At 49.2% G+C, this 57671-nt stretch carries 52 protein-coding genes and 1 rRNA gene; 43 read left to right on the forward strand and 10 right to left on the reverse strand.

Features of this window, described 5'->3' with window-relative positions:
• Positions 1–127: 127 nt before the first annotated feature.
• The 7 genes from rrf (at position 128) to BLR06_RS10590 (ending at position 6687) form a co-directional block, all read left to right on the forward strand.
• A 5S ribosomal RNA gene (gene rrf, locus BLR06_RS10560) occupies positions 128–244 on the forward strand.
• Positions 245–582: 338 nt separating this feature from the next.
• Positions 583–1614 carry a mechanosensitive ion channel family protein gene (locus BLR06_RS10565; protein ID WP_092072662.1) on the forward strand — a complete coding sequence of 344 codons (1032 nt, stop codon included), beginning with the start codon at positions 583–585 and terminating at the stop codon, positions 1612–1614.
• A gap of 294 nt (positions 1615–1908) precedes the next feature.
• Positions 1909–2331: an ATP-binding protein gene (locus BLR06_RS10570; RefSeq protein ID WP_092072665.1), complete on the forward strand. Its 423-nt coding sequence runs from the start codon at positions 1909–1911 to the stop codon at positions 2329–2331.
• Positions 2332–2387: 56 nt separating this feature from the next.
• Entirely contained in the window at positions 2388–4100 is a 1713-nt protein-coding gene (locus BLR06_RS10575; protein WP_092072668.1) for a methyl-accepting chemotaxis protein, read from the forward strand.
• A gap of 23 nt (positions 4101–4123) precedes the next feature.
• The gene (locus tag BLR06_RS10580) at positions 4124–4426 is read left to right on the forward strand and encodes an STAS domain-containing protein (RefSeq protein WP_092072671.1); all 303 of its coding nucleotides are present in this window, start codon (positions 4124–4126) and stop codon (positions 4424–4426) included.
• 180 nt (positions 4427–4606) lie between these two features.
• Positions 4607–6019 (forward strand): PAS domain S-box protein, encoded by a 1413-nt coding sequence (locus BLR06_RS10585; protein ID WP_092072674.1) that lies wholly within the window; start codon positions 4607–4609, stop codon positions 6017–6019.
• A 35-nt stretch (positions 6020–6054) separates the two neighbouring features.
• Entirely contained in the window at positions 6055–6687 is a 633-nt protein-coding gene (locus BLR06_RS10590; RefSeq protein WP_092072677.1) for an NUDIX hydrolase, read from the forward strand.
• A 124-nt stretch (positions 6688–6811) separates the two neighbouring features.
• Here BLR06_RS10590 and BLR06_RS10595 read toward each other — a convergent pair whose 3' ends face one another.
• Positions 6812–7087, reverse strand: a complete 276-nt coding sequence (locus BLR06_RS10595) for a hypothetical protein (RefSeq protein ID WP_173812903.1) — start codon at positions 7085–7087, stop codon at positions 6812–6814.
• Positions 7088–7500: 413 nt separating this feature from the next.
• Between BLR06_RS10595 and BLR06_RS10600 the strand changes: the two genes are divergently transcribed.
• The 3 genes from BLR06_RS10600 to BLR06_RS10610 all read left to right on the forward strand — a co-directional run bounded on the left by BLR06_RS10600 (position 7501) and on the right by BLR06_RS10610 (position 11148).
• Positions 7501–8790, forward strand: a complete 1290-nt coding sequence (locus tag BLR06_RS10600; protein ID WP_092072680.1) for a sensor histidine kinase — start codon at positions 7501–7503, stop codon at positions 8788–8790.
• Between the two features lie 28 nt (positions 8791–8818).
• Complete coding sequence (locus BLR06_RS10605; protein ID WP_092072683.1) at positions 8819–9694, forward strand: response regulator; 876 nt, start codon at positions 8819–8821, stop codon at positions 9692–9694.
• Positions 9695–9900: 206 nt separating this feature from the next.
• Positions 9901–11148 carry a dicarboxylate/amino acid:cation symporter gene (locus tag BLR06_RS10610; protein ID WP_092072686.1) on the forward strand — a complete coding sequence of 416 codons (1248 nt, stop codon included), beginning with the start codon at positions 9901–9903 and terminating at the stop codon, positions 11146–11148.
• Positions 11149–11289: 141 nt separating this feature from the next.
• On the opposite strand, the gene BLR06_RS10615 is transcribed toward BLR06_RS10610, so the two are convergent.
• Positions 11290–12381 carry an HD-GYP domain-containing protein gene (locus BLR06_RS10615; protein WP_092072689.1) on the reverse strand — a complete coding sequence of 364 codons (1092 nt, stop codon included), beginning with the start codon at positions 12379–12381 and terminating at the stop codon, positions 11290–11292.
• Positions 12382–12721: 340 nt separating this feature from the next.
• Here BLR06_RS10615 and copZ point away from each other — a divergent pair, with 340 nt between their 5' ends.
• The 9 genes from copZ to hemL all read left to right on the forward strand — a co-directional run bounded on the left by copZ (position 12722) and on the right by hemL (position 23322).
• Complete coding sequence (copZ, locus tag BLR06_RS10620) at positions 12722–12928, forward strand: copper chaperone CopZ (protein ID WP_092072692.1); 207 nt, start codon at positions 12722–12724, stop codon at positions 12926–12928.
• Between the two features lie 236 nt (positions 12929–13164).
• On the forward strand, positions 13165–14595 hold the full coding sequence (locus BLR06_RS10625; protein WP_092072695.1) for an LCP family protein: 1431 nt from the start codon (positions 13165–13167) through the stop codon (positions 14593–14595).
• A 91-nt stretch (positions 14596–14686) separates the two neighbouring features.
• On the forward strand, positions 14687–16480 hold the full coding sequence (mrdA, locus tag BLR06_RS10630; RefSeq protein WP_092073335.1) for a penicillin-binding protein 2: 1794 nt from the start codon (positions 14687–14689) through the stop codon (positions 16478–16480).
• Positions 16481–16573: 93 nt separating this feature from the next.
• Positions 16574–17212, forward strand: a complete 639-nt coding sequence (locus BLR06_RS10635; RefSeq protein ID WP_092072698.1) for a precorrin-2 dehydrogenase/sirohydrochlorin ferrochelatase family protein — start codon at positions 16574–16576, stop codon at positions 17210–17212.
• Positions 17187–18503 carry a glutamyl-tRNA reductase gene (gene hemA, locus BLR06_RS10640; RefSeq protein WP_092072701.1) on the forward strand — a complete coding sequence of 439 codons (1317 nt, stop codon included), beginning with the start codon at positions 17187–17189 and terminating at the stop codon, positions 18501–18503. The genes BLR06_RS10635 and hemA overlap by 26 nt, the downstream gene beginning before the upstream one ends.
• Entirely contained in the window at positions 18466–19395 is a 930-nt protein-coding gene (gene hemC, locus BLR06_RS10645) for a hydroxymethylbilane synthase (protein ID WP_092072704.1), read from the forward strand. Before hemA ends, hemC begins: the two co-directional genes overlap by 38 nt.
• 81 nt (positions 19396–19476) lie before the next feature.
• The gene (gene cobA / locus BLR06_RS10650; RefSeq protein ID WP_092072708.1) at positions 19477–20997 is read left to right on the forward strand and encodes a uroporphyrinogen-III C-methyltransferase; all 1521 of its coding nucleotides are present in this window, start codon (positions 19477–19479) and stop codon (positions 20995–20997) included.
• Positions 20994–21965, forward strand: coding sequence for a porphobilinogen synthase (hemB, locus tag BLR06_RS10655; protein ID WP_092072710.1), 972 nt, complete (start codon positions 20994–20996; stop codon positions 21963–21965). The genes cobA and hemB overlap by 4 nt, the downstream gene beginning before the upstream one ends.
• A gap of 25 nt (positions 21966–21990) precedes the next feature.
• Positions 21991–23322, forward strand: a complete 1332-nt coding sequence (gene hemL, locus BLR06_RS10660) for a glutamate-1-semialdehyde 2,1-aminomutase (protein ID WP_092072713.1) — start codon at positions 21991–21993, stop codon at positions 23320–23322.
• Between the two features lie 171 nt (positions 23323–23493).
• Here the strand turns inward: hemL and BLR06_RS10665 are convergent, their stop codons facing one another.
• Positions 23494–24024 (reverse strand): DUF4337 domain-containing protein, encoded by a 531-nt coding sequence (locus BLR06_RS10665; protein ID WP_092072716.1) that lies wholly within the window; start codon positions 24022–24024, stop codon positions 23494–23496.
• Positions 24025–24148: 124 nt separating this feature from the next.
• Between BLR06_RS10665 and BLR06_RS10670 the strand changes: the two genes are divergently transcribed.
• The gene (locus tag BLR06_RS10670) at positions 24149–24844 is read left to right on the forward strand and encodes a Crp/Fnr family transcriptional regulator (RefSeq protein WP_092072719.1); all 696 of its coding nucleotides are present in this window, start codon (positions 24149–24151) and stop codon (positions 24842–24844) included.
• A gap of 101 nt (positions 24845–24945) precedes the next feature.
• On the opposite strand, the gene hcp is transcribed toward BLR06_RS10670, so the two are convergent.
• The 3 genes from hcp to BLR06_RS10680 all read right to left on the reverse strand — a co-directional run bounded on the left by hcp (position 24946) and on the right by BLR06_RS10680 (position 28802).
• A complete protein-coding gene (gene hcp, locus BLR06_RS10675) occupies positions 24946–26244 on the reverse strand; it encodes a hydroxylamine reductase (protein WP_092072722.1) in 1299 nt (432 codons plus the stop codon).
• A 129-nt stretch (positions 26245–26373) separates the two neighbouring features.
• Positions 26374–26538: a hypothetical protein gene (locus tag BLR06_RS19555; RefSeq protein WP_173812901.1), complete on the reverse strand. Its 165-nt coding sequence runs from the start codon at positions 26536–26538 to the stop codon at positions 26374–26376.
• A gap of 116 nt (positions 26539–26654) precedes the next feature.
• Positions 26655–28802 (reverse strand): cell division FtsA domain-containing protein, encoded by a 2148-nt coding sequence (locus BLR06_RS10680; protein ID WP_092072725.1) that lies wholly within the window; start codon positions 28800–28802, stop codon positions 26655–26657.
• 493 nt (positions 28803–29295) lie between these two features.
• On the opposite strand from BLR06_RS10680, the gene BLR06_RS10685 reads away from it, so the two are divergent.
• The 3 genes from BLR06_RS10685 to BLR06_RS10695 are packed head-to-tail and all read left to right on the forward strand — an operon-like array spanning position 29296 to position 32292.
• A complete protein-coding gene (locus BLR06_RS10685; RefSeq protein ID WP_092072728.1) occupies positions 29296–30027 on the forward strand; it encodes a DegV family protein in 732 nt (243 codons plus the stop codon).
• 15 nt (positions 30028–30042) lie between these two features.
• On the forward strand, positions 30043–31650 hold the full coding sequence (locus BLR06_RS10690) for a DAK2 domain-containing protein (protein ID WP_092072731.1): 1608 nt from the start codon (positions 30043–30045) through the stop codon (positions 31648–31650).
• A gap of 24 nt (positions 31651–31674) precedes the next feature.
• Positions 31675–32292, forward strand: a complete 618-nt coding sequence (locus tag BLR06_RS10695; RefSeq protein WP_092072734.1) for a cyclodeaminase/cyclohydrolase family protein — start codon at positions 31675–31677, stop codon at positions 32290–32292.
• A 149-nt stretch (positions 32293–32441) separates the two neighbouring features.
• Here the strand turns inward: BLR06_RS10695 and BLR06_RS10700 are convergent, their stop codons facing one another.
• On the reverse strand, positions 32442–34613 hold the full coding sequence (locus BLR06_RS10700) for a Tex family protein (protein ID WP_092073338.1): 2172 nt from the start codon (positions 34611–34613) through the stop codon (positions 32442–32444).
• A gap of 105 nt (positions 34614–34718) precedes the next feature.
• A complete protein-coding gene (locus BLR06_RS10705; RefSeq protein WP_092072737.1) occupies positions 34719–35720 on the reverse strand; it encodes an HD-GYP domain-containing protein in 1002 nt (333 codons plus the stop codon).
• Between the two features lie 174 nt (positions 35721–35894).
• On the opposite strand from BLR06_RS10705, the gene BLR06_RS10710 reads away from it, so the two are divergent.
• The 7 genes from BLR06_RS10710 (at position 35895) to BLR06_RS10740 (ending at position 41922) form a co-directional block, all read left to right on the forward strand.
• Complete coding sequence (locus tag BLR06_RS10710; RefSeq protein ID WP_092072740.1) at positions 35895–37598, forward strand: sensor histidine kinase; 1704 nt, start codon at positions 35895–35897, stop codon at positions 37596–37598.
• Positions 37591–38349: a LytR/AlgR family response regulator transcription factor gene (locus BLR06_RS10715; protein ID WP_092072743.1), complete on the forward strand. Its 759-nt coding sequence runs from the start codon at positions 37591–37593 to the stop codon at positions 38347–38349. The genes BLR06_RS10710 and BLR06_RS10715 overlap by 8 nt, the downstream gene beginning before the upstream one ends.
• 308 nt (positions 38350–38657) lie before the next feature.
• Positions 38658–38855, forward strand: coding sequence for a ferritin family protein (locus BLR06_RS10720; RefSeq protein ID WP_092072747.1), 198 nt, complete (start codon positions 38658–38660; stop codon positions 38853–38855).
• 13 nt (positions 38856–38868) lie between these two features.
• Entirely contained in the window at positions 38869–39240 is a 372-nt protein-coding gene (locus BLR06_RS10725; RefSeq protein WP_092072750.1) for a spore coat protein, read from the forward strand.
• 262 nt (positions 39241–39502) lie between these two features.
• The gene (gene perR, locus BLR06_RS10730) at positions 39503–39934 is read left to right on the forward strand and encodes a transcriptional regulator PerR (protein ID WP_092072752.1); all 432 of its coding nucleotides are present in this window, start codon (positions 39503–39505) and stop codon (positions 39932–39934) included.
• A 192-nt stretch (positions 39935–40126) separates the two neighbouring features.
• Positions 40127–40771, forward strand: coding sequence for a deoxyribose-phosphate aldolase (deoC, locus tag BLR06_RS10735; protein WP_092072755.1), 645 nt, complete (start codon positions 40127–40129; stop codon positions 40769–40771).
• A 275-nt stretch (positions 40772–41046) separates the two neighbouring features.
• Complete coding sequence (locus BLR06_RS10740) at positions 41047–41922, forward strand: peptidase MA family metallohydrolase (protein ID WP_092073341.1); 876 nt, start codon at positions 41047–41049, stop codon at positions 41920–41922.
• Positions 41923–41980: 58 nt separating this feature from the next.
• On the opposite strand, the gene BLR06_RS19560 is transcribed toward BLR06_RS10740, so the two are convergent.
• Complete coding sequence (locus BLR06_RS19560) at positions 41981–42142, reverse strand: hypothetical protein (RefSeq protein ID WP_173812899.1); 162 nt, start codon at positions 42140–42142, stop codon at positions 41981–41983.
• A 269-nt stretch (positions 42143–42411) separates the two neighbouring features.
• On the opposite strand from BLR06_RS19560, the gene BLR06_RS10745 reads away from it, so the two are divergent.
• From BLR06_RS10745 to rlmH, 4 genes are all read left to right on the forward strand, one after another.
• Complete coding sequence (locus BLR06_RS10745) at positions 42412–43755, forward strand: phosphomannomutase/phosphoglucomutase (protein ID WP_092072758.1); 1344 nt, start codon at positions 42412–42414, stop codon at positions 43753–43755.
• A 156-nt stretch (positions 43756–43911) separates the two neighbouring features.
• Positions 43912–44709: an MBL fold metallo-hydrolase gene (locus BLR06_RS10750; RefSeq protein WP_092072761.1), complete on the forward strand. Its 798-nt coding sequence runs from the start codon at positions 43912–43914 to the stop codon at positions 44707–44709.
• A gap of 112 nt (positions 44710–44821) precedes the next feature.
• A complete protein-coding gene (locus BLR06_RS10755) occupies positions 44822–45934 on the forward strand; it encodes a S1C family serine protease (RefSeq protein ID WP_092073344.1) in 1113 nt (370 codons plus the stop codon).
• Positions 45934–46413 carry a 23S rRNA (pseudouridine(1915)-N(3))-methyltransferase RlmH gene (gene rlmH / locus BLR06_RS10760; RefSeq protein ID WP_092072764.1) on the forward strand — a complete coding sequence of 160 codons (480 nt, stop codon included), beginning with the start codon at positions 45934–45936 and terminating at the stop codon, positions 46411–46413. The genes BLR06_RS10755 and rlmH overlap by 1 nt, the downstream gene beginning before the upstream one ends.
• Positions 46414–46609: 196 nt before the next feature.
• Here the strand turns inward: rlmH and BLR06_RS10765 are convergent, their stop codons facing one another.
• A complete protein-coding gene (locus BLR06_RS10765; protein ID WP_092072767.1) occupies positions 46610–47497 on the reverse strand; it encodes a LysR family transcriptional regulator in 888 nt (295 codons plus the stop codon).
• Positions 47498–47977: 480 nt separating this feature from the next.
• On the opposite strand from BLR06_RS10765, the gene BLR06_RS10770 reads away from it, so the two are divergent.
• From BLR06_RS10770 to BLR06_RS10820, 9 genes are all read left to right on the forward strand, one after another.
• Positions 47978–50053 (forward strand): TonB-dependent receptor domain-containing protein, encoded by a 2076-nt coding sequence (locus tag BLR06_RS10770; protein ID WP_217636884.1) that lies wholly within the window; start codon positions 47978–47980, stop codon positions 50051–50053.
• Between the two features lie 129 nt (positions 50054–50182).
• Positions 50183–51193 (forward strand): alpha/beta hydrolase, encoded by a 1011-nt coding sequence (locus BLR06_RS10775; RefSeq protein WP_173812897.1) that lies wholly within the window; start codon positions 50183–50185, stop codon positions 51191–51193.
• Between the two features lie 1035 nt (positions 51194–52228).
• Positions 52229–52414 carry a hypothetical protein gene (locus tag BLR06_RS10785; protein WP_092072773.1) on the forward strand — a complete coding sequence of 62 codons (186 nt, stop codon included), beginning with the start codon at positions 52229–52231 and terminating at the stop codon, positions 52412–52414.
• A gap of 247 nt (positions 52415–52661) precedes the next feature.
• The gene (locus BLR06_RS10790) at positions 52662–53993 is read left to right on the forward strand and encodes an NAD(P)H-dependent oxidoreductase (protein WP_092072776.1); all 1332 of its coding nucleotides are present in this window, start codon (positions 52662–52664) and stop codon (positions 53991–53993) included.
• 75 nt (positions 53994–54068) lie between these two features.
• Entirely contained in the window at positions 54069–54491 is a 423-nt protein-coding gene (locus tag BLR06_RS10795) for a TetR/AcrR family transcriptional regulator (protein WP_092072778.1), read from the forward strand.
• Between the two features lie 278 nt (positions 54492–54769).
• Positions 54770–54976, forward strand: a complete 207-nt coding sequence (locus BLR06_RS19250; RefSeq protein ID WP_139164485.1) for a hypothetical protein — start codon at positions 54770–54772, stop codon at positions 54974–54976.
• Complete coding sequence (locus BLR06_RS20365; protein WP_423069635.1) at positions 54910–55083, forward strand: DNA alkylation repair protein; 174 nt, start codon at positions 54910–54912, stop codon at positions 55081–55083. Before BLR06_RS19250 ends, BLR06_RS20365 begins: the two co-directional genes overlap by 67 nt.
• Before the next feature lie 244 nt (positions 55084–55327).
• Entirely contained in the window at positions 55328–55663 is a 336-nt protein-coding gene (locus tag BLR06_RS10810; RefSeq protein ID WP_173812895.1) for a GNAT family N-acetyltransferase, read from the forward strand.
• An 807-nt stretch (positions 55664–56470) separates the two neighbouring features.
• A complete protein-coding gene (locus BLR06_RS10820) occupies positions 56471–57073 on the forward strand; it encodes a hypothetical protein (protein ID WP_092072790.1) in 603 nt (200 codons plus the stop codon).
• Positions 57074–57671 lie beyond the last annotated feature (598 nt).

Consider the following 57671-nt stretch of genomic DNA (forward strand, 5'->3'; position numbering starts at 1 on the left):
GTTAGAGCGGAGCGATAACATCCATAATGTACATCGCGACAATCTAACGAAGCAAAAACCATCCTAAAATGAATATCTTCTGTGAAGTTTTCAGGGAATATACCTTTCAAGGATATTCACCTGACGATTCAGTGGCGATAGCTGCGAGGCTCCACCTGTTCCCATACCGAACACAGTAGTTAAGCTCGTATACGTCGAAAGTACTTGGTTGGAAACGGCCTGGGAGGATAGAAAGCTGCTGATTGAGAAACACCTGTCTTGCGACGGGTGTTTTTTTATTGTGCGAATGAGAAGGCCCGGAGGGTGCGGCCATTATGCAACGCTGCGCCGCTGCCGCTTAACCTCCGCTTATGCCTAACGGCCGCATGCTCCTTGGTGATGCTGACGGCAGTGAGGGAACACAGTAGTTAAGTCATATACGCTGAAAGTACGGCCCTGAAAGGGGCGGTGCTGATGCCAACGCATCGCTTTGTTTTCAAAATACTCATCTTTGTTGGCTAATATCAACCATAGGAGGAGAAAATAGATGCTGAACGAGTATTTTTGCCCAGAGGATAAATTGTAGTCAGAAAGGAACAGGGAATGGCGGAATCAGTGCTTTTGACGCAAATAGGAAGAGCCTTGGCAATCATTTTAGCCGCTGTATTGATTGGCTATGCCGTAGAGCGGTATTTGCTGACCAAATTAAAACAATTAGCAGATGCAACCAAATGGGAATGTGATGAAGTTATCGTTTGCGCATTACGCGGGCGCTTGATTAAATGGTTGTTTATTGCCGGTTTATACAGCGTTGTGCTGGTCACTCCGCTGCCTTACAACATTACCGGCATTTCCAAAAGCGTGCTGATTGTAATCTTTGTATTATCGGTTACTGCAGCCGCAGCGCATATTGCCGTAGGGGTAATTAACGTTTACGCCAAAAAGAGCCGGCGGGCGTTTCCTTCGACCTCCATTTTTACCAATTTAACCATTAGCTTGCTGGTTATTATTGGCGCTTTAATTATTATGCAATCCTTAGGGATATCAATAACTCCTTTACTGACCGCATTGGGGGTAGGGGGTCTGGCAGTAGCTCTGGCATTGCAGGATACGCTATCCAATTTTTTCGCCGGGCTGCATATTTTGTTTTCCCGGCCAATCCGCCCAAGTGATTATATTCGGTTAGACACAGGCGAAGAAGGCTATGTTATTGATATTACCTGGCGCAATACCTCAATCAGGGATTTGACGGAAAACATGATTGTTGTGCCGAATTCAAAAATGGCGACAGCTAAGATTATCAATTTTTCGCTGCCGACAAAATCGCTCATCATCCTAATGCCGATCGGTGTTAGTTACAACAGCGATTTGGAGCAGGTGGAACGGATTACTGCTGAGACAGCCAGGGAAGTGATGGCTGAAGTTCCCGGGGGTATGCCGGACTATGAGCCTGTTGTGCGCTTTAACAGCTTTGGCGAGTATAGCGTACAGTATAATGTCCTTATGTGTGTACAGGAATTTGCGGCTCAGTATTTGGTCAAACATGAATTTATTAAACGCCTGCACCGGAACTATCGTATGGCCGGTATAAAAGTACCTTACCCGGTCCAAACCGTTTATTTAAGAAAAGAGTGAATTGCTGAGCAAGCCGGCAGCGGCGGGCCTGCCGCCTGGCCGGAGAGGGCTGTACGGGAATGCGTAGCTGGAGCGGCACTTAAATGCCGCTGTTTTTGTTTTTCCGTCATAATGGCTGCGCAGCTCCGATTCCGAAAATACCTTTGCCTATTAAAATCTATGTTGATTTAGACAGGTAATTAGCAAATAATGACGAATTATTTAACAATAATTACAAATTTGCTGTTTGAAATGATAATTGCCATTGTAAATTTAATGAACAGTAATAGGTTGTAAAGGAGTCGGATTGGGGTTATGCACAGGTTGCAGGTAAGTTTTCGGGGGCAGGAAGGGTATAGAGTCATCCGCCATTGTGTAAATGAGTATATTAAACAAACCCTTGGATCTAAATGCGCTGCAATGGTTATTGCGTTTAATGAAGCAGTGAATAATGCCATCCAGTATGGGGGCAGGAGCGGAGCCGGCACTGTCACCGTCAAATTTCGCTTGCTTAAAGGAAAGCGGCTGATTATTAGGGTTAAGGATAGCGGCGCCGGGTTTGCGGCTGCCGGGGCTTACTGCCAAGCGGCAAAAGCACCGCTGCGGTTCGAGGATATTGCCTGGTCGGAGTCGGGGCGAGGCGTTTTTTTGATGAAAGCGATCGCCGATTATGTAATATATAATAAATGCGGCAATGAGGTTCTGTTGATGAAACGTGTGCCGGGAGAGACAGGATAGCAGCTGAACTCAGGGCTGTCCGGGTGTGGGATCAATACTGAAAGGATGTTGAAGGTATGGCATGGTTACGCAATCTTAAGATCTTTCACAAGCTGCTTGTCATCATACTTGTGAGTGCGACAGCTTTGCTGCTCACAAGTATTACCGGCTTCTATTACACGAACAAGATGAACGATAATTCTCATAAGATGTATGAGGACAGGGTGGTGCCGGCCATGCTGGTGAATGATACCCGGCGGCTGTCCCGTTTAGCTGAAGCGCGAACAATGGAACTGCTTTTTGCTACAGATCAAAACCTGCAGCGGCAATTGAGCGCTGAACTGGAACAAATCACTCAGCAAATGGATGAAATGTTCACCAGCTATGAAGCCTTTGCCCCGGATGCTTATGAAGCCGAGCGAATTGCTAAATATAAGCAACTGGCCGAAGTTTACCGTGAGGAACGTGAGACTGCTGTCGGCCTGGCGCTGACAGGCCGCAATCAGGAAGCCTACGCTTATTTTAAACAAAAGGCTTTGCCGCTTTTAGACCAAACAGGGGTGCTAAGGGAAGAAATTTCGCAATATAATGACCGGAAAATAAACGATACCAATGATGAAATCAAAGCGGAATACGAAAGCTCTGTCACAATTATGCTGTTTATCATGGTGATTGCCATTGCGGTATGCGCGGGGCTGGGTTTTGCGATTGCCAGGATGGTGGTTGATCCGGTTAAACATATGCAGCAGCTTATGGACAACGCCGGCAACGGCGATCTAACCGTGCGCGGCGAGGTATATGGATCGGACGAAACCGGCCAGCTTACGACTGCCTTTAATGCGATGATTTCACATCAGTCGGAAGTCGTGGGCGTTGTGCGTAAAGCTGCTGTGGAACTGGCTGCTGCATCGGAAGAAATGGCGGCGTCGAGTGAACAGGTTGCCTCAACCGCGACTCAGGTTGCCAAAAATATTGATGAGGTGGCCGGTGAAGCGGATAACAGTACAAAATCGGCAATTGAGACATCGGAGGTATTGCTCCAGTTATCAGCCTTAATTCAAATTGCCAAGAAGTGTGCGGCAGCTTCCGCCAAGGATTCCGAAGCGACGTTGTCGGCGGCGCAAAATGGAAAAGCCACGGTAGAAGAGACTGTGTCCCGGATGGATAACATTAAAAATCAGACAGTGGCTACCGAAGAGTTGATTGTTGCTTTAAGCCATTATTCTGAGCAAATCGGCAATATCACAGATACTATAACCGGTATTGCCAAGCAGACCGATCTGCTTGCTTTAAATGCCGCTATTGAGGCCGCACGAGCCGGAGAAGCCGGACGTGGCTTTGCTGTAGTTGCCGAGGAGGTCCGAAAACTGGCCGAGCACTCCAATAAAGAGGCTGAGCAGGTGACCGCATTGGTGCAAAAGATTGCCGGAAGTACATCGGCCGCTGTTTCTTCAATGCAGAAAAGCAGACGGGAAGCTGAAGCAGGCGTTGAATCGGTGCAAAAGGCGGGCCTGGCGCTGGGACATATTCTGGAGGCGGTTCAGGGAACGGTTGCGGATATGCAGCAGATCGTCAGTGTTACCGATGATGAGGTTGCCACATCGGATAAAATTGTTCAGTTGATTAATACCGTTGCTACCGGCATTGAGACTATGGCCTCCAATGCGCAGCAGGTTGCGGCCGCTACGCAGGAAACTACCGCAGCCGTCGAGACGGTTGCAAGCAGCGCTGAGCAAACCAGTGCAATGGCCAATGAATTGCGCGGTTCTGTTGAGCGGTTTAAAATTTAACTTAGGCAATAAGGAGTGGTATCATGACCAGCGAGTTCTCCGTTGAAAATAAGCAGGTGACAGTAACGCTGAATGGCAGTATTTATGTCGAGGAAGCGGCAAGCCTGCGTGAACAGCTAATTGATTATATTGACAAAGGCCACAGTATTTTCTGTATTAATGTGGCCAGCGTCGAGTATATTGACAGCTCGGGTTTGGGCGTGCTTGTGGCTATCCATAAGCGGGCGCTGCAGAATAACGGCAAAGTAATCATCAAGGGTCTCAGCGGAATCGTTAAGGAACTATTTGAACTGACCCGACTGAACAAGGTATTTGAATTGCAATAACAGGTTACGGCTGAAGCACGTCAATCTTAAACTGTGCGTAAAGCAGCGTTTATGCAAAGCAGGCGCTAACGGAGGCGGGGCCATAATGTCGGCTGACGACTACGAAGCTTTAGGGGAGACATCCTGTTGTCGCAGAATTAGGCTGATGCTGTTTCCGGTCTGCCGGGAATAGGTGTAGTAATGAGTAGTGATCATCAACAGCCGCCCATTTTTGAGCATTTGTGGCGCAGTGTTTGTGAAATTATGCTGCTTTTGGACAGCAGCGGCCGCATTGCAGCAGTAAATGATGCGGCTGTTCAGGCCTATGGCTATGAGCGTTCCGAGATGCTGACAATGACTTTAAATGAATTAGGCGGCGGCATAAGCATTTTTACCGCCGGCGGCCAGCCCTGCTGCGGATTGGTGGAAGCCATTCATTTCCGGAAAGACGGCAGCAGCTTTCCGGCTGAATTGAGGGTGTGCGAAGTTGAGCAGGGCGGGGCTGCGCCGCTTCTGCTAATTGTGCGGGATATTACCGAACGCCAAAGACTGGAAAATAAATTGATTTATTTGTCCCATGCCATTGAGCAAAATCCCAGCAGTGTTGTAATTACCGATCTGGAAGGCAAGATTGAATATGTAAATTCAAAATTTTGCCTGCTTACTGGTTATGACCGGGAAGAAGCGCTTGGACAGAATCCGCGCATTTTAAAATCCGGGGAACAGCCGCCGGAAGTTTACCAGGAATTATGGGAGACGATTACTGCTGGCGGAGAATGGCGGGGCGAGTTTCATAATAAGAAAAAAAACGGTGATTTATACTGGGAACTGGCATCCATATCAGCAATAAAAAACACGGATGGCAAGATTACCAAATATTTGGCGGTAAAAGAGGACATAACAGCCAGAAAAGAGGCTGAGACTGCCCTGCAGTTAGCCGAGGGCCGGCTGCGCGAGGAAGTATCGCTGGCCGGAAAAATCCAGCGGAGTTTCCTGCCGCCCGCATTAACGAATGACAAATTAGTAATTAACACGATTTATGAACCATATACTTTGGTTAGCGGCGATACTTTTGATTATTTCCGGCTGGAGGGAGCAAACAAATTCGTGGGTTATATTGCCGATGTTATGGGTCATGGCCTGCCGACAGCCTTGCAGACATCGGCGTTGAGAGTATTGGGCAGACCTGTTTTTGAAAAGCGGGCTTCGCTTGCTGAGCGGGTAGCCGAGCTAAATCTTATTTCCAGTTCGTGTTTTACGGAAGATTCATTTGCCGGGCTTATCGCCTTTGAACTTGATTTTAACGAGCATACGCTAACCTATGTTGCAGCAGGCATCAATTATTTTTTGGCATATACTAAACAGGCGCATGGAATGATTAAAACACCAGGTACTTTTATCGGCTTGCTGCCGGACGGAGATTTTGAACAGCATACCATTCCCTTTGCCGCCGGTGATAAGTTTTATTTTTTGAGCGATGGACTGTATGACTTGCTTGGCGAAGGTTCCTGCCAACTGGCCGACTATGGCCGGGCGATTGGACAGCTGACAAGCCTGTCCCGCAGTAAAAGCCGCACCGATGATGCGACCGCCATTATGATTAGAATTCAATAAATCCCGTAATAAGCAATAAATCACAGGAGGATACTATGAACAGTCAATTATTGGTTGAGCTAAAAGCGGCCTTAGCTGAGAGCGCAAAAGATAGCGTAAACGGGATGGGTTTTTTTCCGGCTGCTGTGCTTATTCCATTAGTTGAAAGGAACAATGCGCTTGCTGTTTTATTTGAAGTGCGCGCCAGTCAATTGAGCTGGCAGCCCGGCGAAGTGTGTTTTCCCGGCGGCCGGGTGGAAACGTTGGATATAAACAGTGAAGCGACTGCTGTGCGCGAAACCGCTGAAGAACTTGGGATAAGCCCCGGAAATATTCAAGTTCTCGGTGAAATGAACGAAGTAGTCAGCCCGATTGGCGTTATTTTAAAGCCTCATATTGGGCGCATCATTGCTGCTAACTTTCATTTAAGCCATGATGAAGTGGCCGAGGTTTTTACGGTGCCACTGGACTTTCTGCTGGCGTCTGAGCCGCTTGCCGCCCATATGGAGATGGGCAACCGTCCGCTGGATGATTTTCCTTTTGCGTTAGTGCCGGACTATAGTTCCGAATGGAAACGGCGGCGGACTTATGAGGTCCTGTTTTACCAGTATGAAGGCCGGGTTATCTGGGGGCTGACGGCCCAGGTGCTGGCGGATTTTCTGACTGTTTGCCGTAAGGTGTGGCGTTAAAATCAGCAAGTAACATAAAAATGTTACCTGGAAAACCAGGTAACATTTTTTATAGACGGAAGTTTGCGTTTTAACAGACATAGTGTTTACGGCCATAAGCCGATCTTTGCGACAATTGCTTTAATTAAGCGCCGGAGTACTGAATGTGCCAGGCGCGGCCATGCACCAACTGATTGTATATTTCGGTTATTGTTTCGTAAATAGCCGAACGTTTAATCGTTCTTTTTTTCGTAAGCTGGGAAAACTTGAACCAGCGTCCTTCACGGGAAAGTTGATAAATCGCATTGTTAATTTCCAGAAAAATGGTCTTGGTGGGAGAATTAACAATTGCCTCCTCAATTAATTTCACTGCAGGACCGTCAAGTGGTGGCATTACAGTAAGACCTTTCGAATCAGTCATAAGAACACACTCCCCCTTATTATACTAAGAATTACGCTTCACACGGTCAAAATAGAGCTTTTTCAAGCGGATTGAGAAGGGTCTATAGCTTGATGCTTGTGATGCTTTAGTATGGCCAAGCCTTAGAAATATTATATATGGTTTAGGGGAAAAATGCCCCTGGCGCAGCAGCTTGAATATTGCGGTTATTCTTAATTGACGGAAATAACTGCCTGACTACTCAACCAGACGCAGTAATCCGGCTTTTTTTGGTATTTCAGGCTACGGTGCGAGGCTCTTAGCCAGGCAACTTTTTCAGGCGGGCGGCAGGAGGTTGTATTAGAAACTTATTCAGGCTATAATATATAATTGCAACAATTTAAACTAGCCATTGGGGTTTGGTAATTTCAAATTGCTTTTACAGGTGAACCGCTTTGTTAAAACAATGGTATGACCAACATAAACTAATGATCAATTCAATCGTGCTGGTGGCGCTGGCCGGAATGGTATTTGTGTACCCTTTTTTTCAAAGCCATTTTCGCTTTACCCTGGGGGTTGCTGTTTTAGCAGCTTTGCTATTGTATTTTCCGCGATTGCCAATCATCACCACCGCAGCTTGCAGCGGCCTGGCAATCTTTTTCATGCGAAGCATCATTTATCTGCCGTACGGATTAGCCGAGTTTGCGATTGCCATAGGACACAATTGGCCGGCAATTGTCTATTACTTCGCCTATGGCGCCTGTTTTAGATTTTTTAACATCCGGGCTTATCTGCAGCATGCGCTGGGATTGATGTTGCTGCTCAGCCTGGCGGATATTCTAAGTAATTGTATGGAGTTGCTGGTTCGTTCAGAACTGTTCACGGCAAATATTGAGACTTTGCTGGTAACTGTGGCAACTGTGGGGGTGTTGCGGCCGGTAATCGCTATTGCCAGCTATTATGCCCTTAAACAATACCGGGATTTTGCGTTGGCTGAAGACCGGTTAGCGCGTTATGCCGAGCTTACGGTACTGGCTGCGCAATTAAAGACAGAATTGTATTATTTGCAAAAATCATCCCAGAATATTGAAAGCATAATGGAGCAGAGCTACCTGCTGTATCAGAACCTGAACGAGCGTCAGCGGCCGGGGTGTGAGGAGCAGGCAGGCCGGGCGCTGGCGGTAGCCAGGGAAATCCATGAAGTAAAAAAAGATTATTACCGGGTGGTTACCGGCATTGAGAAAGTTCTGGAGACTTCGGCCATTGAACAGGGGCTGCGCCTATCGGAAATTTTCTTTATCATTGAACAGAACACCGTGCGGGTTACCGGGCAGACAGGCAAGCAATTGGCAATAAGCTTTCATTATGAAAATGATTTTTTGACCGATCAGCACTATCTCATCGTTTCTATATTGAATAACCTGATGATTAACGCAATTGAGGCCTGTGCGGATGGCTGCGCGATTAAAATCGAACAAGCGAGCAATGACAGTATGGTCAGCTTTTATGTTTCAGATAACGGCAGCGGGATAAAACCGGAAGACTATGAGCTTATTTTTCAGCCTGGTTATTCAACAAAATTTTGCCCGTATACCGGTAAAATGTCAACAGGTCTGGGGCTCTCCCATGTGAAAAATCTGGTCGAGCATCTGCAAGGGCGGATTGAAGTGACATCAGCTGCCGGTACAGGCACTACCTTTGCCGTGCATTTGCCCCGGCGCTGTTTATATCTCCACGAATCGTAATGATCATTGATAGCGGGAGGTGTGCCAATTGTCTTTTAGATTTGTCGTTGTTGATGATGATATCAGCATCAGAAAAATCATTTATAATATTATCGAGCAGGCGGGATTAGGGCGCTTAGTGGCTGAATGCGAGGACGGGCTGTCAGCCGAGCAAATCATCCTGGACGCAGAGCCGGATATTGTACTGGTTGACTTGCTGCTGCCGGGCCAGGATGGGGTGGCCCTGATAAAAAAACTGCGGGACAACACGACAGCGTCTTTTATCATGATATCGGAAAGCGACAGCCAGCAAATGATTACGCAGGCGTATGAGAATGGCATTGAATTTTTTATTCATAAGCCAATCAATGTACTCGAGCTTGTTTCGGTGCTGAACAAAGTTCAGGAAAGCCGCAAATTAAAGCAGTTTGTGACGTTAATATCACAGACAACCGCCCGCTATGCCTCCGGAGCGTCCGGTACAGCGGCAAGCCCGGCTGTTCAAAGTTTTGAAATAAACAAAAGGCCGAAAATATATAAAGCTTTTTCCGATATGGGCATCATTGGTGAAGCAGGGGCTAAGAATATTTACCAGGTAGCCCAGCTGATTGATCAAATTGTTCATGGCTCAGGGAAGTCATACCAGCTGCATGAGGTATATCAGCAGCTGTCGCTGCAGATCAGTACTGATGTTAAAACAATTGAGCAGCGGATTCGGCGTTCAATAATAAAAGCGATGCAGAATTTAGCCAATTTAGGCGTCGATGATTATCATAATGAAAAATTTCAGTTATATAGTACCGGGTTATTTGAATTTAAAGAGGTACGTCAGGAAATGAACTTTATTCTCGGGAAAAGCCAGTACCATGGCAAGATTAATGTAAAGAAATTTATTGAAGGCCTGTTGTTCCTGGCCGGTGAATAGACATCTGCGGTTGATGCAGATGTTTTTTTTTGCCAAATCTTTGTAAAAGAATGAATTCCTGGCAGAGGTTGTGGGAATATTTAGATTTTTTAAACAATGAATAAGTATACAAAACAATGTTTCGTCGGATTTTGTAGTTTTTTATATTCAAGCACTTATATTTACCCTAGTACCGTGCGTCGAATTGTTTAAGGGAGGTTTTTGGAATGGCAAAAGGTAAGGGAGTCGGTATTTCCACTCAAATATTCATTGCCCTCATGCTTGGGATTATATTTGGCTACATTTTTCCCAATTACGGAGTGGCATTGAAACCGGTTGGCGATATGTTTATCCGGATGATCAAAATGATTGTGGTGCCATTGGTCTTTAGTTCATTGATTATGGGAATTGCCGGAACCGGTGATTTTAAAAAATTAGGCCGGCTGGGTGCAAAATCCATTATTTGGTTTGAGCTTGCCACCACATTGGCCTTGTTTGTTGGTTTGGCGGTAGTAAATATCGTGCAGCCGGGCGCTGGCGTAACCAGTGTAGCGGCCGATACCAGTACAGTAACAGCTGCAGCCCAAAAGTCGATTGATATGATGCAAATGATTGTCAATATTGTACCTACGAACGTAGTGGATGCCGCTGGCCGGGGAGATATGCTGCAAATCATATTATTCTCTACTTTCTTTGGCGTTGCGGCCGCTTCACTGGGACCTGTCGGCAAGCCGGTGGTTGATTTGTCAAAAAGTGTTGCTGAGATCATGTTTAAAGTCACCTGGTATGTCATGAAACTGGCGCCAATCGGTGTATTTGCGCTGATTGCCTACACGGTCGGCAAATTTGGCTTGGATATGCTCATTCCCCTGGCCAAATTGGTTGGCTCGCTGTATTTTGCGCTGGTGCTGTTTGTCCTGCTGCTGGTTACCGGTGCAACTGTCACTTTTCGGATTAATTTCTTTCATTTGCTTAGAGCCATTAAGGAGCCTGTTATTCTGGCCTTTTCAACCGCTGCCAGTGAAGCGGCGTTGCCGATCGCAATGGAAAAGCTTGAAAAATTCGGTGTTCCCAAGCATATTGTAACTTTTGTATTGCCTACAGGTTACACCTTTAATCTGGACGGTTCTACCTTGTACAGCGCCTTAGCGGTTGTCTTTATCGCCCAGGTCTACGGCATACCGTTTGATTTATCGCAGCAGCTGCTGATGGTCTTGACCCTGATGCTGTCAACCAAAGGAATTGCTGCAGTGCCGGGCGCTTCACTGATTGTTATTGCCGGTACGGCCTCCGCTTTCGGAATTCCGGTTGAAGGGATAGCCATTATTCTGGGGGTTGACCGTATTATGGATATGGCCCGTACAGCCTGTAATGTTGTTGGCAACTGTGTGGCGGCAGTCGTTGTTGCCCGCTGGGAAAACGAGCTGCCTGACTCTGTGCTGGAACAGGCCTATACGCAAAGCTATGAAGCTTAAATTAAACAAAAATGGAGAGGATATGCAGTTTTACTGCATATCCTCTCATTTTTAGGCTGGAAAAATCATTTTGAGAGGTACAGGGGCAAACAGCGGTTGATGTTCCGCAAAGACGGAGAGGAAGCTAGCTTATCCGGCATTTCAGGAAAGCAGCGACAGTACGTCTTCTTCGGTGAGAACTCTCCGGATACAGCGGCCCGGGCATTCGGCAAGCTTGAGTTGTTGACCTGCAGTAAGTTTTTGCTTATTCGCATCGGCAATCAGCTGAATAACCGGCAGGAAAGGCAATCCGGACGGTACGCTGGTAACTACGCCAAACTCTCCGGTATTGAGCTGAACCGTGCTGCCAACCGGATAAATGGCAACGTGATTTAAAAAGCTTTGGAGCAGTTCACTGTCAAAATGCGTTCCGGAAGAGGCCAGTAAAATCTCGTAAGCCTGATGAGGCAGCATCGCTTTGCGGTAGGGACGATCGGAGGTCAGGGCATCATAAACATCAGCAATCGCCACAATCCGGGCATATTCGTGAATCTGGCCTTCCTTCAGACCCCGCGGATAGCCTTTGCCGTCATAACGTTCCTGGTGCTGGTAAGCAACATGCATCGGGACTACCGACATTTCAGCGCAAGATTTACGCAGTAATTCAAAGCCGGCTTCAGAATGGGTGCGCATGATCATAAATTCATCATCAGACAATTTGCCCGGCTTATTCAATATGTTCAGCGGAACTAGCGTCTTCCCTATATCATGAAGCAAGGCGCCCAGGGCCAGTTCGCCAAGCCGGGCCGGGGTATAGTCGCGGGTTACGGCAATCATGGTGGCTAAGGCGCAGACGTTAACAGAATGGGCAAAGGTGTAATCGTCATATAAACGGACATCGGTCAGGTGAATCATTGCATTGCGATTCTGGGTAATTTCAGCTACGATTGTTTGGATGGTCGGCTGGAGCGCCGACAATTCAAGCTTATTGCAAATCTGGACATTTTCGAACACTTTTTTTATGTTTTTAATGGTTTGGACCCGTGTCTCCTCCCGTAAAATTTCCGGCATTTCAAGATCAGGGAAACTGGCATGTTTTATGTAGACGGAAGCGATTTCCAACTGGTGCAGGCGCCTGATATAAGCAGCGGTCAAAGTAACATCGGCGCAAAGCATAAGCTGGCCGTCAGCACTATAAATATTACGGGCGACGACCATTCCGGGTTTGAGGTTATGAAGTGAAATTCGTTGCATACGTTCCCTCTTTTAAATAGTTTACGAATTGCTTTTTCAAGTAAAATAATATTCGGCATATTGCAATAAAAACCTGCAAAGCACTCCCCCGAGGCCAGCGTAAAAATATGTTGTTTTATGGAAAATATCGGGGAAATAACCATTAAGTCCGGTTTGAAAATGGGCAGAGTACGCCACAAAGCTGGTGCAAAATATAATTCGCCGGGCTGGTTGGAAATTTCGTCAAACCGAGGTTAAAACTTAAAATAACGTCAGACTGAAAATCAGACGCTGTTATGGCAGGTTTTTTGTACTGCCGCGCGAATGATTAAATAAAAGCAGTTAAACAGGGGGTCATCAAATGGAGAAACAAACTTTCATAGTTGAAGGCATGAGTTGTAACCATTGCAAGAATGCAGTAGAAACGGCAGTTGGCGCTCTGCCTGGCGTAAAAACGGCCGAAGTTGATTTGGCAGCCAAGCAATTGACGGTGGAGTTCGATGCGTCTATTCTTAGTATTGCCCGGATAAAGTCAGCGATTGAAGAGCAGGGTTATGATGTAGCCTGACCTATCGCCGGTGAACTTGACGAAAACTGTTGTATTTTGTTATACTAGAACAAGCTCCCATTAGGGGGCTTGTTTATTATGGCTAAAACAACGCTTTGCACATAATTGCCGATGGAGAAACTGCCCGGACTGAAGCGAATTGCCGGACAGTTTCAGTTCAGTGCTGACTTTGGCTGGGGCAGTCAGTTTTTTTTGATTGCATATTTCTGAATGTACAGAAAGAAAGGAGTGCATTTATGAGCCGTTTGGAAAAGCGTCTTTCTGAACAGAAGCAGATCCAGATTAAACGGATACTTGCGGTTTTGGCGGCATTGTCGATATTTGTAATGGCAACCGGCGCATCTTATTATTGGTTCAGCACCGGTTTATTTGAACGGCCTGAGGATCCTCCAACTGAATTGATGACAGCCCAAAATAAAATGAATATTATGGTTTTGGGGGTGGATGAACGTTCAGATGACGTCGGCCGCTCCGATACTCTGTTTTTGGTAACTGTAGATACCAATACCAAAGAAGTGGCCATGCTTTCCATTCCCCGTGATACCAGAGTGAGAACTCCGGGACATGGTTATGATAAAATCAATCATGCCTACGCCAATGGCGGGCATAAGCTGACGCAGCAGGCAGTGGAAGGCTTGCTGGGTATTTCAATTGACCGTTATATTATGATTGATTTTCATTCTTTTAATAAAATTATTGATGCAGTTGGCGGCGTAGATATTGAGGTTGAAAAAAGGATGTATTATGAAGATCCTTATGATGGCGATGGCGGGCTGGTTATTGACCTGCAGCCGGGCTTGCAGCATTTGGATGGTGAAGCAGCGATTCAATATGTTCGCTACCGTGATGAAGATGGCGATATCGGCCGCGTTCAGCGGCAGCAAAAATTTATCAAGGCGTTGATGAAAGAGGTTGCCAGCCCGTCGGTGATCACCCGCATACCGGCCATCATTCAGCAAGTGAGCTCAGCAATTAAAACAGATATGACTACGACTGAAATGCTAAATCTGGCCCGGATTTTAAATGATGCCTACAAAAACGGGCTTAAGACCGATATGGTTCCCGGAAAACCGGCATATATCAGCGATATCAGCTATTGGCTGCCCGATATTGTGGCGCTTAGGCAACATCTTGCCCAGACGCTGGGCCTGGAAATGGGCGCTCAATATGCTGCTACCGCCAGGCAGGAGGCGCGGGACTATGAAACCTCCATTCCCAAAGAGATGAAAGTGGCGGAAACGCCCAAGGAAGTAAAACCTGATACCGAAACGACGGCCAAGGATGATAAAGACAACAAGGCTGATGAAAAAGACGAAGAGGACCAGCCAAAGTCTGAGTCTAAGCAAAAGGCTAAGCAAAAGCAAAAGGCTAAATCCACCTCTCCGGCCAAGGTAAAAGTAGAGGTGCTGAATGCCAGCGGTTCGGAAAGTGCAGGCAAGGAAATTGCCGCTGTGTTGAAAAAACAGGGATTTGAAGTGGTTGGCGTAGCCAATTTAACGGTGGCTTACCGGAATACGGTTGTGGTGTCGAATACAACGAACAGCAATGTTGTCAATAAACTGACCAATATGCCTTTTCACTATTCACTGCAGGTTACCAAGGATGAAAGCAAGGATGTGCAAGCCACAATTTTGGTGGGAACAGATTATATTGCCAATAAAGAATAAAAATGATTCCGGCCGGCAGAATTACGCTGCAGGCCGGATTTTTTTCGCTGTTGTTGAAATAATAGTAAGGTCAGGGAAGGGAGGCGGTGCGATGTGGGATCTCGAACAATCACGCCGGATAAAAGTTTTGGCTTTACTGGTTGTTGCGGCTATGGCTGTCCTGCTGCTGCGATTGGTGTGGATGCAATTATATCAGGGCGCGCAGTATAAAAAAATTGCCGAGGAAAACCGGATTCACCAGATTTCCGATCCGGCGCCGAGAGGGATCATTTATGACCGGAATGGCGCAGTCCTGGTCAGTAACCGGCCGGCCTTCGCCATTTCAATTATTCCTGTTAACTATACGGATGAGCATGATGCGACGGGGATACTAACCGGGATTCTTGGCTGCAGCGCAGCTGAAATTAAGCAAATGCTGCAAGCCGCGGCGGATAATCCCTATACGCCTGTACGTTTGAGGCGGGATGTTGACGCCGCGACTATTGCCAGGATTGAGGAACGGAAAGAGCGCTTGCCCGGCGTATTAATTGAAGCAATACCGGTGCGGCACTATCTATATAACGAACTGGCTGCGCATTTAATGGGCTATATCGGCATAATTAGCGAGGAAGAGTACCGGCAGCGCAAAAGTCAGGGCTATCAGGTCAATGATCTGGTTGGCAAGGCGGGTATCGAGAAGATTTGGGAAGACCTGCTGAGAGGACAGGAGGGTGGTTTACAGGTTGAAGTGAATGCCATGGGGCAGGAAGTCCAGCTGGTGGGAGAAAAAAAGGCGGCTACAGGCCAGGGGCTGGTACTGACCCTGGATGCCAATCTGCAAAAGACGGCTGAAGCTGTGTTGAAGGAGCAAATCCTGCAGGCCCGCAGGCTGGGAGCGCCGGCGACCGGCGGAGCTGTGGTCGCTTTGGATGTAAAGACCGGCGGGGTGTTGGCTTTAGCAAGCAGTCCGGGGTTTGATCCGAACCTGTTTGCCGGGGGAATTGGCAGTAAAGACTGGAATGTATTGGTCATGAATGACGATCATCCGCTGACGAACAAAACAATGCAAAGCGCATATCCGCCCGGTTCGGTGTTCAAGATCGTAACTGCGGCGGCGGCGCTGGATTTAGGGCTTACTACCGCAACTGAGATTTTTCATGACCGGGGTGTCTATGTCTTAAATGGCTGGAGCTTTTACGGCTGGAATACCAAAGGGCTGGGCGATTTGGATATCATCGGGGCCTTGGCCTGGTCAAGCGATCCTGCTTTTTATGAGCTGGGTCATCGCCTGGGCGCCGACCGTTTAGCCAGTTATGCCCTGACTTTCGGCTTTGGACGGCCCAGTGGCATTAAACTGCCGGGTGAAGCGGCCGGACTGGTCCCAACGGAGAACTGGAAGCTTGCTGTTTATGACCAGGCGTGGTATCCCGGTGAGACGCTGATTGCAGCAATTGGACAGGGCTATTATCTGGCGACGCCGCTGCAGCAGACCCTGCTGTTAATGGCTGTAGCCAACGGCGGTATTATGTACAGGCCGCTGATTGTGGAGAAGGTCCTGTCCGCCGACGACGGTAAAGTGATCAGACGGTATCAGCCGGAGGTAGCTGGAACGGTATATCTTAAGCCGGAAATTTGGGATACGATCAGAAAAGGGTTAGTCGCTGTGACGACAGAAGGAACGGGCGCAGCGACGTTTAAAGGGCTGGGCGCCACTGTAGCCGGCAAATCCGGCTCAGCCGAAACGGGCAAGGGGACGGTCCATTCCTGGTTTTCCTGTTATGCGCCGGCCGACAACCCGGAAATTGCATTGACTGTATTGGTGGAAGAAGGCGGCGAAGGCTCGATGGCGGCGGCTCCGGCAGTGCGGAAGATCCTGGACTATTATTTTGCGGCGAAAAGTCAATAAATTCATGCAGCCCGACAATAAAAAACCATTTCGAAAAAGGAAATTACCGTTACAGGTCGAACTATGCTAAGATATGAAAGGATGTGGCTTTTCGTGCCTTTCTATCCAGTTAATCTGCAGATCACAGGGAAACCTTGTGTTGTGATTGGCGGCGGGTCAGTGGCAGAGCGTAAAACAGCCGCCCTGCTCAAGGCCGAAGCGGTTGTGACAGTATTGAGTCCGAAGATGACCCTCGCTTTAAGCCGATTAGCGCAAATACAGCACATTCATCATGTGGACAGGCTGTACCGGCAAGGAGATCTCGCCGGTTTTTTTCTCGTTATCTGTGCAACCGATGACCCCGGGATCAACCGGCAGGCTGCCCGGGAAGCCGCGAGCCGGGGTATTTTGGTCAATGTCGTTGATGAACCGGATATTGGCAATTTTCACGTGCCGGCGCAGATTACGCGGGGCGATTTGCTCCTGACTGTGTCAACCGGCGGTAAAAGTCCGGCGTTCGCCAGTCAATTGCGGCGGGAACTGGCTGAACGGTATGGCGAAGAGTATGGAACCTATCTGGATATCGTGGCCGCAGTCCGGGCTGAAATGAAGAGTAAGCTGGCGACCGCAGGAGAACGGGAGCAGTTTTGGCGGGATAGTTTTGACGAAGAGGTAATACTCTTGCTGCGGCAAGGTAAGATAAATGAGGCGGAGGCTAGGATTAGGAATGCAACTGGTAGTTTTAGGTCTTAACCATAAAACAGCTCCTGTTGAAGTTCGGGAATGTTTTTCGTTTTCCGAGGAGCAAGTAAAGGCTGCCCTGTGGCATGTACGGGAATGTGACGGCATGAATGAATGTGTCATTCTGTCCACTTGCAACCGTACCGAAATGTATGCAGCAGTTGATGATGCGGAAGAAGCTATGCCGGTGATGCAGAAGTTTTTGGAGCAAATGGCGGCCAATCAGCAGGAAGCGGCGGATTTTTTATTTTTTTATAGTGATGTGGAATGTATCAGACACCTGTTTATGGTTTCTTCCAGCCTGGATTCTTTAGTGATCGGCGAAGGACAGATTCTCAGTCAGGTGAAAAAAGCCTATTCTATCGCCCGTGATGTAGGTACGACCAGTACGGTTCTGAATACTTTATTCCACCGGGCAATTGCTGTGGGTAAAAAGGTGAGAACTGAAACGAGAATTGCATTCAGCGCTGTGTCGGTAAGCTATGCGGCGGTTGAATTAGCAAAAAATATTTTCGGCGATTTATCCAAATCCAATGTATTATTATTAGGCGCCGGACAAATGGGTGAATTAACGGCCAGACATCTGGTTGATAACGGGGTGGAAACGGTTTTTGTATCCAACCGCAAATATGACCGCGCAGTAAAGTTAGCGGAAAAGTTTCAGGGGATAGCCGTACCTTTTGAGCATTTTATGAAATGCGCAGCCAAGGCTGATATTGTCATAACCTCAACCGGTGCGCCGCATTATATTATCAGGGCCTGGGACGTGGCTCACCTGATGCCCAAACGCAATGGCAAGCCGATTGTATTGATTGATATTGCAGTACCGCGTGATGTGGAGCCTGAGGTAGCGGCCATTAACGGGGTCAGCTTATACAATATTGATGATCTGGAAGCTGTTGTTGAGTCGAATATCCGGCTGCGGGAGCAGGAGGCCGAACTGGCCGAGCAGATTATTGATACGGAAATAAGTGAATTAGTACACAAGTTTCGCTATCTGTCCTTTCGTCCGGTGATGGCGCTGCTGGCTGATAAAGCCGAACGGATACGGCTTCGTGAACTTAAGCGGGCTTTGGCTAAGCTGCCTGATATTTCTTCAGAGCAACGTAAAGTGATGGAAAGCCTGTCGAAAATGATTGTGCGCAAACTATTACGTGATCCGATGGTTCGCATTAACGAAGCAGCCGGCACGGATAATGAGCAGTTTTATATTGACGCAATCGGCAAATTATTTAAACTTGACGCGTTAGGAGAGAGCAGAAAAAGTGAAAGAAAAATTGGTTATCGGTACGCGCGGCAGTAAGTTAGCCTTATGGCAGGCCCATTATATTGCTGATTGTTTACGGAGCCGGTATGCCGGCCTGGAGGTTAGCTTACAGCGGGTGGTGACGACCGGCGACAAAATTCTGGATGTGCCGCTGGCCAGAATTGGCGGCAAGGGCTTATTTACGAAAGAACTGGAGACGTCGATGCTGGCGGGTGAAATTGATCTGGCTGTGCACAGCATGAAAGATATGCCGACCGAGTTGCCTGAAGGGCTGATCCTGGCTGCAGTTACTGAACGGACTGATGCCGGCGATGCCCTGATCAGTCCGCAATATAAGTCGGTGGAGGCCTTGCCGCCCGGAGCCAGAGTGGGCACTTCCAGCCTGCGCAGAAAAGCCCAGCTCTTGCACTACCGGCCGGATTTAATTATCAGTGATTTGCGGGGTAATCTCGATACCAGGCTGAATAAGCTGGAAACCGAGCAGCTTGATGCCATTGTGCTGGCAGTAGCCGGTTTAAAGCGGCTGGGCTGGCAGGACCGGATTACCCAGATTTTACCGACCAGGCTCTGTTTGCCGGCAGTAGGCCAGGGGGCCCTGGCGATTGAAACCCGCAGTGGCGACCACACTGTGCGGGTAATGCTGGAATTTTTGGATGATGCTAAAACCCGGGCCGCCGTTACCGCCGAGCGGGCTTTTTTGCGGGAAGTGGAGGGAGGCTGCCAGGTGCCGGTAGGGGTCTATGGCACAGTTGAGCAGCAGGCTGTACGGGTTGAGGCAGTTATCTTAACGGTTGACGGTACAACCGCGGTGCGGGATTCTATTTGTGGCGATGAGCGGCAAGCCGCTGCTTTAGGCCAGGCGCTGGCTAAGCGGATGCTTGACGCCGGCGGCAGGGAAATTATGGCCGGTCTGGCGGGTGTAAGTTAATTTTAGCCGTCTGCTTGCAGCGGCTTTGCCAAAGCCTGGCGCAAGCCGGGTTGATAATAGCGTTCATATAGGGGGATACGTATGCAAGGCATGGTATATCTGGTGGGAGCCGGTCCCGGTGACTATAAGCTGATTAGTGTAAAAGCTATGGAATACATCAAGCAGGCGGATACAATTGTATATGACCGTCTGGCCGATGACCGGCTGCTGGCTTATGCCCGGCCGGAAGCGGAGCTGATTTACGTCGGCAAGGCTTCAAGCGCCCATACGATGGGCCAGCAAGAGATTAACCAATTGCTGGTGGATCAGGCCCGGGCGGGGAAAACAGTGGTCCGGTTAAAAGGGGGTGACCCTTTTGTGTTTGGCCGTGGCGGTGAAGAAGCGCTTGCACTGGTGGAAAACGGTCTGCCGTTTGAAATCGTACCAGGCATTACCTCGGCTGTTTCCGTACCGGCTTACGCCGGCATTCCGGTAACTCATCGCGGAATAGCGGTCTCTTTTGCCGTGGTTACCGGCCATGAGGATCCGGCCAAAGCTGAGTCCGGTATTCAATGGGATAAGCTGGCTACTGCAGTTGATACACTGGTATTTTTAATGGGTGTGGAAAACCTGCCCCATATTACGGACAGGCTGATTGCTCACGGCCGCCCGGCCACTACACCGGCAGCGGTCATCCGCTGGGGCACCAAGCCGGAGCAGCGGGTATTGGTCACTACAGTTGGCCAGGCAGCGCAGGCTGTGGCCGAGCAGGGTTTTAAGCCGCCGGCTATTTTTGTTGTCGGCGAGGTTGTCCGGCTGCGCTCGCAACTGGCCTGGTTTGATCAGAAGCCGCTGTTTGGAAAAACGGTGCTGGTGACCAGAGCGAGGGAACAGGCCAGTATACTAACAGGCAGGCTGGAGGCGTTGGGCGCCCGGTGCATTGAAGCGCCGGCCATAAAAATTGTCCCTATGCCCCAATATGCTGAACTGGATGCGGCAATTGAGGCGTTAGCCGATTTTGACTGGCTGGTTTTGACCAGTGTGAACGGGGTTGACCATTTTTTTGCCCGCCTGGCTCAAACCGGACGCGATACGAGGGCTTTGGGCGGCGTTAAGGTTGCCGCGATTGGCGTTCAAACAGCTCAACGGCTGAAACGTTTTGGGATAACCGCCGATATAGTTCCGGCTGAATTTAGAGCGGAGGGAATCATTGAAGCCCTGCAGGGCAAAATAACCGCGAACATGAAGATATTAATTCCCCGGGCCCTGGTTGCCAGGGATGTTTTACCGCAAAAGTTAACCGAGATGGGCGCTGCGGTTTCGGTTGCGCCTGTTTATCAAACGGTTCAAGCTGATACCGACGGACCGCTGCTGGCTCAAAAAATTGATGCCGGCGCAATTGATTTGATTACTTTTACCAGTTCCTCGACTGTGATCAATCTGTTGGGTTTACTGGGAGAAAACGGCGCTGAATTAATTAATAAGGCAAAAGTTGCCTGCATTGGGCCAATTACCGCCGGTACTTGTCTCGAACATGGCATAGAGCCTGATATCATTGCTGAAGAGTATACTGTCGGCGGGTTAGTGCAGGCAATCCTAAACGGTGAGGGGGAAGGGCAATGACTGCTCCGCTGATCAGACCCCGGCGGCTGCGGGTATCCGCCGGGGTGCGAAGCTTAGTAAGAGAAACCGTCCTGACAGCCAGGGATTTAGTCTATCCGCTGTTTGTTGTGCCAGGCGTAAAGGTTAAGACGGAAATTGCCTCATTACCGGGCGCCTATCATTTTTCGGTTGATCTTGCGGTGGCCGCGGCGCGTGAAGCTTATGAACTGGGTATTCCGGCGGTTTTGGTTTTTGGGTTGCCGGAATACAAAGATGCCCGGGGCTCGAGCGCCTGGGATGCCGGCAGCCCGGTTCAGCAGGCAATTAAGGCAATCAAGGCAGCGCTGCCGGAACTGGTGGTCATTAGTGATGTTTGTTTGTGCCAGTATACGGATCACGGGCATTGCGGGCTGCTGACCGGTCAGTTGGTTGAGAATGACGCAACGCTGGCTGTATTGGCCAAAGTTGCGGTAAGTCATGCGGCGGCGGGCGCTGATATGGTTGCGCCATCGGATATGATGGACGGCCGGGTTGCCGCTATTAGAGAGGCCCTGGATATGAATGACTACCAAGATGTTGCGGTGATGTCCTATGCCGTTAAATATGCGTCAGCCTATTATGGCCCTTTCCGGGATGCGGCTGATTCGGCGCCGCAGTTTGGCGATCGGCATTCTTATCAGATGGACCCGGCGAATGCAAGGGAAGCTTTAAAAGAAGCTGCCCTGGACATTGACGAAGGGGCCGATCTTATTATCGTAAAACCGGCGCTGGCCTATCTTGATATCGTTCGCAGCGTTAAAGACAATACCAGGGTGCCTGTGGCCGCCTATAATGTCAGCGGCGAATATGCCATGGTTAAGGCTGCCGCCGCCAACGGGTGGATTGATGAACAGAGGACTGTCCTGGAAACGCTGACCGGCATGAAGCGAGCCGGCGCTGACATCATTATTACTTATCACGCCTTGGATGCAGCGCGGTGGTTAAAGTAAGGCAAAGTACTGGAGGTTGGCAGAGATGAGTGTAAAGCATGAACAGTCGGCGCGGGCTTTCCGTGAAGCTAAAAATTTTATTCCCGGCGGCGTTAACAGTCCGGTGCGTTCATTCGGCGCGGTGGGCGGCGTACCGCCATTTATCGCCAGAGCCGCCGGCAGCAAAATTATTGATATTGATGGCAATGAATATATTGACTATGTCGGTTCCTGGGGACCGATGATTCTGGGGCATGCGTATCCGGCGGTAACGGAAGCTTTGCAGCAGGCCGTCCTGAACGGCACCAGTTATGGCGCGCCGACTCTGCTGGAAACCGAACTGGCCAAACTGATTAATGAATTGATGCCTTCAATGGAGCTGGTCCGGATGGTAAATTCGGGAACAGAGGCTACCATGAGCGCGCTTCGGCTGGCGAGGGCCTTTACCGGACGCAATAAGATCCTGAAGTTTGTCGGCTGCTATCATGGCCATCATGACAGTTTGCTGGTCAAGGCCGGATCGGGGGCCGCCACACTGGGGATTCCCAACAGCCCGGGCGTGCCGGACAGTATCGCCGGCAATACCCTTACTGTCGCTTATAATGATATTACTGAACTGCGCAGTGTTTTTGCCGAAATGGGTCAGGACATCGCAGCGGTGATTATTGAGCCTGTGGCCGGTAATATGGGGCTGGTTTTACCGAAACAGGGTTATCTGGGCGCGGTACGGCAGCTTACTGAGCAATATGGAGCGCTGCTTATTTTTGATGAGGTCATGTGCGGTTTCCGGGTGGCGCTGGGCGGCGCCCAGTCGGTATACGGCGTAAAGCCTGATTTGACCTGCCTTGGCAAAGTGATTGGCGGAGGTTTGCCGGTGGCGGCCTATGGCGGACGGCGTGATATTATGGAACATATTGCACCGGCCGGCGCTGTGTATCAGGCCGGGACGCTGAGCGGCAACCCGCTGGCCATGACCGCCGGAATTGTCACCCTGAAGCTGATTTCACAGATTCCTGAAACACCGCGGCAGCCGGATTTTTTCCATAAACTGACGGCAAAAACCAAGCAGCTTTGCCAGGGATTGCAGGCTCAGGCCGCGAAGTTTGAGCTTAAGCTGCAATTTCATCAGGCCGGTTCAATGTTTGGCCTGTTTTTTAGCGACAAAGCGGTTGATGATTATGACAGCGCCAAACAGTCCGATGCCGGCGCATTTAATACCTATTTTCACGCCATGCTGGAACAGGGCGTTTATCTGGCTCCTTCCCAGTTTGAAGCGTCATTTATGTCGGCGGCGCATACGGATGAAGATATTGCAGCTACCATTGCGGCCAGCGCCATCGCTTTTGCCAGGGTCGCCGACTACTATAAAGCAAAATAACGCTGAAAGCCTCCCGGCCGGGAGGCTTTTTAAGAAGGGCAGTACCGGTTTAAGCGTAGGCAAGTACCGCCAGGAATAAAAAAATACCAGCGCGATAGCGTTGGTATTTCGCGGGAGCCCTTGCGTTCTTTGAGTAGTTTGCGGTTCATCTTTTGTGGCGGCGTTCTTCCGCTAGAGTGACCAGTAGAGGGCGTGGAGAAAAAACCAGATGCCGCCGATACCGCTGAACAGGCCGGCATACCAGTAGTAAAGGACTTTGTTGATGGAAGCCAGTGATGAGAGCAAAATACCAACCTGCAAAAACATCAGGGACTGACTAAAGCTGGTGCTGAGTTCCTGGGATTGGCCGCACTCGCTTTCCAGCATGCCGGCCTGATCGGCGATAAATTGTTTTTCCTGCTGATAGCGGGCGATGTTCTGATCATATTCGGCCAGTTTTTCTTGTACCAGTTCATCCGGCAGTCCCTGGTTGCCGGCTGTCAGCGCCAGTAAATCCCGTTGAAGCTGATAGGCGGTTTCTTTAATGCTTTTGGCCTGATAGTAGGACCACTGGTTGGCGGCCTGACTTTGGGCCAGCACCATGCGATTGCCGTACGATGCAGCCTTAAACGCGGCCAGAGTGGCGCATACGGCCAGTACCAACGTGGTAATAGCGATAAGTACGGAGATTCTTTTATTCCACTGTTTGGCGGGCTGGTTCATATTCACCTCCTGATTTGTCGCTGCTTACTGATAGTTTTAACAATTTAACAGGTTTTTAATGAAGGATTGGCTAATAGATAAATATTGTCAGAAGTATTTTGCTGCCGGGAGGAGGGTGACCAACATGCAGGAACCAGATGTCAAGGATATTCAATATCTAAAAAATGTACCGGTCTTTGGCAGTTTGCCTGAAGACCAATTGCTCCAGATCCACCGGCATACGATTGAACGCACGTATCGCAAAGGGACGGTTATTTTTTTGGAAGGCGACCCCGGGAAAGGGTTTCATTATGTTAAGCGCGGTAAAGTCAAAATTGTAAAAATGGCCGACGATGGCCGTGAACATATCATTAAAATTATGGGCGCCGGCGAGATCTTCGCCGAAGTGCTGCTATTTAACAATTGTCCTTATCCGGCTACGGCCATCGCAGTGGAAGAATCCTGTATTGGATTAATTAAGAATCTTGATCTGGAAACGCTTATCTTAAAGAATAATGCCCTGGCCCTTCAGCTAATCAAGGCGCTTAGCCAGCGGTTATTGTACGCGCAGCAGAAAATTAAGAATCTAGCGCTGAACGATGTTATGGCCCGGACGGCTGAAATCCTGCTGCGGCTGGCCAGTGAGCATGGGCGGCCCAAAGCCGGCGGTATTGAAATCAGCCTTGATTTATCGCGGCAGGATCTGGCAAGTTTGGTCGGCACAACCCGGGAGACCCTCACCAGAATGCTGAGCGCACTGAAAAGGGACGGCATTATCGATTTTACCGGCCAAAAGGTCAGCATTCTGGATGAGCCGGCCTTAAAGCGGCTGATATCATAAGCAGGTCAACGCACAAGGGCGTCTTTTACATGCTTTTGCATGAAAAGGCGTCCTTTGTGCGTTGACCTGCCAGGCTCTGCACTGTTTAAACCGGCTGTATTTTAGCCGAGAACGGCTTTGATATCTTCGTCAGCGGTGGAAATTGGCTGGAGTCCAAAGGTTTCGTTGAGTACCTGAAAGACGCCGGGGGAGACAAAAGCCGGAGCCGAAGGACCCAGGCGGATGTTTTTAATGCCAAGATGCAACAAGGTTAAGAGGATTGCCACCGCTTTTTGCTCATACCAGGAAAGAATGAGCGTCAGAGGCAGATCATTGACGCCGCATTGGAATGCTTCAGCCAGGGCCAGCGCCACCTGAATGCCGGAGTAGGCGTTGTTGCATTGTCCTAGGTCAATTAAACGGGGAATGCCGTCAATATCGCCCAGGTCAAGATGGTTAAAGCGATATTTGCCGCAGGCAAGGGTTAAAATTACGCAATCACGGGGCAGTTTTTCGACAAGCTCGGTGTAGTAGTTACGGCCGGGTTTGGCTCCGTCGCAGCCGCCGATCAGGAAGAAACGCTTAATTTTTCCGGCTTTAACGGCATCGACAATTTTATCGGCAATGCCCAGAATGGCATTGTGATGGAACCCGGTGGTCAGTGTGTAATCGCCGTCCTTATCAGGCAGTAACGGCAGCGCTTTGGCTGTGGCAATGACGTCGCTGAAGTCGCGGTCGGCGATATGCCGGGAGCCTTCCAGGCCGGTTACTGTACGGGTGAAAATCCGGTCGCTGTAAGTATTTTTATCGGTCAGCGGCATTACGCAATTGGTGGTTACGACAATTGCCCCGGGGAATTCCTCGAATTCTTTGCGCTGATTTTGCCACGCTGTACCGTAGTTGCCAACCAGGTGAGAATATTTTTTCAGGTTAGGATAGGCGTGGGCGGGCAGCATTTCACCATGCGTATAGACGTTAATACCGGTACCTTCGGTTTGCTGAAGCAGGGCTTCAAGATCGAGGAAGTCGTGGCCGGTAATTAAAATGCCATAGCCCTGTTTGGCGCCGGTAAATACCTTGGCCGGTCCAGGCTGCCCAAAGCGGGAAATGTGCGCATTGTCCAACAGCTGCATGACCCGCAGATTCATTTCGCCGCATTTCAAAACCATCTCAATATGGCGCTGTAAATTGAAATTTACGTTGGTCAAAGTAAAAAATAGGGCATCATGCATAAAGGCGTCGACTTGTTCGTCGCGAACGCCCAGTTCACGGGCGTGGTGGGCATAGGCGGCAATTCCTTTTAAACCAAAAACCAGGGTATCCTGCAAGCTGGCGATATCTTCGTTTTTGCCGCAGACACCGACTTTGGTACAGCCGGTACCCCCGGCGGTCTGTTCACATTGATAGCAAAACATGCTCATGATGGTTCCTCCTTGTATTCACTGGTAATTATGGTTTTATTATAGAGGAACAAACGGCAACTTGCTGTGATATGGGTCACACAAAAAACCATTCCTATACAGGAATGGCAGGATAACGGCGCCGCAGCATTAATCTTGGAACTGAGCGGCTGCTTCAATTTCGATGAGTTCCACAACGTTGTCATAGGTTAGCGGCAGCCGGCTGGCCGCGTCAAAGTAAGCGTCGGCATAGGTAGCGCCTGTAACCAGGCTGCCGGTTTGTTTGCCGTCCAATAGCACCTTGTATGTTGGCATGGCGCTGAACACCTCCCTGTCACTAGTGTCTTGTCAGCTCTAAAACGGTAGGATAATGGCGGATAAGGAACCATCACTTTGCGCTTCGTTATTAAGCTGCCCATAGTTGCAAGGAGTTATTTACTGTGGCAATCATTATATTTGGTAATTAAAACCTCCAGCGAATCGCCATTTTTTACGATTGCCGTGTATTCAGCCGGCCGGCCGTTCAGTAAGATTTCCACTTTACTGGCCGCAGGAACGGTCCGGGGATTGAATTCAGCAGCCAGCAATACATCGCTGATCATCGGGGCAGGCTGTTCAATGCAGGAAAAAGTGATGTCGGCATGGTTAGGGGCGGTATCGCCGGGGGTGGCCGGCTGACCGTTTACCGTCAGGGAATAACGCCGTACCGGAACGGTGCAGGCGCTGTTGTTAAACAACAGGGAAATGTGGTCGCCGGCTTGTTCGGCAAGTCCCAGTAGCTCAGCCAGCGTCGGGTCGGGGCAGTCATGAATGATGATCTGATCGTTGGCGGCTATTGGGGCGTCAGCGGCTGCGGGCAGGCCGTTAATCGTTATGGGCGGGCTTACTTTATAATTACGGTCAGTGCCGTTAATATGATAAATATACTTTTGCGGAGCAGCGACAAAGCCGAGGGCTGCCAGCAGCTCGGCCAGGCAGGACGGAAAATGCCAGTTAAGCTGGTCACGGTCGGCCAGAGGGGAGGAAGCCGTTGCCGGTTGGTCATTGATGGTGACCACAGGAGCGATGACGTGGTTGCTGCCGTTAATGGTCAGCTGAAGCTCAGGCGGAAGGTCAAGGACATCCTTAACCGTTACCGCCGGATTTGTCCCGTCCTCGCCGCGCTGAGCCACCAGGGTATCGCCTTCGGCCAGCGGCAGGTCAAAGGCGGCAGCTGCGCCATTAAGCTCAAGCCGGCCCGGATTCCCCATAGTGCCGGCGATGAATTTGGTTTTTCCGTTGATTTTCAACGTCATGCCCAGGCCGGGTTTACCGTGCAGATTGCGGATATCAATACCGCCGGCCAGCAAAGCATCGGCGACCGTGAGGTTGCCAAGATTGAACAGGTGCAGCGGCTGACCGTTCAGGGTGACATTGACAAAATTAAGGGTGCGGCTGCCGGCCAGTTTTAATATGCCCAGCGGGGTTACTGCGTCCGGTGTTTGCAGGCAGGCCGGAATGTTTTCCAGGCCTTCGGCGCTATCCGGTTTACGGATGGCTACCCGGGCTGAAGGTATATCCAGGGCCTGGGCCAATGCTTCGGGCAGCAGCGGCGTCAGGGAACCGCCGCCTACCAGCAATACCGCCTGCGGCGTGGTTTGGTTGAGCTGCATTATTTGACCGGCAATGGCTTGGGCCAGTTCGGCGACATTGGGCGAAACCGCCTTAATGATTTCATTTGTCGCAACTTTATGTTCCATGCCAAGCACATCAGCAAAGCTGAGCTTTTTTTGTTTGCTGCTCAGTAGGCGTTTGATTTTTTCCGCCACATTGAAATCCAACAGATATTTTTGCGATATTGCTTCCGTAATTTCGTCGCCGGCGCAGGGCACCATGCCATAACCGATGACTGCGCCGCCCCGGGTGATGGCCACGTCGGAGGTTCCGGCGCCGACATCCACCAGTACCAGATTCAAATGACGCATCGTTGGGGGAATAAGCACGTTGATTGCGGCAATTGGCTCAAGGGTCAGGGCCGCCATTTCCAGTCCGGCGTCGTGCAAGGCCGATTGCATGGAATCAATGACTTGGCGCGGCAGAAAAGTTGCGATAACTTCAATACAAGCGGTTTTGCCTTTTTGACCAACCAAAGTTTTTAAATAGGTTCTGTCCAGACTAAAACTGACAATACTGTAACCCACGCAGTAATACTGGGTGGGGTCGGCTACGGCTTTGGAAGTGGCTAGTTTGTGCTGGGCGGCTTGAATGGCGGCAAGTTCCAGCGACCGTTCATCATCAGCGGTCAACAGGCCGCAAACTTCTATTTCGGCCGCCGTTTTGATGGTGCACAAAGCCCGCCCCGCGGCGGCAACGGCAACTTTGGTCAAGGGTCCACAGGTTTTTTCCAGGGAAGATTTGATAGCCGCTATCACATTGGCTACTTCAGGTACATCGTGAATTTGTCCGTCCAGCATGGCGCGGGTGTGGTGTTCCCGGCGTTCTGTAGCCAGCAGGCGCATGGCTCCGCCTGTTTGCTCACCAACCAGGCCGACTACGCTGCGGGTACCTATATCCAAGGCAAACAATATCTTCGTTTTCATGAGCGCTCCTTTTTCACTATGGTAAGTCAGCCGTGCAGGCTGTCTGATGAGGTGATGCAGGCGTTAGCACTGACGTTCTTTTTTGCAGGTATTAAATAGTACTTATTTCGCCGATAAATGCCAATATCCTTTGCACCGGCAGGCGATCATAAGGATATTGTACGATACTAGTGTCTTAACAAAGTTAAATCTTAGCTTAGCCAGCGTATCTTTTTTCGCACTGCTAGCGTTGTCGTCGCCTTACAAATTTCCGATCTGCGCGGCTCCTCCGCCTCGTAGGACGAAAAAATCCTCGCTAAATTATCTATTGTTTTAACACAGATGAGGTACTAGCAGGCAAGTTTGGCAAAATAAAGCATAATATTAATTGAAGCTGCACAAGGTAAGGGCAGAGGGGCCGGACGCTCTATATACTTGGCTAAGTAAGACATGATAAACTGGTACTGGCGTCATCTTCAGAGCTGACATGGCGCTGCGTTAGCAAAGGAGATTAATGATGCCTGAAATTCATGTGGTTATTGACAGTACGGCCAACATTCCGGCAGTTGATCTGGCGCAGCATTCCCCGGACTTCCCAGCCGTCCACCGGCGCCTTTATGACGGTATTGGAACACTCATCAGGGCCGGTCATGAGGTGCTTGTAATTACACTGGCCGAAGCGCTGAGCGGCACTGCCCAGGGGGCCAGAACGGCCGCTCAGATGTTAAACAGCCATAATATATATATTATTGATTCGGGGACAACGGCAATCGGCATCATTCATTTGGCTCAGGCCGCTTTAACTATGGCGGACAGCGGCAGTACCGCCGCCGCCATTGCGGCCAGGCTGCAGGCAATGGCGAGAGTTACGCACACTTTGTTTGCGCCGGCGACGCTTGAATATTTGTACAAAGGCGGGCGCATTGGCGGAGCAGCGGCATTGGTCGGCTCTATATTGCAGATAAAGCCGGTTTTGCATTTAGTCGGCGGCAAGGTTGCTGTGGTGGATAAGGTAAGAACGCGCGGCCGCGCCATTGAGCGGATGCTGGCTGAGTTAGCCCGGTATGACCGGCTGGCCCGGATTGGAATTGTCGAAACCGGAGCGTCTGCTGAGGCGGAGGCATTAAGCCGCCGAATCGGGGAACTATATCCTTACAGCGATATTACCATCAGCGGTATTGGCTCAGTGCTGGCCGCTCATCTTGGTCCGGGGCTGATTGGGTTGATTTTTCAGGAAGAATTATAGGTCAGGGGTGAATTTATGGGAGGCAGTAAGGAATTAATCACCGGCGGCGATTTACGGCGCATGTTTGCCGGAGCATATAATGCATTTCTGCTGGAACATGAACAAATTAACCGTCTCAATGTGTTTCCTGTGCCGGATGGCGATACCGGAACCAATATGCTGTTGACACTGGGGGCGGCGGCACGGGCTGTGGCTGAAGCGCCGGAACGGGGCATCGGGAGCTTGAGCAAGCGGGCGGCCGATAGCGCTATTATGGGCGCACGCGGTAATTCGGGCGTAATACTGGCGCAGATCTTTCGCGGTATTGCCCGGGGGCTGGCTGGTAAAGAGCAGGCCGGTTCCGCCGAGGTTGGCAAGGCTTTTCAATATGGTGTTCTATGTGCCTACCGTGCTGTCGCCAAGCCGGTGGAAGGCACAATTTTAACGGTTGCCAAGGGCATCGCCAAAGGAACCCGGCGGGCGGTAAGGGAGAAAGCTTCATTTAATGATATTTTAGAACAGGCCATTCAGGCCGGCCAAATTGAGCTTGAACGTACGCCGGAATTATTGCCGGCTTTAAAAGCGGCCGGGGTGGTCGACGCTGGCGGTAAAGGCTTGATTGTCTTTTTGCGCGGCTGTATGGAAGGGCTTGGCGGCGCCTACACCGGGCCGGAGGCCGGGATTGATCAAACACTGCGGGTGGTATTGCCGGCAATGGAGCCGTTGGACATCACCAGGCCTTATTGTACGGAGTTTATTATTAAAAATAATAAAATACCATTGGCCGAAGCCAAGCGGCTACTGGAAACAATGGGTGATTCGCTGGTTTTGGCTGAGGGAACGGAACTGCTGAAGGTTCACATTCACACCAATCATCCCGGTAAAATACTGGAATCAGCGATTACCTGGGGTACTTTACATAATATTAAGATTGACAATATGGCTGACCAGCATCGCAGCACACTGGAACCCGGTGCGGGGGAGAAAGCGCGGGTGGCTGTCATTAGCGTGGCGTCAGGAACAGGCATTGCGGAAATCATGCGCCAAATGGGCGCCGGTTTGGTTATTACCGGCACACAGACGATGAATCCTGCAGTGGAAGATTTTGTCGCCGCCATCCATCGTGGCCTGGCCGATCAGTACATCATTCTGCCGAATAACAGCAATATTCTGCTCGCCGCCGCTCAAGTCAAAAAGCTGGTCGGCGGCAAGGTCGAGGTAGTGCCGACCGTCAATATTCCTCAAGGTCTGGCTGCCTTGGTGGCGTTCGATCCGGAAAAAAGTCTGGCTGACAATGTAGAACTGATGAAGAACCGGCTGGCGGCAGTTCACGCCGCCGCGGTTACGATTGCGGTGCGGGATTGCATCGTTCAGGCCGGCCGCGTTGCGGTGGGGTCTTATATTGGTGTGATCAATGATGAAGTAACCGTGTTTGCCGCTACGCTGGAAGAAGTGCTGGCGCAGCTTTTACAAAAGATGCTGGGGCCGGAGCATGAAGTAATCAGCCTGTATTATGGCGCCGGTTTAACCCCGGAGCAGGCGCAGGGAGTTTTAGACGGGCTGACGGCCGCCCGGCCTGAAATTGCCATTGAACTATATCATGGGGGACAAAGCCATTATCATTTTATTATCAGTATTGAGTGATTCTGGCGGTGAGGAGAGCGGGAAATGAATAGTAGTCTGGTTGCTTTAACCGTTGACGGTTTTTTTGATAAAATGGCGCAAAATCCGCCGCCGGGAGGCGGCAGCGCCGCGGCGTTAGCCGGATTAATGGGCGTGAGCTTACTGGAGATGGCGTCGCGACAGCAGATCGCCGGCCCTGATTTAGCGGCCGTTCAGGCCGAACTGGCCGGTCTCCATCAATCGTTGAGCGGTCTGATTGACCGGGACGCCGCGGTATTGGCCGCAGTGCTGCCGCTGTTGTCCCAAGCTGACCTGACGGACAACGTTGCTGCAGGTCAGCTGGCTGACGCGGTTGAACAGGCGATTGCCGTGCCTTTGTCCATTGCCCGGAGCTGTGTTCGCGGATTGGAGCTGGCCCGGATTTTGCTGAATGGTGTTGCCGGGCATGTTGCGGGGGATTTGCTTATCGGGGCTTTGGCTTGTCAGCATGCCGTGACCGGCGCTCTGCTAATGGCGGCGGTCAATATACCGCTGTTGCCGGATGCCGCCGTCCAGGCCGGTTTCAGGACACAACTGCGGCTCATCGACAGCGCGGCTAAAGCGCTGATTGATGAGCTGCAAAGTGCGGTATACGCCAGAGAGCCGTACCGGTTTATGAAATGACATCAATCAGTTAACAGGGCTTGCAGCAAGAAAGCCTGTTAAACAAACCAAATAAGGCAATCCGGCAGCAGCCGGAAGCCGCAAACGCGGAGACAGGTCCCTTGTTTGCTTTTGCAAACAAGGGACCTGTCTCCGCGTTTCATATTTTGTTATTTGGGCAGTTGCTTTAAACTAAGGGCGATGCGGCTGCGGCCGGCATCAACATTAATCACCATAACATCAATAATATCACCTACGGCCAGAATATCAAGCGGATGCTTGAAGGGCTTGCTGCTTAGTTCCGAACGGTGAATCAGGCCGTTGATTTTTATACCGATATCAACAAACACACCGAAGTCGGTGACGTTGTGCACGGTACCCTTAACAATTGTGCCTGGTTTAATATCATCAAGTTTAACAATATTTTTGCGGGTAAGCGGAGCCGGCAGATCCTCCCGGGGATCACGGCCCGGTTTGGTCAGGGCGTCCAATATATCGCGCACTGTGGGCAGCCCGGCCTGAAGCTGGCCGGCTAATGCTTCGGCGGAAGCAGACTGGGCCTGAGCCTGAATTGATTTTAGTGTTTCCTTATTATTTAAATCGGCCGGGGTAAAGCCCAGTTTGGCCAGAATGCTTTCAGCCAGGGCATAGGATTCGGGGTGGACAGGCGTGTTATCCAAAGGGTTGGAAGCGGCCTGCAGCCGTAAGAAGCCGGCGCACTGGGTGAAGGCTGCGGGACCGAGACGGGGCACTTTCAGCAATTGAGACCGGCTGTGGAATGACCCGTTTACATCGCGGAAAGCCACAATGTTTTTCGCAACCGTCGTATTGATGCCGGCCACATGCTTGAGCAGCTCAATGGAAGCTGTGTTCAGTTCAACGCCAATATGATTCACTGCTGATTCTACCACAGCATCCAGTGTGCTGGTCAGCCCCTTTTGGTTAACGTCGTGCTGGTATTGGCCGACACCGATTGATTTGGGGTCAATCTTTACCAGCTCGGCCAGCGGGTCCTGGACACGGCGGGCGATGGAAACCGCCCCGCGCAGGGAAACATCTAACGCAGGCAGCTCATCCTTGGCCAGCCTGGATGCTGAATAGACTGAAGCGCCGGCCTCGTTAACAATAAGGTAACGTACCGCTAGGCTGTGGGTCTCAATCAGTCTGGCGACAAACTCCTCCGTCTCATAGGAGGCGGTGCCGTTGCCGATGGAGATCAGGGTTACGCCATATTGTTCAATCGCGCTGAGTACAGCAGCCGCTGCCCGCTGCTGCTGGCTGTCGCTCATGGCGATATATAATGTCCCGGTTGCAAGTACGGCTCCGGTTGGGCCTACGACCGCCATTTTGCAGCCTGTACGGTAGCCGGGGTCCAGTCCCATGATGGTATGACCGGCCAGCGGCGGCTGCAGCAGCAGTTGACGAAGGTTAAGGCCAAAAACCCGGATGGCCTGCGTTTCGGCATTTTCAGTCAGCAAGGCCCGGATTTCCCGCTCTAAGGCGGGAAACAACAAGCGTTTATAACCATCAGTCAGCGCAAGGTGAATACACTCGCTGAATATGGACTGACCGGTTATTGTTTGCCTGGTGATAAGGCCGATGTTATAGTCATGGTTTGCAGTCAGCTTCACTTTTAAAAGTTCTTTTTTCTCGCCTCTGTTCACAGCCAGTATCCGGTGGGAAGGCATACGCTTTACCGGTTCATGATAGTCCTGGTAGGTTAGAAATTCTTTACCGGCGGTTTCATCTGTGGCCAGTTCGGTGCTGATTTCGGCAGTCTGCCACAGCTGTTTGCGGATCAGTGCGCGGATGCCGGCTTGTTCGCATACTGTCTCGGCAATGATATCCAGGGCGCCGGCCAGGGCCAGTTCGGCAGAATCCACCTCTTTGGCGGGGTCTATGTATTGAGCGGCAAAGTCGAGGGGATCGCCGGACATAATTTCCTGCTTTAACATGACCGCCGCCAGTGGTTCCAAACCTTTTTCCCGGGCGATTTGGGCCCGGGTCCGTTTTTTAGGACGGTAAGGGAGATATAAATCTTCCAGCTCCTGCAGCTTAGTCGTGGCATTGATGGCCTGAGACAGCTCAGGCGTAAGCTTGCCCTGCTCCTGGATGCTGGCGAGGATATCCTCTTGCCGTTTTACAAAATTCCGCAGATACTGCAGACGTTCTTCAATGGTGCGAATATGCTCTTCATTCAGTTCACCGGTAACCTCTTTACGGTAACGGGCGATAAAAGGGACGGTGTTGCCGTCGTCAAGCAATTGAACGGTTGCCGCAACCTGCCTGGGCTTAATGCTTAGTTCGCGGGCGATATTCGCCGGTATTTCATGAATTTGCATCAGTTCACCAACTTCTTCATTTTTCAATTTCCTATTATAACATATCCGGCAGGCTTTTAGCCAAAACCGGCCTGCTCCGAATAAGGCGGCGTCCCGATCGAATGCTTATTCTTTAATTAATTCGGTTATGGTGATGGCAGGCTTATGCAGCAAATTGATTTCGACCGGCTGTTCGCCGGCAATGGCTCTGACCAGAGGGCGCAGGGGGAACTGCGCATGGTTTTTAATGACATAACCGGACTGGCCGGTGCTTAAGCGGACAAAGCTGCCAACCGGATACAAGGCAATGGTATGGAAAAAAGCCCGCAGCAGGTTTAAGTCGAAAACGGTGTTGCCCTGGCTGAGCATGGTTTCAATGATTTCCTGCCGGGCTATATCAGTGGTCAGCGTAGAGCGCAGGGCATTATCGTAATAATTGGCGATAGCGACAAGCCGGGCCAGCGGATGAATGGACTTGCCGCTCAGCCGGGCCGGCAGGCCTGTGCCGTCATAGGCTTCGTGATGCTCGGCGGCAATCCGGCAAATATCATGACTTTGTCCGGCGGTTAACAAAAGATTGTACCCCTGGCGGGCATGGGAATCCGGCTGATTGCCGCAGGCGGCTGACTTGCCGATATCGTGCAAAAGAGCGCCCATCGCCAGCTGGCGCAGTACCGGCCGGGGAAGCTTTAAATAAATACCGGTGACCAGCGACAGCAGGCAGACATTAATGGCATGATTTGCTTCGTCCGTACTGGGATAACGAATTTTGAGGTTGATCAAGTTTTCTTCATGACTGGCAACTTCCGTAATTGCGGTATCGGCGGCAGCCGCTATTCCGGCAAAGTGCCGGTTGCGGAGATTGGCGTTTATTATGTCGTTGAACTTCATATTAAACAGGGTTCGAAAGTAGACGGCCAGCTTGGAGCGTAACTGGGGCGATACAGCGTCAATTTTTAAGGCGTCGGCGGTCGAGTCTTCAATCCAAAGGGCCCTGATGCCCAGCTTTTTCAACCGCTCAATATAGGATTCCGTCAGCGTGATGCCTTTTTCCAACAATAAATTGCCATAGTCATCAAACAGATCCTGCGCCAGAACCATGCCGGGAACCGCATTTGCAATATGCATAAACAACCTCCCAAGCTTTTTTTTGAAAAAAACGCGGCAACACGAATATAACTATGTTGTCAAATGGTTTATAATGGTGATAAATAAGGCGGAGTCATCATTCGGGGAATTTGACGAAGGTCTGCCGCCTGGTCAAACCAGAGAACATATTTTCATTTTAACGAGGTGCTTGTGATGAGTCAACCTTTGCTGCTGGAAATGATCGAACGAATGAGTGTTGCCGCAACGATGGCCTTTATTTTATCGCAAACCAGGATCTTTCGCCGGATTATTTATCGCCAGGTGTTGTTTGAGGAACGGGTTATGCTTGCTGTTATTTTTGGGCTGATCGGCATTATGGGTACTTATGCCGGCATTCCGGTCAATGATGCCCTGGCAAATTCCCGGGTCATCGGCGTTATGGCCGCCGGGCTGATCGGCGGACGGCTGATGGGTGTGTCGGCGGGATTGATTGCCGGGGGGCATCGTTACTTTCTGGGTGGTTTTACGGCGTTTTCCTGCGCCTTGGCCAGTGTTTGCGAAGGATTTCTAGCCGGTGAAATTCACCGGCGCTATCCGGAAAAACCCATTCCCTGGTGGATTGGCCTGGCGGGCGGCCTGGCGGGGGAAGCACTGCAAATGGTCATTATTTTACTTACCGCCAAACCGTATGAGATGGCCTTCGCGCTTGTTGCGCAGATTGCCTTTCCCATGACCATTGTAAATTCAATTGGCATTGCCGTGGTTCTGGTCATTATCAAGACAGCAATCGATGTGCAGCAGCGGGCTGGAGCGGAACAGTCGCAAAAGGCACTGGAAATTGCCAGCAAAACTCTGCCATATTTAAGGCGGGGGCTTGACAGTGAGTCGGCCAAAGCCGCCGCTGATATTATTTTTGCCGCCGGAGGCTATGGGGCGGTTGCAATCACCGATGAAGCGCAGGTGCTTTCCTGCGTCGGGGCCGGAGCCGAGCATCACAGCGGGCGGAACAATTCCTTAACCAAAGCCACGCGCAACGTGCTGTCCGGCGGCCAGTTCTATATCGCCCAGACAGCGTTTGATATCGGCTGCTCTTGTCCAACCTGCACCCTGGCCAGCGCGATTATCGTGCCGCTGAAACGGGCTGAAACTGTGATTGGAACACTCAAGCTTTACTACACCCGGCCTAATGCCATTGGCCCGGCTGATATTACGTTTGCTACCGGGTTAGCTCATTTATTCTCAACGCAGCTGGAATTAACCGAGATTGACCGTCAGGCCAAGCTGGCGGCCCGGGCTGAGCTAAAAGCCCTGCAGGCCCAAATTAACCCGCATTTTCTCTTTAACACCTTAAATACGATAACCTCGCTTATTCGCACCAAACCCGATTTGGCCAGAGAGCTTCTATTAAAGCTGGGATCAATCTTCCGCTTCACTTTGCATAAAATCGATCATAATATTACGCTGGCGGAGGAGTTGACCCAGGTGCGTTCTTATCTGGCGATTGAAAAAGCCCGTTATGGCGAGAAGCTTAAGGTAATTGAGGATATTGAGCCGGCGGTATTAAAGTATCTCATTCCTTCACTGACCATTCAGCCGATTGCTGAAAATGCCATTAAGCATGGTTTGCAGCCGAAGGAGGCCGGCGGAACAATCACTGTCCGGGCTGTTGAAACGGCCAATTATGTGCAAATCGATATTATCGATGACGGTGTTGGCATCGACTTAACGCAAGGGCATCCTTTGCAGCTTAAGGCGGCTTGTTCCGAACGGATTGGCCTGACCAATGTTCACGAGCGCCTGCGTGGTCAGTTTGGCGTTAATTTTGGGTTAGAGCTTGACAGCATACCCGGCAATGGAACCAGCATCAGAATGCGGCTGCCGAAATTATTAAATGAGGAGCGGATTGCCAGTGCTTAAAGTTTTGGTTGTTGATGATGAGGCCCCGGCCCGGGATGAACTGAAATATTTGCTGTCCATGGAAGCCGGCATTGCGGCGCCGGAGGAAGCTGACGGCGGCTGCGCCGCTGTCGGGCTTGCCGCCCGGCTTAAACCCAATGTTGTGTTTATCGATGTTGACATGCATGGCATGAACGGGCTGGAAACAGCGGCAATTATCCGGGCGGTTGCTCCGGAGGCTTTAATTGTATTTGCCACAGCGTATGATGAATATGCATTGAAAGCTTTTGAGATCGGGGCAGTTGATTATTTGCTGAAGCCTTTTGAACAGGAGCGCGTCCACACTACCGTTGAAAGACTGAAGAATTACTGTCCGGAAGAATGGCGGGAGGCGGCCGGGCGGGTTGACGAAGCCTTAGGGTTTACTAAAGTCCAGGTCAAAAAGCTGCCGGTTGAAAACAAAGGCAAGATCGTTATGGTCAATTACAGTGAAATTATCTATGCTTATGCCCAGGCCGGCGAGGTCCTGGTAGTCGCCGGCGGGGGAACTTACAGCTATTCCGGCACCTTAACTGAGCTGCAGGAACGGCTGGAGGGTACGAATATGGTAAGAGTGCATAAAAGCTATATTGTGAATATGGATAAAGTTCAGGAGGTTATTCCCTGGTTTAAAGGCACTTATTGGTTAAAGGTTGAAAACTGCCCGGGAGCGGAGATTCCGGTAAGCAAAAGTCATATCAAAGAGCTGAAAAATATTTTAGGGCTGCGTTAGCAGTGTAGGCATGGTAGTTGAAGCCGTCCGGGCAGCGCCCGGATAATTTTTTTCTGGTGGTGCTTTTTCAAGACATATAAAATTATCCAGTGGTACAAACTAATACAGGTTAGTACCGTGCGTCACCCAAACGTTTGGCCTTAGCATGCGGTCTTTTTTCGCCCTGCTTCTCCGCCTCGCAGGGCAAAAAAATCCTCTCATCCTAATCTCAAAATTTAAGTGACGCCGGTACTGTTAGCCTGCGACCTTAAGCTTCTCCGCCCAAGGCGGGTTGGCCGGGTTGTCTAAAGCTGAAAGGAGGGATTCTCATGCTAACACAAAAAGAATTACTGCATCTGGAAGATTTTCTCGGCGCTGAACAAAGTTGTGTGAAGACACTAAACCATTTGTCCAGTACGATTCAGGACAACCAGTGCAAACAATTGTTTCAGCAATTTGCGCAAAAAAATCAGCAGCATTTCCAGACAGTGAGCCAGCATCTCAGCGCTGGTCAAAAATTACAATAAAGAGGTGATTGGTATGGCTCAACAAGGACAACAACAAGGACAGCAACAAGGACAACAGCAGGGACAACAACAAGGACAGCAGCAAGGACAGCAGCAGGGTCAAGGCGTCCAGTTTTCGGATCAGGATGTTCTGCAGCTGGCCTTAAGTCAGACGAAAATGATGGCGGCATCGCTCAATACTTATATTTTAGAAGCAGCTGACGAGCAATTGCGGCGCGACTACATGACTGTGCTGGGCGACGTATATAATCAGCAAAAACAAATTTTTGATGTTATGCAGCAAAAGGGCTACTATAATGTGCAAAACGCCTCACCACAGGCGATTAGCCAGGTCAAAAACAAGTTTAGCGGTCAAGGTCAGCAAGGCAGTCAGCAGATGCAATAAACCCTTATTCCGTCTACTGCCAGGCCGACCGGATTTCTATTCGCAGTGTTTGTAAAGTCCCGCGAAGCTACGCTTCCGCGGGACTTTTATTTGGTAATTGGTTAAATTTATATTTAAGAAAATCTTGACATTCATTTTAAAATTCAGTAAAATAAAATTTGAAATAGTTAATAATTATTTTCTATAACTTATGCTTTCCCATTAATCTTAAATTTAAATTGATTGGCGCTAGAAATGACTAAACACAAAGTGAGGGTTAGTTATGTACGAACAAAATGTTACCGCTTTGTTACGGGACCGGGGCTTCAAAGTAACGCCGCAGCGGCTTGCCATTTACAGCGTATTGGCGGCAACCAGATCTCATCCCAGTGCGGAGATGATTTTTAGCGAATTGCAGCCTCATTATCCGACAATGAGTCTGGCGACTGTCTATAAAACAATTGAAATCCTGAAGGAAATCGGTTTGGTGCAGATTCTGAATGTTGGTGAAGACAGCTTCCGTTACGATGCAAGAACGCATAATCATCCGCATGTCCGCTGTATGAAATGCAATCGGGTTGATGATCTGGAAGACGTCGATTCCAACGAATTTATTGATCGTGTCGCCGGCAGTACGGCTTATCGCATCACCGGTCAGCAGTTTTATTTTTATGGCATTTGTCCGGAATGCCAGTCGGCTGAGAAAAATCATTAATTTAGGCTATGGTCATGAGCTGTACAGCAATTGCTGTACAGCTTTTTTATTTGAAGGCAATTTTTATTTTCCCGCTTTGGCTGTTTTACAGGAATAAATAAACCCCGGCGAGAATAACATGATTAACTGAATTTAAGCTGCTGCCGAACGCTGTTTGCAGTTGGCGGTCAAAGTACAATGAGGTGAACAATGATGAAATTAAATGAATATATTGACCATACTCTCCTAAAGCCTGACGCTACTGCTGATATGATCCGCCGGCTGTGTGAGGAAGCAGTTGCCCACCAGTTTGCCGCTGTTTGCATCAACCCCTGTTATCTTGAGCTTGCCGTTCACTTATTGGCGGGAACGGGCGTCAAGATTGCTACTGTCATTGGGTTTCCACTGGGGGCAACCCTGCCGGCGGTAAAAGCATTTGAGGCCGGCGAGGCTGTTTTGCGTAAAGCCGATGAATTGGACATGGTCATTCAGCTTGGAGCGGCTAAGCTTGGCTTGTGGCAGGCGGTTACTGATGAAATCAGACAGGTGGTGCGGGCCGCGCAGGACAGTAAAGTCAAAGTCATTGTTGAGACGGGATTATTAACCGAAGAGGAGAAGAAGCGGGCCTGTCAGGCTGTGCTGTCAGGCGGCGCTGCTTTTATCAAGACTTCGACCGGTTTCGGCCCGGGCGGGGCCACGGAAGCGGATATCCGGCTGTTCAGGTCTATTGCCGGCGATCAGCTCGGCATTAAAGCCTCCGCCGGCATCCGGACCAGGCTGCAGGCTGAAGCAATGATTACCGCCGGTGCTGACAGGCTAGGAACAAGCGCCGGTGTGGCGATCGTAGCCGGACATTAAGTTTACATAAAATACCGCTGGGCTTAGCCCCGAGCCTGTGCTATACTGATATAGTACCAGTGCTGACTGGCGAAATGCCTGCCGGTATGTTTTCGGACAATAACCTGGCTGTTTTGCAAAAACATAGGGTTTTGTTAAGTCGCGCTAAACTGGTACGCCAATTGATGAAAAGCTTCAAAGAGGTTCAGATGCGGTGCGCAGATGAGCCTTTTGTTATGCCGGGCGTTTCTAAACCTCGCGCCAGCGGTTTTATTTTAGAAAGGAGGTGCGGCGTTATGCGAATGATGAATCATAGCGAGGCAACTACGGTAACCGTCCTGATCGTACTGGCTGTTGTTGTATTTGTTTTCATTCAAGTACCGGCGCGGCCTCAAATGCTGCTATATCCGCTGGTACGGCAGGGAGCCCAGGCTAAATTGAACTATGAAACCAGGGATATGGCGGAATTTGAAACTGAACATTTTATCATCAGATATACGCCGGCCGATGCCGGGAATGTTGCAATGGTGGTCAAAGCTGCGGAACAGGCGTATCAGCCGGTAACCAGCAGCTTAGGATTTGAGCCGAAGAAAAAAACGCTTATTTTAATGTATCCTGATAAAAATGAACTGCGCAAGGCTTTTGGCTGGTCCAGCAATGAGAGTGCAATGGGTGTATACTGGGGCGGCGTTATTCAATTGTTGTCGCCGCAGGCTTGGCTGAAGGATACTGCATCGGTTGACGAATTTATCCGGACCGGCCCCATGGTGCATGAATTTACTCATTTGGTCTTTGACCATGTAACCAATGGCAATTACTCCCGCTGGTTTACCGAAGGTCTGGCCCAGTATGTTGAATACCGGGTAAATCATTACGAGTGGGTAGTGCCGGGGAATACGTTACATCAGCCGCTTTATACGATGGAGCAGTTAAATGGCGATTTTGACGGCTTGGCTAATCAAGCCCTGGCTTACCGGCAATCGCTGGCTGTTGTACGCTATATTGCCGAAGTGCATGGCGAGGCCAAGCTGAAGCAGGTCATTGACGGCCTGAAAGCGGGGCAAACAACGGAACGAGCGATTCGTACGGCCCTGGAAATGGATGATGACCATTTTGACGCGGCTTGGCGCGACTGGGCTTACGCCAATATGGCGAATCACGGACCGAACTAAAAGAGATATACAGTTTAGCGCTGTATATCTCTTTTGCGTTTGGTCGCCATTACCGGGCTCAGTCTTCTTTGACGGTTTCGTGGATTTTGGCAAGGGTATCAATTATTTGCTGGTTTTGCTGAATGATCAGTTCCTGATTGCGGATACCGGTTTTCATTACTTCTCTGCTTTCCGTCATTTCGTGCAATAAGGCCTTTACGATTTTATCAATATTCGGCATGAAGAACCTCCTCAAGGTTAATGTATCGACAATATTGCGTAGCCGGTGTTGCCTTTTATACTTTGGCGGAGCGGATGGTTTGGCGGATTTCTTAGATTGCGCCGGTTTGCTTTTGGGCACAACAACACCCTCCTTAGAACTTTGGTTTTACTATATCTTATGACAGAGGATGATCAGGGGGTACTATCGCTTCGCCGGCTATAACTTGTATTATTTTGCCGCGGCGTGCTACAATAAATAGTATGTGTAATAGATTGGAAGGTGTACAGATGAGCATATTTCATGCCTGTGATATTCGCGGCATTGCCGGAACTGAACTGACTGACGAAGTGGCTGTCCGGATCGCCAGGGCGGTTGGCGTTAAACTTAGTGGGCGGCAAGTGGTTGTCGGCGGAGATATCCGCCTTTCCACTCCCCGGCTGCAGCAAATCATGATTGACGGATTGGTGCGTTCGGGGTGCCAGGTAATCAATATTGGCACTGTGGCTACACCGGTATTTTATTTCGCGCAAAAAATAACCGGAGCGACCGGCGGAGTGATGGTTACGGCTTCCCATAATCCGGCCGCCTATAACGGTTTTAAACTGGTGTTGGAGGCTCAGCCGGTCAGTGAGGCGGATATTGCCGAAATTGCCGGACTGGCCCGGCGCAATATTGGCGTTGAAAAAAGCGGCGCTCTCCAGGAGCTGCCGGTGATCGAGGATTATCTGGCCTATACGGCGGGGCAGGCTAAACCAGGCAATATGAAAATTGTCATTGACGCCGGCAATGGTGCGACTGCCGGGATTGCTCCGGCATTGTACCGGCAGGCCGGCTTTGAGGTGATCGAATTGTTTTGCGAGCCGGACGGGAATTTCCCCAACCGGCCGCCCAATCCGGCTTTGCCGGAAAACCTTGCTGCTTTGCGTGAAAAAGTGCTGGAAACGGGTGCGGCGCTGGGAATCGCTTTTGACGGTGACGGCGACCGGGTTGGGTTTGTCGATGAAACCGGCCGTGCTGTGGATAACGACGATATTCTGGTGTTATTGGCGCGCAATTATCTGGAGCAGCAGGCCGGACCGATTATTTATGATGCCAAGTGCTCCATGGTCGTGCCTGAGCAGATTGCGGCGGCCGGCGGCCGGCCGGTGATGGCCCGGGCCGGTCATACCTTCAGCAAGTCCGCCTTTTTACGGGAACAGGCGCTCTTTGCCGGGGAAATCAGCGGACATTTTTTCTTTTCCGAACTGGGCTATGATGACGGTATGTTTGCCGGGCTGAAAATATGCGAGTATTTAGCCGCTCATGGTCCGCTGGCGGCCTTAATTGATGAGATTCCCAACTATTTGCTTACTCCGGAAGTGCGGGTAAGGTATGAGGCTGCGGATAAGGAGGCTGTTCTGGCTGAGGTTGCCGAACGGTTGAAGCATCTAACCCCCAACTTAATTGACGGGGTACGGATCGAGTTTGACGACGGCTGGGGCATGATTAGAGCTTCGGTAACCGAGCCGCTGTTTACCCTGAGATTTGAGGCTAAATCCCCTGAACGCCTGAGGGCCATTGCCAATCTGCTGCTGGCTGCGCTGCCGGACAGAGTCAAAACCAGGGTACTTGCCCAACTGCCGGAAATGTAAATGTTTTGCCTGCCGTTATGGGTAGAGCAAGGCGCCTTTTGGCGTTAACAATCCGGATGGCGGAAAGTTATCCGCTGACTGGCAGATAAAAGGATTTAGCGTTGCAAGGTCGAAATGAACATAGTCATTTGTCAACAAAAAAGGAGCACATTTCTGATGCAAGTTCACGTTTTGGCAAGCGGTAGCACCGGCAATGCCACTTTTATTGAAATGGGTCAAACCAAGCTGCTGGTTGATGCCGGAATAAGCGCCAGACGCATCAAAGCCGGACTGGCAACTTTAGGCACAGCCATTGAGGAACTTAATGGTATTCTAATTACCCATGAACACCGTGATCATATTAACGGGCTGCCTACGCTTACAAAAAAATATAAAACGCCGGTATATGCCAATGAAGACACCTTTGATGCCATGTATTGCCGGAAACTCCTGCCCGATTGCTGCTGCAATATAATCACCGCCGGATTGGATATCGGAACGGTTAAGGTTGAACCGTTCCGCATTTCCCATGATGCGGCCGATCCGGTAGGGTATAGTATGTTTTACCGGAGCAGCAAATGCAGTGTGGCGACTGATCTGGGCTTTGTGACTGAAACGGTCAAGAAAGCGATTGCTTATTCAGATGTCCTGGTATTTGAAGCCAATCATGACGTTGACTTGTTAAAAAACGGCTCATATCCCTGGCATCTGAAACGCCGGATTATGAGCAACCGCGGGCATCTGTCCAATATTGACGCTGGCTGGACTCTGGCCCGAATGGCCAGGAGTAAGCCTGCCAAAGTTTTTTTGGCGCATTTAAGTCAGGAGAATAATCGTCCGGAAATTGCCGAAACTACGGTTCGAGACATTTTATCCGAGCAAAGCTGCGAGCTTGAGGTTGACATTGATGTCAGGCTGACTTATCCTGATCGTATAGCCGGCTTTATTGCCGATCAGACTACTGTTGCAGTTTAATAAACAGTCAACTGCGTGTTAGGTCACCTGGCAGTGGAGTGCTATCATTTGGATAAGAACTGAGACAAGTGGAGAACGAATCCCATGTCATGTTATAAGGAGGATGACAATGATGCAACCAGCGTATAAAAAAATGGCTCCCTATTTGATTGTTTTACTTATCGGGACACTGCTAGGCGGTTTGATTGCCGGCTGCTCCGGCAACCAACTGGCTAAACCGGCGCCGAAAAATGTTTCCTTCATTCCCAATTTACAACAGCCTGCTCAGGCCGATTCTCTCTCAGATGCGCGCAATACGCCTGTGGTACGGGCAGCGCAAACCGTCAGCCCGGCGGTGGTCGGGATTACCAACAAGGCGTATGCGCGGGATTATTTTAACCGCAAGGTGCTTGTGGAGCAGGGCACTGGCTCCGGCGTTATCTTTGATGTCAACGGCTATATTGTAACAAACTACCATGTTGTGGAGAACTCTCAGGAATTGGTTGTCTCGCTGGCCGATGGGCGGACTTTCCCGGGCAAGGTGCTCGGCTCCGATCCGGCTACCGACCTGGCTGTGGTCAAGGTGGAGGCAAGCGATTTGCCTGTGGCGGTGCTGGGTGATTCCAACGGCCTGATGGTTGGAGAACCGGCGATTGCCATTGGCAATCCGCTGGGACTGGAGTTTCAGGGCAGTGTAACGGCCGGCGTAATTAGCGCGTTGAACCGTTCGCTGGAGATTGGTGAACGCAAATTTCAGCTGATTCAGACAGATGCCGCCATTAATCCGGGCAATTCCGGCGGAGCCCTGGTGAATGCCGACGGGGTCGTCATTGGCATTAACAGCGCTAAAATTTCGGTTGCCGGGGTGGAAGGGATTGGATTTTCCATCCCCATTAACACAGCCCGGCCAATCATCCAGTCAATTATTGAAAAAGGCCGGGTTATACGGGCCTATCTTGGGGTAGGCATTCTTGATAAAGCCAGCGCCGCCCAATATGGCTATGAGCTGCGGATTGACCGCGGCGTATATGTCGCGCAGGTCGCCCAGGGCGGACCGGCGGCGAAAGCCGGAATCCGCGAGGGCGATATCATTTACAAAGTGGCCGGCATTGAGACAAACAGCGTTGCCGATTTGCGGGCGGCGGTTGATGCGCAGTCTATTGGCGCCAATGCTGAAGTAGTGATTGGACGCAGTGGGAAAACGCAAACGGTGAACGTATTGCTGGAAGAAATGCCTGCCGAGTAATGAAAATAACCATTGTTGCAGCAGGCAAGATCAAAGAGAAATATTTGTCAGCCGGAATCGCTGAATTTACCAAACGCCTGACCCCTTATTGCCGGCTGAACGTCATTGAAATTGATGAAGAAAAAATGCCGGAAACCCCATCGGCCGCCGAAAAAGCAAAAGCGCTCGCCAGGGAAGGCGAGCGCCTGCTGAAGCAAGTCCCCGGCGACAGCTATCTCATCGTACTGGACGTAGCCGGGCCAGCCGCCTCATCGGAAGAACTTGCCGCCAAATTCAGCCAGCTGGCCTTAAACGGCCAAAGCAATATCACCTTTGCCGTCGGCGGCGCTTTCGGCCTGTCGCCCGACATTAAAAGTGCCGCCAGGGAAACCCTGTCTTTTTCCAAAATGACCTTTACCCACCAGATGATCAGACTGCTCCTGGTTGAGCAGATCTACCGGGCGTTTAAGATTAACCGGGGCGAACCGTACCACTGGTAGTGAGAAAAATAGTATGGAAAACCCCTTTGAGGCTGGAAGATCAGCTTCAAAGGGGTTTCTTTTTTGTAAAAATGGGTCAGGAACAATCGGTTTAACACTGAGCTAATATGAGCGTTCATGAGAAAAAACAAATCCAAATCAGCGCTGCTTGTTCCTCTTCCTTTTCTTCTTGTTTACATGACCTTATAATTCTTGTCTAGTTTAGGGTATCCGGTCCATTCTGAATGATATATTCCCGAAACTGAAGCGCTGCTTTTGAAAAGTATCGCTTCTCCTTCCAGGCAAGATAAATAAAGTTTTTAAAGTCAAAATCCACAATTTTTATTAAAACAAACGACAAATTCGGTATATACCTGCTCGGTGCTGGAAAAAAGGCTACGCCAAACCCGGCAGCTACTAAGTTAACAAGTCCCTGAGCGCTGTCACTTTTACATATAACCTTTGGGACAATTCCTCTTTGGAGACACATGGAATAACAGAATTCCTGAATACTATGATCCGCATTTAGGGTAATGAAAGACTCTCCGGCCAGTTCCTGGAGAGAAACAGTATGCCGATTAGCTAAACGATGCACGGAAGGCACCGCCAGAAAAATATCTTTCTCCACCAAGGGAATGCAAACGACGTCTGGCCGTACAATTTTCTTAATCACAAAAATGAAATCAACTTCTCCGTTTTCCAGTAAACTCAATTTGGCATTCTCATCAGTTGTCTGGGTAAGCTGAAAATTTACTTTTGGATGAAGTTGGGCAAAGGAAGCTAAGAGGTCACAAAAATGCTTGTTCATAGCGGTAGAAGCAAAAGATACATAGCCAAATTCGCTTCCTGACAGATCGTCAATCTCCTGGCGTGCTGCCTCAAGTTCATTCAGTGCTCGGGTTGCCCTCATCAATAATACTTTTCCGAATTCGTTCAACACAATATTTCGACCGGCTCGGTTAAACAATGGAACGCCTACATCTGCTTCCAAGCGAGCGATGGTTGCACTAAGAGCAGGTTGCGCAATTTGTAAGATTTGCGCAGCCTTTGTCATGTGTTCAAGTTTGGCCACCGCCTGAAAGTATTTCAACTGCAATAAATCCATAGGAGTCTCCTTTGAATAATACACAATTTGTTATGATTTAATTATAAAATATGTACTAGTATTTATCAATTTTTCATTTTATAATTAAGCAATAAATTAACAATGATAATCATTATTAATTTATTGCTTAAAGGCGCCGATTCTTAAAACTGCACTTGTGGATAAAATCTTTGCCTTTGCGCTTTATTTTTATGTTTGTAAAAGAGGTGGTGCGGAGCGATTAGTACTGCAAAAGAAGGGAGCGAGCGAAGAACACAATCAAATGCCGACCCGGTCTGGCTGCTCTCATATGATCCTGAATGATCGGCCCTGTCACCGGCGCCGAGGGGCAACATGGAAACCCCGGTTATGGTGGGAGGCCCTGTGCAGAGAGTTGTTCACCTATAGAAAAAACGGTTGTAAAAAACACAGGTTCTGTGTGGATTCATTCCAGCGGTTGCGTTTAAGGTCTGATTTTTACTGTGATGGGGGAATCTATTGATGAATTTTGTCAACAAACGGAATAAAAGCAAAATTGGGCTTATGGCCATTGGTCTTAGCCTGGCGATGAGTTTGCCGGCCTACGCTGCCGAGGAGGAAACTGTTTATCAATTCGCTGAAGTGGTGGTAACGGCTTCCGGTTTCGAACAGGATATTATCGACGCGCCGGCCAGTATTACCGTCATTACCAAGGAGGAGATCAACCAGCGCGGCTATACTGATCTTGGGGGCATATTGTCCGATGTGGAAGGGGTTGATGTGCGCGGCTCCTCTACCGGCAGAATGGGGGCGGCGAATATCAGCATCCGTGGTCTGGGCAGCGCCTATACGTTGTTTTTGATCGACGGCATTCCTCAAAATGGGACAACGGATGTCGGACCTAACGGCTTTATTGCCGGGGTCGGCAGCTTCGTACCGCCGCTGGCGACCATCGAACGTATTGAAATCATTCGCGGTCCGATGTCGACCTTGTATGGCTCTGAGGCTTTGGGCGGTGTGGTAAATATCATTACCAAAAAGGTGGACGACGAGTGGCGTCATAATCTGACGCTTGATCACACCTTTCACGAAGATTCGGACAGGGGAAGCATCTCCCGTTATTCTTTCTATTCGAGTGGCCCCCTGACCGAAGATAAAGTGGGGCTGGCCTTGCGCGGCAACTTTCTCCGGCGGGCCGGATCCTCTGGTAAGGATGATCTGGGCAATGTATTGCCCGACACAGGAGCGGCCGCCAATCCTTCTCCACTCAGAAACTACAGTCTGGGCGGCAAAGTAATGTGGAAACAGGATGACCAAAACAGTCTCTGGCTGGACGCCGATACAGCCATCAGCGATTACGGCGGAAAGGTGGACAGGCGTATTGAACGCGACAAGCTGACGTTAGGCAGCGACAATAAAGTTTCCTATGGCGACTGGCACACAACCCTGACCTATAACACCACCGAATTGAAAGGATATATACACGACAATACTGACCGCAAGATGAAGAATCCTAACATTATCTTTGAGACCAAACTGGTTGCGCCGGTCAGCGACGTTCATAGGTTGACCGTTGGCGGCCGGTACTGGCATGAACAACTGGAGGATGGGGTGTTGACCAGCGGCGGCGTGGGCAAACTCAGCAATCAAACCGCTTCGCTGTTTGCGGAAGACGAATGGCGGCTGCAGGAGGATTTGGCCCTGACTTACGGTGCGCGTTATGACCGCCATCGTTATTTGGGCGGACATGTCAGTCCGCGGGGCTACCTGGTCTGGAAGGCCAACGACAAGTGGACGCTGAAAGGCGGCGTCAGCACCGGCTTTAAAGCCCCTACCTTGGCGCAGTCGGTGGACGGTGTTAGCGGCTTTACCGGCGGGGCTGGAAACTCAAATCCGATACATGTTTACGGCAACCCCGACCTCAAGCCGGAGGAAAGCGTAAATAAGGAAGTGGGCTTTTATTACCAAGATCCTAGCGGCTTCAGCGCAAACGCCACACTGTTCCACACTGATTTCAAAAATAAAATCAATAGTGGTGTTGACCTTGGTGTAATTGACGGCCATCAGGCGCAAACTTACGAAAACGTCGGTAAAGCCAAGACCAACGGGCTTGAATTCGGCAGCAAGATTCCAGTGGCTGAAGACTTGTCATTGAGTCTGAACTATACCTATACGATGACCGAACAGATCGGCGGCGATAATGATGGCGCTCCACTCAATAATATCCCGAAGCACGCGGTAAACGCGCGGCTTAATTGGCAAACTGACGAAAAGACCACCACTTGGCTGAGGGCGGAATACCGCGGCAAGATGAATCGTTATACCAAAAAGCAGCTTAACACTACAGAGCAGGGGGTTGTCAATGCGTTTGGCGAATACTTTAAATCCTATACAGTACTTGACTTGGGTGTATCCCGTAAGCTATCCGAGGATGTCACGTTGAATTTCGCAATCAATAATGTGCTGGATAAAGATTTCGGCAAGGCCGTCGTTATCAATGGCGCGACTTACTATGAATATTTCTCCGTGGGAAAAGAAACGGCCGGCACTTACCTGGCGGGGCGGAACTATTGGATATCCCTGAACTATAATTTTTAAATTGCAATAAACGTTTTCTTGACAATGTAGATGATCGGAGTGTACATTGCCGTGTTTGTTAGCCCGCCCCCAATGCGACAAGAGGCGAGGTGGTGTCGTATGAGACGAAGGAAAGGGAGCCTTTTAACGATGAAATACCGGTATGAATTTCACAAATGGACAACCCTGGTTTGTGCTATTTTTCTTTTAAGTATGTGTACAAGCGCCTCTGGTCGAGAAATAGAGTCATTTAATCAGGTTAAGATACCTGCGTCCCCGAATGGTTTGCCAGCGGATTCTGCCAGTTCTTTGGTGGACGGATTGACTGAGTACCAGATTAAGAGCTTTGATCTTTACTTCCAAAAACATGGCGGCACGTATCGTATTTTCGTTTCGGTGCCAGTTGGCCCCGTGCCCGTCAATGGTTATCCAGTGATATACCTGCTTGACGGAAACCTGACTTTTCCTATGATGCAGGCTGCCCAGACAGCTGCCGGCTTCTGCCCGGTAGTAACGGTTGGTATAGGCTATCCGGCTGATTCGGCCCTCGACATCGGCAGACGTTATTTTGATCTCACGCCGCCTACCCTGCCGGACCTGATCCCCGCTGGGATTAAAGGCAAGAAGGCCCTCGCAACCGGCGGCCAGGACACATTCTTCGCCTCCATCGAAACGGAGCTTAAGCCGGTTATTGAGAAGCTTGCGCCGATCGACCGCAACCAGCAGACCTTATTCGGCCATTCCTTGGCGGGCTTGTTTGCCCTGCATATCCTATATACCCATCCCACCTCCTTCCAAGCTTATGTGGCCGCCGATCCGTCCATATGGTGGAATGGCGGCTCGATTCTGGCGGAGCATTCTACTTTCACGGAGAGCATGCAGGCAAGGAGTGACAAAGCTTCCCTTCGTCTGCTGATAGAGAAATCCGGCAAACAGGCTCTGCGGAAAGGGATCTCGAAAGCTGAAGCCGCCTCGATGGCGAAGTTCCGCTCCGGACCAACGGGAAAGGAGATCGCCATCGACTTATGGGGACTACCCGGCCTTCACATAAGCTTTAAGGAGCAGGTTGACGAAAGCCATGGCTCCATGTTGCCTTATGCTGTGGCAGATGCCCTCTCTTTTGCCCTGAATCAGTCATTTGAGACGTTCCGAAACCACTAATCCTGGTTTTTAAATTGCCAGGCTCAGCAATCCGCCTCGATTATCGCCCCCCTCTCGGACCTTTGGGGGAAAAACAAGTAAGGATAGCAATATTGGAGTTACCAATGCTGCTATCCTTTTTAAATTAACCGCCAAGACAATTGGCAAGACAATTGGGGACGTTCCTTTTTTGTCAAGAAATTGTTTTGGTAGAACCAAAGGTGATGACAAGCGGGAAGTCAGGGGCGCCAATTGAGCAGCAGTGGCTTTTATGATACCGTATTTCGTGGAATAGCTATTGTTTAATGAGTGATCACGTTCATTCTCTCGTGAGGGAAAAGCGTCTGGGAGATATGTCGCTGATTATGAAACGCCACTGACCAAATACGCAATGTACTTTAACCGCAAATACTAACGTAGCGGTAGAAGTGGACGAATATTTTATTCCGTTGCAGCGCTATATACTTCAGAATCCGGTGAAAGCGAGGCTAGTGAATAAACCTGGAAGAATACTCATTTAGTAGTTATAGGATATCTATTTGGCGGAACTTTACACTGATACTGAATTTGCGCTAGAGCTAACCGGGCGTAATGAATGGATTTGTCTACATCGAATAGAGAATGATGACAGATTTGAACTTTTAGGAAAAAAGTATAGATAACAGAGAGATTCAGCGCAGAATTATGCAATATACGAATGGGAGGCGAACCGCACGAGAGCGGTTCATGGAAAAGCCAAGCGCGATACCATGCTAAGAAAACTAAAAGAGGCGGGATTAGTGATTCGCCAGATTGAAAGAGTGACTGGCATCTTTCGGGTATTGTGGCAAAATGTTGACAAAAAAGGAACGTCCCCAAACGTCCCAAACGTCCCACAAACGTCCCAAACGTCCAAACGTCCCGTTTGTACAGATCCGATGGGAGGCTTTTTTTGGTAGTGTAATATTGCTCTCTCGTCGGGGAAATAATATCAAGGGACGACATTAAGCATAGGAAACACCTGCCGCGTCCAATTAGGCGTGACTATGAAACTACGTATAATGAAGGAGGCAAACAATGAACGATAACATCAAAGTATACCGGTTTTGGAACGGGAAAAACATTGACGGAAAATCGGTTGCAGGCGATCAGAACCTACTTGAAGAAACAGCCCAGGAAAACAAAGATACTCTGATGAAGTATGAAGTCGGAGTTGACACTTTTTCGGCGGACGATCTGCAGCGTGGAACAGATAATGGCTAGAGAAGAAAAAAAGGAAGAAAAAGCAAGCAAGGGACTTACATAATTCTGTAAGTCCCTTGCTTGCTTCACCAGTGTGTCGTGACTAAGCTCTGCCCCGTCGCTTAGTCGCCAAAAGTTGATGAAGAAGGCGATCAACGCTTTCTGGAAACCAGGGAAACAGCTTTGCCGACCTTTTGATTGCCGTCCGTTCAGAAGCAAAAAAATTTGCTTGACAGCTAATATAACAACTTTATAGAGGGTGGCGCCGATGAGGATTATTGTACTGAAGGGAAGCCCCAAAGGGCAGGTTAGTGTAACCATGCAATATGTAGCTTTTATTCAGAAAAAGTATCCGGAAACTAGCTTTGAAATCATAGATATTGCCCAGCAGATCAAGCATATAGAGAAAAACGAAGCGGTTTTTGATGACATTATTCGCAAAGTTAAGGCGGCTGATGCCGTATTATGGGCCTTTCCGCTTTATATTTTCTTGGTTCATGGCAATTATAAACGCTTTATTGAGTTGGTCAATGAACGAAAAGCCATACCGGCTTTCAGTGGCAAGCCTGCCGCTGTACTAACCACTTCCATCCGGTTTTTCGATCACACGGCGCATAACTATCTTAGGGGAATTTGCGACGATTGGGACATGAAGTTTTATGCCGGCTACTCGGCCGATATGAACGATCTGTTTAAAGAGGCTGAACGGGAACGTCTATTGCAATTTGTCCGTGGTTTTTTTCAGGCCGTGCAACAGGATGAAGCTGCTGCCAGGGAGTATTTTCCGCTTACCCATAACGTCGAATATGTGCCGGTTGATGAACCAACCAAAGTGGAGACGCTGGGCCGCAAAGTAGTGATACTGACGGATGCGGCAGAGGAAGAGGGCCAGGCCAGCCTCAACCGTATGCTTACCCACCTGACGGCTGTTTTTAACGGCCAGGCCCAGGTGGTTCATTTACGCGCTCTTACTATTAAGGGCGGTTGCCTAGGGTGTCTTCGCTGTGGTTATGATAATACTTGCAGCTATGACGGCAAAGATGATTTTATTAACTTTTATCATAATACGCTGAAAACGGCGGATGTCCTGATTTTTGCCGGCGCTATCCGCGACAGATATTTATCTTCCATCTGGAAAACCTTTTTTGACAGAACTTTTTTTAACACCCATATACCTTCCTTCGCTGGTAAGCAAATCGGTTTCCTTATTAGCGGGCCGCTACGACAGTTGCCCAATCTTCGGCAGATTTTTACGGCTTATACCGAATGGCAGCAGGCTAACCTAGTGGGCATCGTGACAGATGAAGAGGCTGGTGATCCTGGCAAGGTTGATCGGTTGCTAACTCAACTGGCCGGCCGCAGTATTGAATATGCCAGCAGTCATTATATTAAACCGCCTACATTCCTCGGTTTGGGTGGACATAAGATTTTTCGGGATGAAATATGGGGAAACATTCGTTTTCCGTTTATCGCCGACCATCGCTACTATAAAAATCACGGAATTTATGATTTTCCGCAAAAGGATTATTCCGTCCGGTTGCGTAATTTATTGATGAGCATACTTGTCAAGCTTCCGTTTTGTGCGCAAAGAAATTTATGAAAAACAATTGATGAGCAAGATGGTTGAACCTTATGAAAGGTTACTGGCCAAATTGTGAGTGGAGAGGAAGGCACGATGACCGAAAATGGCCAACTGCCAGATACGCGGGCTGTGATTGTGGAAAAGTCTCGGGAGTTGTTTTTATCGCTCGGTTATCATAAAACGACGATGCGCAATATTGCTGAAGCCGCGGGGATTTCAACCGGACCGTTGTACTTTTATTTCCGCAATAAGCCGGAAGTGTTTTTTCACATTTGTAACGATTCTTTTCAATGCCTTATTGATGAACTCCGTTGTCCAGCTCAGGCTCAAAACCACGCCGGTAATCGTCTCAGGGATATCTATTACGCCTATAAAAAGTTTTATTATCAGGAGCCGCAGCGATTTGAAATGATACACCTGGCCATCAATCCCATGTCAGGCATTGGCCTGCCCCCGGAATTGATCACAGATTGCACCAAAAAGCACAAGAAATCGTATTCATCATGGAGGACGTGATACGGGAGGGCATCAACTGCCATGAATTGCGACCTGTTGAGCCTCGTAAGCTGGCCCTGTACTTGTACTCGGTATCCGAGGGCATCTTTCTTTCCCGTCGTACCGGGATATTGCAAAACTGCCGGGTTGACCTTGATGAGATGATTGATACGGCTATTGAATTGATAGGTATAGGCCTGCTTCAGTGCGGCACTTGCGGGAGTAATTCTTGATGCTTAAAGATTATGGCACAGCGGTGAAAAAATCGCTGACTTGCGAAAAGCTTTGGGAGAATGAGGGTGGAATGTGCTGACATTATTTCAAAATTACTGGCCTTAGGTTCCGAGCAGCATAAAGCCAGTGTTGTTAGAATGGGAATTCCCGAAAGCAACAGTATTGGTGTGTTGCTACCGGCGATATCAGGAAACTGGCTAAAAACATCGCAAAATCAAATGAGCTTGGCTATGCATTGTGGAACACGGGGTATCACGAGGCAAAACTTTTAGCAGTTTTGGTGTTTGACAGAAAAACCTTTACCTTGCAAGAAGCCGAGCAATTAATGAGCCATGTTTTTTCATGGGATTTATGTGACCATCTTTGTAAAGTCTTTTGATCCAATTGAAAGGCTATGAGAAGATGATTTATAAATGGTGCGTTTCTTCAAGTAGAGGAACGAGTGCGATTAATTTCCGCCGATCTCAAATGGGAATGAAGAAAAAGGAATATCAAGGGAAAAAGCTAAAGCTTAGTATGGAGAAACGTCACGGTTCTGTATTGTCGCAATCAGCGCCGCAAGCGGGCAACACCCAGCGGAGGTTTCATTCCGCTCTCTGTCCTGAACGAAGGGAATGGATCTGTTGATGAAAAATGATAACATCGTTCTCGAATCTATTGATGAACATATGAATGGGCTTATATGGTTTCTTAATCATGATGATTGTTTGGCTGAAGCTTTAGGTTCGAATCGCTCTGTTAAGATATCCAAACAGGATTTTATGGAAACCAATAAAAAATGGGCTGCTGAGAACTGCGCCGATTTATTTGCGATTGTTCTAGAGAAAAAAGCGATAGGGATGATATCGCTAAGTCATCAGGATGCGAGCAGCCATATCGCCCAAATTGGTTATTGGCTGGGAGCCAATATTGGAATAAAGGATACGCAAGCAAAGCTTTTCAACTTATCGTGGATTTGACTAAAAGAAAAAGAATGAAATATGTATGTTCTTTGATTAGAAAGTAACATTGACAATTGGGGACGTTCCTTTTTTGTCAAGAAATTGTTTTGGTAGAACCAAAGGCGATGACAAGCGGGAAGGCAGGCGCGCCAATTAAGCAGCAGTGGCTTTTATGATATCGTATTTCGTGGAATAGCTATTGTTTAATGAGTGATCACGTTCATCCTCTCGTGAGGGAAAAGCGTCTGGGAGATATATCGATAATGATAAAACGCCACTGACCAAATACGCAATGTACTTTAGCCGTAAATATTAACTTAGCGTAGCGCTGATAGCGAGTCGTTATAAAATCGTACCCGTAAAAGTGGATGAATATTTTATTCCGTTGCAGCGCTGATCGTAAAGAATCAAAAGGCAAGCAGGTTACCCCGGTGATTTATGAGTATTAGTATTACCAACAGAAAACCGAAACCAAGAAGCAAGCGTTAGGTGGCGTTATGAATAAATTGCTGCGAATCATTTTTTCGGTATTGAAGAACAGGCAGTCGTTCCGTTGGCTTACCCCTGATTAGCAGGTCGGAATTTATCAAAAAGTCTGTCAAAAGCAGCTAGCTAGCATTAATTAAATGAACCTTTATGTGCTTTTTTTGAGTAACGTTCGCATTTGAGAAAGGTTTGTTTGCTATACTCATTTTGCCTAGATTAAATTTTGTGTTTTTCGCTTTACTTCTATTAGCTGGTCTGTGTTGCTGTTAGCGTACTTGACAGACTTAGAAAAATCGTCCATTAGAATTTGTCATGACTCTAAAGAAGGGGTGGTTTTGCATGGGGGTGTATGATGCTCTTCTGGAAATGAAAACCAAGGGAGAGAAATTAAGACTGGAGGAGTTGTCGCCTAAAGATCTAAAAAGCATGTTTATTGATGATGCAATTACCGACTCAATGATAGCAGATTTATACGAAGTTAAAAAAACAAAAATAACCTATATGCGGAAAAAGCATGGTATTACAGTTAGAAATTCAATCCTTGAGGAGTATCTTCTCGGTAAAACAGAAAGTACAAGGGAAATGAATATGCTCACTAAAAAAGAAATCTTAACAAAGGCAAATATTAATATGATTTCTAAAGCTGTAACTCACTTTGCTTTCCGAAATGGTCCAATAGAAGATATGCATGCGCATCCCAATAACCAATTATCGGAAACTGACATGAAAACACTCAATAAATTTATGATAAATAGACTAGCTTACATTTTTACCTTAATCATTGAGGAGCGTTGGATTGAATTTAGTTTTCTAATTAGAACTAATGATATGATGTTTGGTAAAGACTGGGATGAAGCTGAGCCAGACGATGGTTCTACAAAAGAAATAATTGAAATGATTTTGAAAGATAACTACCAAAAACGAAAAAACGGGAGAGTATAGCGGACAAAGGGGGAGTTAGGCTGTGCGAAAACAGCTTAGAGCAAGAAAATTAAGGAAAAAGCTAGTATAATAGACCTATAGAAAATTTAGGTCTAGAGGTGAGTTATGTCGCGCTATATTAGCCCCACCACAGAAAGCAAATTTAACTCATACCGGTAACGTTTGAGGAAATCATAAACGATACTAACGCGGTCCGGGTAAGTGATATCTTCGCCGATAGTTTAGATTTTAATCAAATGGGACTTACCTATGCCTCGCCCAAAACAACCGGCCGTAAACCTATAATCCGGCTGACATGCTTAAATTGTATCTTTATGGCTACTTTAAGGGAATCAGGGCGGACAATTTGGGGACGTTCCTTTTTTGTCAAGAAATTGTTTTGGTAGAACCAAAGGCGATGACAAGCGGGAAGGCAGGCGCGCCAATTAAGCAGCAGTGGCTTTTATGATATCGTATTTCGTGGAATAGCTATTGTTTAATGAGTGATCACGTTCATCCTCTCGTGAGGGAAAAGCGTCTGGGAGATATATCGATAATGATAAAACGCCACTGACCAAATACGCAATGTACTTTAGCCGTAAATATTAACGTAGCGTAG

This window comes from Dendrosporobacter quercicolus, from assembly GCF_900104455.1.
In the GTDB taxonomy this organism is placed as follows: domain Bacteria; phylum Bacillota; class Negativicutes; order DSM-1736; family Dendrosporobacteraceae; genus Dendrosporobacter; species Dendrosporobacter quercicolus.

Bases quoted from the DNA above. Each gene is read 5' to 3' on its own strand.
- BLR06_RS10725 (WP_092072750.1), top strand. From the start codon at position 38,869: ATGGCTCAACAAGGACAACAACAAGGACAGCAACAAGGACAACAGCAG.
- BLR06_RS19560 (WP_173812899.1), bottom strand. From the start codon at position 42,142: ATGCCGAATATTGATAAAATCGTAAAGGCCTTATTGCACGAAATGACG.
- BLR06_RS10690 (WP_092072731.1), top strand. From the start codon at position 30,043: ATGGGAGGCAGTAAGGAATTAATCACCGGCGGCGATTTACGGCGCATG.
- BLR06_RS10790 (WP_092072776.1), top strand. From the start codon at position 52,662: ATGAGGATTATTGTACTGAAGGGAAGCCCCAAAGGGCAGGTTAGTGTA.
- BLR06_RS10625 (WP_092072695.1), top strand. From the start codon at position 13,165: ATGAGCCGTTTGGAAAAGCGTCTTTCTGAACAGAAGCAGATCCAGATT.
- BLR06_RS10720 (WP_092072747.1), top strand. From the start codon at position 38,658: ATGCTAACACAAAAAGAATTACTGCATCTGGAAGATTTTCTCGGCGCT.
- BLR06_RS10580 (WP_092072671.1), top strand. From the start codon at position 4,124: ATGACCAGCGAGTTCTCCGTTGAAAATAAGCAGGTGACAGTAACGCTG.
- BLR06_RS10745 (WP_092072758.1), top strand. From the start codon at position 42,412: ATGAGCATATTTCATGCCTGTGATATTCGCGGCATTGCCGGAACTGAA.
- deoC (WP_092072755.1), top strand. From the start codon at position 40,127: ATGAAATTAAATGAATATATTGACCATACTCTCCTAAAGCCTGACGCT.
- BLR06_RS10700 (WP_092073338.1), bottom strand. From the start codon at position 34,613: ATGCAAATTCATGAAATACCGGCGAATATCGCCCGCGAACTAAGCATT.
- BLR06_RS10590 (WP_092072677.1), top strand. From the start codon at position 6,055: ATGAACAGTCAATTATTGGTTGAGCTAAAAGCGGCCTTAGCTGAGAGC.
- hemA (WP_092072701.1), top strand. From the start codon at position 17,187: ATGCAACTGGTAGTTTTAGGTCTTAACCATAAAACAGCTCCTGTTGAA.
- BLR06_RS10770 (WP_217636884.1), top strand. From the start codon at position 47,978: ATGAATTTTGTCAACAAACGGAATAAAAGCAAAATTGGGCTTATGGCC.
- mrdA (WP_092073335.1), top strand. From the start codon at position 14,687: ATGTGGGATCTCGAACAATCACGCCGGATAAAAGTTTTGGCTTTACTG.
- rlmH (WP_092072764.1), top strand. From the start codon at position 45,934: ATGAAAATAACCATTGTTGCAGCAGGCAAGATCAAAGAGAAATATTTG.
- BLR06_RS10595 (WP_173812903.1), bottom strand. From the start codon at position 7,087: ATGACTGATTCGAAAGGTCTTACTGTAATGCCACCACTTGACGGTCCT.
- BLR06_RS10575 (WP_092072668.1), top strand. From the start codon at position 2,388: ATGGCATGGTTACGCAATCTTAAGATCTTTCACAAGCTGCTTGTCATC.
- perR (WP_092072752.1), top strand. From the start codon at position 39,503: ATGTACGAACAAAATGTTACCGCTTTGTTACGGGACCGGGGCTTCAAA.
- BLR06_RS10685 (WP_092072728.1), top strand. From the start codon at position 29,296: ATGATGCCTGAAATTCATGTGGTTATTGACAGTACGGCCAACATTCCG.
- BLR06_RS10585 (WP_092072674.1), top strand. From the start codon at position 4,607: ATGAGTAGTGATCATCAACAGCCGCCCATTTTTGAGCATTTGTGGCGC.
- cobA (WP_092072708.1), top strand. From the start codon at position 19,477: ATGCAAGGCATGGTATATCTGGTGGGAGCCGGTCCCGGTGACTATAAG.
- BLR06_RS10750 (WP_092072761.1), top strand. From the start codon at position 43,912: ATGCAAGTTCACGTTTTGGCAAGCGGTAGCACCGGCAATGCCACTTTT.
- BLR06_RS10670 (WP_092072719.1), top strand. From the start codon at position 24,149: ATGCAGGAACCAGATGTCAAGGATATTCAATATCTAAAAAATGTACCG.
- BLR06_RS10565 (WP_092072662.1), top strand. From the start codon at position 583: ATGGCGGAATCAGTGCTTTTGACGCAAATAGGAAGAGCCTTGGCAATC.
- BLR06_RS10570 (WP_092072665.1), top strand. From the start codon at position 1,909: ATGCACAGGTTGCAGGTAAGTTTTCGGGGGCAGGAAGGGTATAGAGTC.
- BLR06_RS10740 (WP_092073341.1), top strand. From the start codon at position 41,047: ATGCGAATGATGAATCATAGCGAGGCAACTACGGTAACCGTCCTGATC.
- BLR06_RS19555 (WP_173812901.1), bottom strand. From the start codon at position 26,538: ATGCCAACATACAAGGTGCTATTGGACGGCAAACAAACCGGCAGCCTG.
- BLR06_RS10710 (WP_092072740.1), top strand. From the start codon at position 35,895: ATGAGTCAACCTTTGCTGCTGGAAATGATCGAACGAATGAGTGTTGCC.
- BLR06_RS10610 (WP_092072686.1), top strand. From the start codon at position 9,901: ATGGCAAAAGGTAAGGGAGTCGGTATTTCCACTCAAATATTCATTGCC.
- BLR06_RS10680 (WP_092072725.1), bottom strand. From the start codon at position 28,802: ATGAAAACGAAGATATTGTTTGCCTTGGATATAGGTACCCGCAGCGTA.
- hcp (WP_092072722.1), bottom strand. From the start codon at position 26,244: ATGAGCATGTTTTGCTATCAATGTGAACAGACCGCCGGGGGTACCGGC.
- BLR06_RS10820 (WP_092072790.1), top strand. From the start codon at position 56,471: ATGGGGGTGTATGATGCTCTTCTGGAAATGAAAACCAAGGGAGAGAAA.
- BLR06_RS10785 (WP_092072773.1), top strand. From the start codon at position 52,229: ATGAACGATAACATCAAAGTATACCGGTTTTGGAACGGGAAAAACATT.
- BLR06_RS10795 (WP_092072778.1), top strand. From the start codon at position 54,069: ATGACCGAAAATGGCCAACTGCCAGATACGCGGGCTGTGATTGTGGAA.
- copZ (WP_092072692.1), top strand. From the start codon at position 12,722: ATGGAGAAACAAACTTTCATAGTTGAAGGCATGAGTTGTAACCATTGC.
- hemB (WP_092072710.1), top strand. From the start codon at position 20,994: ATGACTGCTCCGCTGATCAGACCCCGGCGGCTGCGGGTATCCGCCGGG.
- hemL (WP_092072713.1), top strand. From the start codon at position 21,991: ATGAGTGTAAAGCATGAACAGTCGGCGCGGGCTTTCCGTGAAGCTAAA.
- BLR06_RS10665 (WP_092072716.1), bottom strand. From the start codon at position 24,024: ATGAACCAGCCCGCCAAACAGTGGAATAAAAGAATCTCCGTACTTATC.
- BLR06_RS10755 (WP_092073344.1), top strand. From the start codon at position 44,822: ATGCAACCAGCGTATAAAAAAATGGCTCCCTATTTGATTGTTTTACTT.
- BLR06_RS10775 (WP_173812897.1), top strand. From the start codon at position 50,183: ATGAAATACCGGTATGAATTTCACAAATGGACAACCCTGGTTTGTGCT.
- BLR06_RS10615 (WP_092072689.1), bottom strand. From the start codon at position 12,381: ATGCAACGAATTTCACTTCATAACCTCAAACCCGGAATGGTCGTCGCC.
- BLR06_RS10765 (WP_092072767.1), bottom strand. From the start codon at position 47,497: ATGGATTTATTGCAGTTGAAATACTTTCAGGCGGTGGCCAAACTTGAA.
- BLR06_RS10695 (WP_092072734.1), top strand. From the start codon at position 31,675: ATGAATAGTAGTCTGGTTGCTTTAACCGTTGACGGTTTTTTTGATAAA.
- BLR06_RS10705 (WP_092072737.1), bottom strand. From the start codon at position 35,720: ATGCATATTGCAAATGCGGTTCCCGGCATGGTTCTGGCGCAGGATCTG.